At 45.6% G+C, this 57,671-nt stretch carries 54 protein-coding genes (2 of these 54 only partly in view); 31 read left to right on the top strand and 23 right to left on the bottom strand.

Annotated features, from left to right (window positions below; genetic code table 11):
* Positions 1–44, bottom strand: the start of a protein-coding gene (locus L5M51_RS05225; protein WP_263171882.1) for a tannase/feruloyl esterase family alpha/beta hydrolase. Its footprint begins 1,693 nt before the window's first position; the window shows 44 of its 1,737 coding nt (coding positions 1–44); its start codon is at positions 42–44; its stop codon lies beyond the left edge, outside the window.
* 141 nt (positions 45–185) lie between these two features.
* Entirely contained in the window at positions 186–1,421 is a 1,236-nt protein-coding gene (locus L5M51_RS05220) for an OprD family porin (protein ID WP_263171881.1), read from the bottom strand.
* 279 nt (positions 1,422–1,700) lie between these two features.
* Here L5M51_RS05220 and L5M51_RS05215 point away from each other — a divergent pair, with 279 nt between their 5' ends.
* On the top strand, positions 1,701–2,420 hold the full coding sequence (locus L5M51_RS05215) for a FadR/GntR family transcriptional regulator (protein ID WP_131524214.1): 720 nt from the start codon (positions 1,701–1,703) through the stop codon (positions 2,418–2,420).
* Here L5M51_RS05215 and L5M51_RS05210 read toward each other — a convergent pair.
* The 5 genes from L5M51_RS05210 to L5M51_RS05190 all read right to left on the bottom strand — a co-directional run bounded on the left by L5M51_RS05210 (position 2,417) and on the right by L5M51_RS05190 (position 8,229).
* Positions 2,417–2,821, bottom strand: coding sequence for a DUF1850 domain-containing protein (locus tag L5M51_RS05210; protein WP_263148584.1), 405 nt, complete (start codon positions 2,819–2,821; stop codon positions 2,417–2,419). The two genes, L5M51_RS05215 and L5M51_RS05210, sit on opposite strands and share 4 nt — an antisense overlap.
* Positions 2,822–2,866: 45 nt before the next feature.
* Positions 2,867–4,900 carry a TRAP transporter permease gene (locus L5M51_RS05205; protein ID WP_263171880.1) on the bottom strand — a complete coding sequence of 678 codons (2,034 nt, stop codon included), beginning with the start codon at positions 4,898–4,900 and terminating at the stop codon, positions 2,867–2,869.
* A gap of 108 nt (positions 4,901–5,008) precedes the next feature.
* A complete protein-coding gene (locus L5M51_RS05200; RefSeq protein WP_263171879.1) occupies positions 5,009–5,965 on the bottom strand; it encodes a TAXI family TRAP transporter solute-binding subunit in 957 nt (318 codons plus the stop codon).
* Positions 5,966–6,244: 279 nt separating this feature from the next.
* Positions 6,245–6,367, bottom strand: a complete 123-nt coding sequence (locus tag L5M51_RS05195; protein WP_105250371.1) for a hypothetical protein — start codon at positions 6,365–6,367, stop codon at positions 6,245–6,247.
* Positions 6,368–6,732: 365 nt separating this feature from the next.
* Positions 6,733–8,229, bottom strand: a complete 1,497-nt coding sequence (locus tag L5M51_RS05190) for a DUF853 domain-containing protein (protein WP_263148581.1) — start codon at positions 8,227–8,229, stop codon at positions 6,733–6,735.
* Positions 8,230–8,596: 367 nt separating this feature from the next.
* Between L5M51_RS05190 and L5M51_RS05185 the strand changes: the two genes are divergently transcribed.
* The 4 genes from L5M51_RS05185 to L5M51_RS05170 all read left to right on the top strand — a co-directional run bounded on the left by L5M51_RS05185 (position 8,597) and on the right by L5M51_RS05170 (position 10,664).
* Entirely contained in the window at positions 8,597–8,728 is a 132-nt protein-coding gene (locus L5M51_RS05185) for a hypothetical protein (protein ID WP_263171878.1), read from the top strand.
* An 11-nt stretch (positions 8,729–8,739) separates the two neighbouring features.
* Positions 8,740–9,165: a hypothetical protein gene (locus tag L5M51_RS05180; protein ID WP_107949438.1), complete on the top strand. Its 426-nt coding sequence runs from the start codon at positions 8,740–8,742 to the stop codon at positions 9,163–9,165.
* Between the two features lie 122 nt (positions 9,166–9,287).
* Positions 9,288–10,166 (top strand): neutral zinc metallopeptidase, encoded by an 879-nt coding sequence (locus L5M51_RS05175; protein WP_263171877.1) that lies wholly within the window; start codon positions 9,288–9,290, stop codon positions 10,164–10,166.
* 51 nt (positions 10,167–10,217) lie between these two features.
* Entirely contained in the window at positions 10,218–10,664 is a 447-nt protein-coding gene (locus tag L5M51_RS05170; protein ID WP_263171875.1) for an NUDIX hydrolase, read from the top strand.
* A gap of 25 nt (positions 10,665–10,689) precedes the next feature.
* Here the strand turns inward: L5M51_RS05170 and L5M51_RS05165 are convergent, their stop codons facing one another.
* Positions 10,690–11,889 (bottom strand): class I SAM-dependent methyltransferase, encoded by a 1,200-nt coding sequence (locus tag L5M51_RS05165; protein ID WP_263171874.1) that lies wholly within the window; start codon positions 11,887–11,889, stop codon positions 10,690–10,692.
* Between the two features lie 586 nt (positions 11,890–12,475).
* On the opposite strand from L5M51_RS05165, the gene L5M51_RS05160 reads away from it, so the two are divergent.
* From L5M51_RS05160 to ubiA, 3 genes are all read left to right on the top strand, one after another.
* Positions 12,476–13,642, top strand: a complete 1,167-nt coding sequence (locus L5M51_RS05160) for a hypothetical protein (protein WP_263143161.1) — start codon at positions 12,476–12,478, stop codon at positions 13,640–13,642.
* A 492-nt stretch (positions 13,643–14,134) separates the two neighbouring features.
* Positions 14,135–16,303 (top strand): DNA helicase II, encoded by a 2,169-nt coding sequence (gene uvrD, locus L5M51_RS05155; protein ID WP_219234786.1) that lies wholly within the window; start codon positions 14,135–14,137, stop codon positions 16,301–16,303.
* Positions 16,304–16,441: 138 nt separating this feature from the next.
* Positions 16,442–17,302 (top strand): 4-hydroxybenzoate octaprenyltransferase, encoded by an 861-nt coding sequence (gene ubiA, locus L5M51_RS05150; RefSeq protein WP_168827752.1) that lies wholly within the window; start codon positions 16,442–16,444, stop codon positions 17,300–17,302.
* Positions 17,303–17,308: 6 nt separating this feature from the next.
* On the opposite strand, the gene torT is transcribed toward ubiA, so the two are convergent.
* The gene (torT, locus tag L5M51_RS05145; RefSeq protein WP_263171871.1) at positions 17,309–18,382 is read right to left on the bottom strand and encodes a TMAO reductase system periplasmic protein TorT; all 1,074 of its coding nucleotides are present in this window, start codon (positions 18,380–18,382) and stop codon (positions 17,309–17,311) included.
* Between the two features lie 441 nt (positions 18,383–18,823).
* Here torT and L5M51_RS05140 point away from each other — a divergent pair, with 441 nt between their 5' ends.
* The 4 genes from L5M51_RS05140 to L5M51_RS05125 all read left to right on the top strand — a co-directional run bounded on the left by L5M51_RS05140 (position 18,824) and on the right by L5M51_RS05125 (position 22,640).
* Positions 18,824–19,111, top strand: a complete 288-nt coding sequence (locus L5M51_RS05140; protein ID WP_411569243.1) for a VOC family protein — start codon at positions 18,824–18,826, stop codon at positions 19,109–19,111.
* A 34-nt stretch (positions 19,112–19,145) separates the two neighbouring features.
* On the top strand, positions 19,146–20,195 hold the full coding sequence (locus L5M51_RS05135) for an NAD(P)H-dependent flavin oxidoreductase (RefSeq protein ID WP_263171868.1): 1,050 nt from the start codon (positions 19,146–19,148) through the stop codon (positions 20,193–20,195).
* Between the two features lie 222 nt (positions 20,196–20,417).
* Positions 20,418–21,335, top strand: coding sequence for a redoxin family protein (locus L5M51_RS05130; RefSeq protein ID WP_263171865.1), 918 nt, complete (start codon positions 20,418–20,420; stop codon positions 21,333–21,335).
* Between the two features lie 225 nt (positions 21,336–21,560).
* On the top strand, positions 21,561–22,640 hold the full coding sequence (locus L5M51_RS05125) for an AI-2E family transporter (protein WP_131524227.1): 1,080 nt from the start codon (positions 21,561–21,563) through the stop codon (positions 22,638–22,640).
* 11 nt (positions 22,641–22,651) lie between these two features.
* Here L5M51_RS05125 and L5M51_RS05120 read toward each other — a convergent pair whose 3' ends face one another.
* Both L5M51_RS05120 and L5M51_RS05115 read right to left on the bottom strand, forming a co-directional pair.
* Entirely contained in the window at positions 22,652–22,939 is a 288-nt protein-coding gene (locus L5M51_RS05120) for a helix-hairpin-helix domain-containing protein (protein ID WP_131524228.1), read from the bottom strand.
* Between the two features lie 129 nt (positions 22,940–23,068).
* Positions 23,069–25,129 carry a S9 family peptidase gene (locus tag L5M51_RS05115; protein ID WP_263171864.1) on the bottom strand — a complete coding sequence of 687 codons (2,061 nt, stop codon included), beginning with the start codon at positions 25,127–25,129 and terminating at the stop codon, positions 23,069–23,071.
* 158 nt (positions 25,130–25,287) lie between these two features.
* Between L5M51_RS05115 and L5M51_RS05110 the strand changes: the two genes are divergently transcribed.
* Both L5M51_RS05110 and L5M51_RS05105 read left to right on the top strand, forming a co-directional pair.
* Positions 25,288–25,806 (top strand): DUF2975 domain-containing protein, encoded by a 519-nt coding sequence (locus tag L5M51_RS05110; protein ID WP_063883683.1) that lies wholly within the window; start codon positions 25,288–25,290, stop codon positions 25,804–25,806.
* A gap of 2 nt (positions 25,807–25,808) precedes the next feature.
* Positions 25,809–26,027, top strand: a complete 219-nt coding sequence (locus L5M51_RS05105) for a helix-turn-helix domain-containing protein (protein ID WP_063883682.1) — start codon at positions 25,809–25,811, stop codon at positions 26,025–26,027.
* Positions 26,028–26,100: 73 nt separating this feature from the next.
* On the opposite strand, the gene L5M51_RS05100 is transcribed toward L5M51_RS05105, so the two are convergent.
* The 4 genes from L5M51_RS05100 to L5M51_RS05085 form a co-directional block, all read right to left on the bottom strand.
* Positions 26,101–26,679, bottom strand: coding sequence for a nucleoside triphosphate pyrophosphohydrolase family protein (locus L5M51_RS05100; RefSeq protein WP_105250355.1), 579 nt, complete (start codon positions 26,677–26,679; stop codon positions 26,101–26,103).
* A 174-nt stretch (positions 26,680–26,853) separates the two neighbouring features.
* Positions 26,854–27,438, bottom strand: a complete 585-nt coding sequence (locus L5M51_RS05095) for a TlpA family protein disulfide reductase (protein WP_263171862.1) — start codon at positions 27,436–27,438, stop codon at positions 26,854–26,856.
* Positions 27,439–27,455: 17 nt separating this feature from the next.
* Positions 27,456–27,875: a cytochrome c-type biogenesis protein CcmH gene (locus tag L5M51_RS05090; RefSeq protein WP_105250353.1), complete on the bottom strand. Its 420-nt coding sequence runs from the start codon at positions 27,873–27,875 to the stop codon at positions 27,456–27,458.
* Complete coding sequence (locus tag L5M51_RS05085; protein WP_263171860.1) at positions 27,875–30,004, bottom strand: heme lyase CcmF/NrfE family subunit; 2,130 nt, start codon at positions 30,002–30,004, stop codon at positions 27,875–27,877. The genes L5M51_RS05090 and L5M51_RS05085 overlap by 1 nt, the downstream gene beginning before the upstream one ends.
* A gap of 550 nt (positions 30,005–30,554) precedes the next feature.
* On the opposite strand from L5M51_RS05085, the gene sirA reads away from it, so the two are divergent.
* From sirA to L5M51_RS05035, 10 genes are all read left to right on the top strand, one after another.
* Complete coding sequence (sirA, locus tag L5M51_RS05080) at positions 30,555–32,618, top strand: dissimilatory sulfite reductase SirA (protein WP_263171859.1); 2,064 nt, start codon at positions 30,555–30,557, stop codon at positions 32,616–32,618.
* A gap of 62 nt (positions 32,619–32,680) precedes the next feature.
* Positions 32,681–33,121 (top strand): rhodanese-like domain-containing protein, encoded by a 441-nt coding sequence (locus L5M51_RS05075; RefSeq protein ID WP_028761786.1) that lies wholly within the window; start codon positions 32,681–32,683, stop codon positions 33,119–33,121.
* 85 nt (positions 33,122–33,206) lie between these two features.
* Complete coding sequence (locus tag L5M51_RS05070) at positions 33,207–33,989, top strand: FKBP-type peptidyl-prolyl cis-trans isomerase (protein ID WP_263171857.1); 783 nt, start codon at positions 33,207–33,209, stop codon at positions 33,987–33,989.
* A gap of 34 nt (positions 33,990–34,023) precedes the next feature.
* Positions 34,024–34,704 (top strand): tetratricopeptide repeat protein, encoded by a 681-nt coding sequence (locus L5M51_RS05065; protein WP_251071121.1) that lies wholly within the window; start codon positions 34,024–34,026, stop codon positions 34,702–34,704.
* Positions 34,705–34,791: 87 nt separating this feature from the next.
* Positions 34,792–35,283, top strand: a complete 492-nt coding sequence (locus tag L5M51_RS05060) for a nitrous oxide reductase accessory protein NosL (RefSeq protein ID WP_219251001.1) — start codon at positions 34,792–34,794, stop codon at positions 35,281–35,283.
* 10 nt (positions 35,284–35,293) lie between these two features.
* Positions 35,294–36,583 (top strand): nitrous oxide reductase family maturation protein NosD, encoded by a 1,290-nt coding sequence (gene nosD, locus L5M51_RS05055; protein WP_263171901.1) that lies wholly within the window; start codon positions 35,294–35,296, stop codon positions 36,581–36,583.
* Positions 36,580–37,620 carry an ABC transporter ATP-binding protein gene (locus L5M51_RS05050; protein ID WP_263171855.1) on the top strand — a complete coding sequence of 347 codons (1,041 nt, stop codon included), beginning with the start codon at positions 36,580–36,582 and terminating at the stop codon, positions 37,618–37,620. The genes nosD and L5M51_RS05050 overlap by 4 nt, the downstream gene beginning before the upstream one ends.
* Positions 37,617–38,489, top strand: a complete 873-nt coding sequence (locus L5M51_RS05045) for an ABC transporter permease (RefSeq protein WP_263171854.1) — start codon at positions 37,617–37,619, stop codon at positions 38,487–38,489. The genes L5M51_RS05050 and L5M51_RS05045 overlap by 4 nt, the downstream gene beginning before the upstream one ends.
* A gap of 221 nt (positions 38,490–38,710) precedes the next feature.
* Positions 38,711–39,994, top strand: a complete 1,284-nt coding sequence (locus L5M51_RS05040) for a transcriptional regulator (RefSeq protein WP_173496241.1) — start codon at positions 38,711–38,713, stop codon at positions 39,992–39,994.
* A 235-nt stretch (positions 39,995–40,229) separates the two neighbouring features.
* Positions 40,230–42,344 (top strand): M13 family metallopeptidase, encoded by a 2,115-nt coding sequence (locus tag L5M51_RS05035; RefSeq protein WP_263171853.1) that lies wholly within the window; start codon positions 40,230–40,232, stop codon positions 42,342–42,344.
* 51 nt (positions 42,345–42,395) lie between these two features.
* Here the strand turns inward: L5M51_RS05035 and L5M51_RS05030 are convergent, their stop codons facing one another.
* Complete coding sequence (locus L5M51_RS05030) at positions 42,396–44,789, bottom strand: fatty acid cis/trans isomerase (protein ID WP_263171851.1); 2,394 nt, start codon at positions 44,787–44,789, stop codon at positions 42,396–42,398.
* Between the two features lie 255 nt (positions 44,790–45,044).
* Here L5M51_RS05030 and L5M51_RS05025 point away from each other — a divergent pair, with 255 nt between their 5' ends.
* Positions 45,045–45,674 (top strand): flavin reductase family protein, encoded by a 630-nt coding sequence (locus tag L5M51_RS05025; RefSeq protein ID WP_263171849.1) that lies wholly within the window; start codon positions 45,045–45,047, stop codon positions 45,672–45,674.
* A gap of 573 nt (positions 45,675–46,247) precedes the next feature.
* On the opposite strand, the gene L5M51_RS05020 is transcribed toward L5M51_RS05025, so the two are convergent.
* Entirely contained in the window at positions 46,248–47,789 is a 1,542-nt protein-coding gene (locus tag L5M51_RS05020) for a DUF3644 domain-containing protein (RefSeq protein ID WP_263171847.1), read from the bottom strand.
* Positions 47,790–48,679: 890 nt separating this feature from the next.
* Here L5M51_RS05020 and L5M51_RS05015 point away from each other — a divergent pair.
* Entirely contained in the window at positions 48,680–49,213 is a 534-nt protein-coding gene (locus tag L5M51_RS05015; RefSeq protein WP_263171846.1) for a hypothetical protein, read from the top strand.
* Between the two features lie 160 nt (positions 49,214–49,373).
* Here L5M51_RS05015 and fre read toward each other — a convergent pair whose 3' ends face one another.
* Both fre and ubiD read right to left on the bottom strand, forming a co-directional pair.
* A complete protein-coding gene (fre, locus tag L5M51_RS05010) occupies positions 49,374–50,084 on the bottom strand; it encodes an NAD(P)H-flavin reductase (RefSeq protein WP_263171844.1) in 711 nt (236 codons plus the stop codon).
* Positions 50,085–50,198: 114 nt separating this feature from the next.
* The gene (gene ubiD / locus L5M51_RS05005) at positions 50,199–51,680 is read right to left on the bottom strand and encodes a 4-hydroxy-3-polyprenylbenzoate decarboxylase (protein WP_173247757.1); all 1,482 of its coding nucleotides are present in this window, start codon (positions 51,678–51,680) and stop codon (positions 50,199–50,201) included.
* A 159-nt stretch (positions 51,681–51,839) separates the two neighbouring features.
* On the opposite strand from ubiD, the gene L5M51_RS05000 reads away from it, so the two are divergent.
* Positions 51,840–52,649 (top strand): hypothetical protein, encoded by an 810-nt coding sequence (locus L5M51_RS05000; protein WP_263171843.1) that lies wholly within the window; start codon positions 51,840–51,842, stop codon positions 52,647–52,649.
* 381 nt (positions 52,650–53,030) lie between these two features.
* Positions 53,031–54,254: an MFS transporter gene (locus L5M51_RS04995; RefSeq protein WP_263171841.1), complete on the top strand. Its 1,224-nt coding sequence runs from the start codon at positions 53,031–53,033 to the stop codon at positions 54,252–54,254.
* A gap of 54 nt (positions 54,255–54,308) precedes the next feature.
* On the opposite strand, the gene L5M51_RS04990 is transcribed toward L5M51_RS04995, so the two are convergent.
* The 4 genes from L5M51_RS04990 to arfB all read right to left on the bottom strand — a co-directional run bounded on the left by L5M51_RS04990 (position 54,309) and on the right by arfB (position 56,727).
* Positions 54,309–54,986, bottom strand: coding sequence for an SDR family NAD(P)-dependent oxidoreductase (locus L5M51_RS04990; RefSeq protein WP_131524248.1), 678 nt, complete (start codon positions 54,984–54,986; stop codon positions 54,309–54,311).
* An 81-nt stretch (positions 54,987–55,067) separates the two neighbouring features.
* On the bottom strand, positions 55,068–55,532 hold the full coding sequence (gene accB, locus L5M51_RS04985; RefSeq protein WP_263171840.1) for an acetyl-CoA carboxylase biotin carboxyl carrier protein: 465 nt from the start codon (positions 55,530–55,532) through the stop codon (positions 55,068–55,070).
* 35 nt (positions 55,533–55,567) lie between these two features.
* On the bottom strand, positions 55,568–56,008 hold the full coding sequence (gene aroQ / locus L5M51_RS04980) for a type II 3-dehydroquinate dehydratase (RefSeq protein WP_028759381.1): 441 nt from the start codon (positions 56,006–56,008) through the stop codon (positions 55,568–55,570).
* Between the two features lie 287 nt (positions 56,009–56,295).
* On the bottom strand, positions 56,296–56,727 hold the full coding sequence (gene arfB, locus L5M51_RS04975) for an alternative ribosome rescue aminoacyl-tRNA hydrolase ArfB (RefSeq protein WP_259573638.1): 432 nt from the start codon (positions 56,725–56,727) through the stop codon (positions 56,296–56,298).
* A 136-nt stretch (positions 56,728–56,863) separates the two neighbouring features.
* Between arfB and L5M51_RS04970 the strand changes: the two genes are divergently transcribed.
* The 3 genes from L5M51_RS04970 to L5M51_RS04960 all read left to right on the top strand — a co-directional run.
* A complete protein-coding gene (locus L5M51_RS04970) occupies positions 56,864–57,229 on the top strand; it encodes an STAS/SEC14 domain-containing protein (RefSeq protein ID WP_263171836.1) in 366 nt (121 codons plus the stop codon).
* 36 nt (positions 57,230–57,265) lie between these two features.
* Positions 57,266–57,475, top strand: a complete 210-nt coding sequence (locus L5M51_RS04965; RefSeq protein WP_113939200.1) for a DUF3012 domain-containing protein — start codon at positions 57,266–57,268, stop codon at positions 57,473–57,475.
* 183 nt (positions 57,476–57,658) lie between these two features.
* Positions 57,659–57,671, top strand: the 5' end (the start) of a protein-coding gene (locus tag L5M51_RS04960) for a hypothetical protein (RefSeq protein WP_168827374.1). It continues 431 nt past the right edge of the window; the window shows 13 of its 444 coding nt (coding positions 1–13); it begins with the start codon at positions 57,659–57,661; its stop codon lies off the right edge, out of view.

The following is a 57,671-nucleotide window of genomic DNA, read 5'->3' as shown; positions in this document are numbered from 1 at the left end:
GACATAGCAACGGCTGGAATAAGTAAGTAATTCTTTGTTTCCATTATAATCTCAATCCTTAAGTCAAAGTGTTTACCGCAACTTTTACTTGGGTATCGGTGATTTTGCGGTACAAAAATTGGGTGTATCGAACAAGGCTGATACACCCGTATAAGGTTTGGTGCAGGGGAGTTAAAACTGATGAACTATTTACCTAAGGCAAATTTATAAGTGACATATAAACGCAGATCGTCAAGATCTTCAGCTTGATCAAAATCGACCATGGCATAACGCGCCTTAAGACCTAGGCCCGATAACATGCCTGAAAATTTATAGGCGATTGAAAAGTTTGTTTCATTAAAATCTGACGCAGTCCCCTCTGGCACATCGTACTGCCCATAGAAGGCATAGGCTTCTAATCCACTCGCACCTAATTTTTCAAAGTCATAGGCCAGCTTTAACGCGTTGACCTCTTCATTCGCCCGTGCAGATTGATATACCTGTTGAATGACCACTTTTTCATCGCCCCATGGGGTCAGTACTGTGTCATCCCCAGTTTTGGCGTACATATAAGTGAGATCTGCCCCCGCCAATTTGGCGCCTAGATGGAAGCCATATTGATAGGTATCGAGTGGGCCGCCGGTTTCTTCACCTATTGCCTGTTGAGTTAAATAGGAAGGTGTTAAGTACAAATTCGTTGGACCAACATCAGCGGCTAGTTTCACTTTGGCATAGGTTTGATTGAAAACATCTTCCATGCTGTAGTGCCAAAGATGGGCTTCAGTTTGGACTGTCTTAAAGGGCAATTGATATTTAGCACCTAGGGCATAAACTGGGTTATCGGCAACATCTGCCACAATACCCGCTCTTGCTAATTCGCTTTGTACCGCCTCTTTTACGGATACGAAGCTATTGTCAGACCACCCCATGGAATCTGTAATATAGAGTGCTGATAACGTTAGATTATCAACACTCTTATTTTCTGCTGAAAAGCCGCGAAAAGTTCGTGGGATCGCACGAATGTCATGGGGATTCATCATTGGTGTGCGCAGTTCTTGTGCACCTAATTTGAATTGAGTATCCCACCAATCGCCTTGGACAAAATATTCTTGTAAGCGGTTAACGTCGTTATGGTCACCGTTGGCATCACGGGCGACTAAACCATAAACATCATCAGAGTCGTTGATCCAAATAGGGTTTGCCGACGCGAAGCTAGTGCCAAAACTGATCCCATTTACCTTTGCAGTGTTGTAGTAAAACAGCCCGCCGAATGAGGTGTCATGTTTGGTGTTAGTCGTATCATAGTCACGGGTAAAGTCGAATAGGCGTAGTTCGCCCTTTAATGTCCCTTGGCTAAACATTTGATCAATGCTGGTATCTGCTGTAGCAGGAATCGCTAGCGTAGATAGCACAAGCAAAGATAAATAAGATTTTTTCATCATCATCTTCCCTATTATTAGTAAGCCCTGATCAGAATTGTCTGAGCTAGTTAAAGAAATTATGTTTAACATTCTTAGGTTAAATGTATGACGTATGACTAATGTCGACAACGAAGTTAGGATGAATATGAGAAACTAGTTACGAAATTCGCACAGATGTTACTTGGATCAACAAATGTGAATGTTTTTTAATCACTAATGTAGGAAAGATGAGAGTACTTTTTCTGCGTTAATGCGGTTTTATGCTAGTATGGCGACACTAAGCATATTTGGGATAATCAAGTGCATATCTTCAAGCCAATTAAGCAGATAAGAGCATCGAGTGAAGTCGGGCAGCAACTGAAAAATGCTATTTTAGATGGCGAATATAAGGCTGGCGATAAATTACCCTCTGAGCGCGAATTAATAGAATTATTTCAAGTTAGTCGCACTGTGGTGAGAGAGGCGATCAAAAGCCTCGAAGCGGGTGGATTAGTGGAGATTCGCCAAGGTGCAACAGGTGGCGCATTTGTTAAGCACTTAACCTTTGAACGTTTAAGTGATGCTTGCCAAGATTTATTTCTAATGGGGAAACTTTCCCTTCCTGAACTGTGTCAAGCACGCATGCTGATTGAACCGCAAGTGGCTAGAATGGCTGCTAAAAATTGCACTCCAGAGCAAGCTAAAGCTTTGCAAGAGGCGAATAGTCATGAAAGTGACTCATTGGCTTATCCCGAAACTGTCATATTGCGATCTCAAGTACATTATTTGCTCGCTGAAATGTCTGGAAATCGCTTTTTAGAAGCGATCGTAAAATCCTTGTTGGTTTTATTAAGTAATCAAACGACTAAGTTTCAGCCACCGACTGATGAAATTCATCCTTTAGGCTTGCATGATGTCATTGTCGAAGCGGTTATCGCAAAAGATGGGGCGAAAGCTGAGGCCGAAATGTTTGCACACCTTGAGGATTTTAATCAGCGCCTAATAGAAATTGAGCGTAAATATATGGATAAACGCGCTTAAGGCAAAGAGTTGCAACCCCAAAGTTCAACCGTGGCTGTTTGTTTGTTGGGTACGCCAATCCAATGACTCATGGCTTGGCATTGCACTTTTCCTGAGATTTGAGTGAAGCAAAGTTCAAAATCCCCTGCTTCGGGCGTGCGACCTAAGCGCAACACAGGCAAAATGGGCAGCTTGGGCTGATAATGCCAGCTGCCATTTTTAAGATAGGCATCATCTGGGATTTCCATTCCTGCACCCGTACCTTTCACTCTTGCTTCGACCAACACTAATCCTTGTGGCGTGACGTTATAGTCTTCCTCCCAGCGAATTTTTTCTATGCTGTGGTTCCATGCCAAGGTGAAGTTGTCTGTGGGCACTTGGGCCCACAGCGTGCCCGCTAGGCCTAAGCACAGGCCTAGCATCTGTTTACCTTCAATGGCTGATTAATAACCAATAATATCAAGAGATTATCCTTGCTCTGCAAGACGTTTGAGTTTGCGTGCTCGCCAGCTGTGTTGCACGATAAATAGCAGCGCGAGCCCAAAGCCAATTTCATCACTTAACGGCGTAGCAAGAATTAAGCTCGCACCCGCAAGGAAGCCGATAACGCGTTCCCACCAGTAGAGTTTTTGTAATAGATATCCGGTAAAGATGACGCCCCAAATACCAATACCCACAGTCGCTTTTAGCAAGACAAACCCAGTGGCTAACCAGCTATCACCTTGAAGCATCAAAGCGGGATCGTAAACCGCCATAAAGGGGATCACAAAACCTGCAATGGCGATACGGATTGCCCAAAGGCTGATCTTAAGGCCTGATTCCTTAGCGATTGGCGCCGCGGCAAAACAGGCTAAGGCAACGGGAGGCGTGAGATCGGCCATGATGCCGAAATAAAATACAAACATATGCGACACAGTCAGTGGCACACCGAGGTCGAGTAATGCGGGAGCGGCAATCGAGCTAGTAATAATGTAGTTAGGGATTGTGGGGATCCCCATGCCGAGCACTAGGCAAGTGACCATAGTTAACACGAGTGATAAGAACAAGTTATCTTGGCCAACGGCAAGAATATAGCTCGCGAAGGTCGAGGCAATTCCTGTCAGTGACACTATGCCGATAATCACACCGACTAAAGCACAGGCGATACCCACAGGCACGGCATGACGGGCGCCTTCTACCAGTGCATGCAAGCAGATGGTGAGAGTATCTCTGCCACCTTTAATAAACCAACAAATGGCGACTAATAAGGCGATAACCCCAAATACGACCCCGATCCCGAGTTGGAAGAAGCCAGCGCATAGGATGCCAAGGGCAATCCAAAAGGCAATCCGCATCGCCATTGAGGAAAGTCGCAGTACTATGGCTGAGCCTAAAATCACTATCGATGTGAGGGCGAGTCCTACCATGCCTGAGAACAGCGGCGTTCTACCTGAAAACAGCAAGTAGACTAAAATAAACAAGGGGATAAGGAGATACCAACGCTCTTTAATTGCCGCCCATGGATTAGGGCACTGATCTTTAGGCAGGCCACAGAGATTGGCGCGTTTGGCTTCTAAATGCACCATCCAAAATACGGAGCAGAAATAAAGTAGCGCAGGGATCAATGCCGCTTTGGCTATCTCTATAAAGGGGACGTTAATGGTTTCGGCCATAATAAAGGCCACTGCACCCATGATCGGCGGCATAATTTGGCTGCCCATACTCGATGTTGCCTCTACCCCGCCGGCGAAGGCTGGGCGATAACCGAATCGTTTCATGAGTGGAATGGTAAATTGGCCCGTTGTTACCACGTTGGCAACACCTGATCCTGTAATCGTCCCCATCAATGCCGATGACACTACTGCAACTTTTGCAGGACCGCCGAGCTTGTGGCCAAATAATCCCATGGCAAAGTCGGTAAATAAACGGATCATGCCGGCTTGTTCTAAAAAGGAGCCAAAGAGAATAAACAGGAATATATATGTCGCCGACACATAGGTTGGTGTGCCGTATAGCCCTTCGGTACCGAAGGCTAATTGATTGATGATCTGATCGAATCCATAGCCGCGGTGCATTAAGTCACCGGGTAAATATTGGCCAAATAAGCCATACATCAAAAAGATGCTACAGATGATAGGTAGCGCCCAGCCCATGACTCGGCGCGCTGCTTCAAACACTAATACGATCAAAGTGATACCTATCACTATATCCGCATCGGTCAGATCGCCTGAACGTTGAATTAAGTCGGCTTCGAAATACCACTGATAAGCCGCTGTGGCAATGCCAGCTAGACCGAGTAGCCAAGCGAGTGGCTGCCAAGGCTGAGATTTTCCTCTAGCGGGATAACTTAAAAAAACCACTAACAGTAAAAAGCCCACATGGGTGGCACGCAGTACTTGAGTCGAGACGGGATGAAAAGCGGCAGTGATGATTTGAAAAATAGAAAAAATTAGGGCTGTATAAAATAGAGCCTTGGGCCAATCGCCAGTATTTGCGCTGAGACCTTGTTGGGGATCACTCATATTATGCCTCACAGCATTAGACTACAGAGATGATATAAACGAGATGCCGTTATTTAACGGCATCTCAATTGCTTAGTTTGGAATAGGATGCACAGATATCAGTAAAACTTAGAGTGCACCAACTTCTTTGTAATAACGTTCTGCACCTGGGTGCAGTGGTATTGGCAGATTTTTCGTCGCTTTATCTACGCTGATGGTCTTCGCGGCGGAGTGCGCGTTACCGAGTCGGTCTAAGTGCTCGAACATGAGTTTTGTCATCTGATAGGCTAAATCATCCGATACACCGCTTTGAGTCACCAGTAAATTTTGAATGGCGACGGTAGAAACGTCGGTGGTTTGGCCTTCATAGGTCGATGCTGGGATCACGCCATGTTGATAGGCGGGATTGTTAATCTTAGCGATCACATCTTCTGGAATTTCAACAAAGTTGATTGCCATAGTCGCAGCTAAGTCACGGATAGCAGCCATGCCGAGACCGGAAGATTGTAACGTGGCGTCTAATTGACGATTTTTGATTAGCTCAACGGATTCGGCATAGGGTAAAAACTCGACTTTCCCCATGTCTTCGTAACTTAGTCCCGCAGCCTTGAAAATCGATCTGGCATTGAGTTCTGTCCCTGATTTAGGGGCACCCACTGAGATGCGTTTTCCCTTTAAATCGGCCAAGGTTTTAATGCCAGACTCTTTATTGGCGACGATTTGAATGTAGTTAGGATAAGCCGAGGCAAGTACTCGGATTTTATCCAGCGGCGTTTTAAAGCCTGCATCAATATCACCTTGATATGCTGCTGCGACTGAATCACCTAAAGCGAACGCTAATTCACCACGACCCGCTTGCAATAAATTGAGATTTTCTACTGAGGCTTTAGTTGCTTGAACTGAGGTTTTTGAACCTTCGATTCCTGTGCCGTAGAGTTGCGACAGTGCAACGCCAATAGGGTAATACACACCACTGGTGCCGCCTGTGAGAATGTTGATAAAGGCGGGGGCAGCAGCCATAGCAGCAGCACTGAGTGTGAGGGTCACTGCTGCGCCGACGGCGACAAAACATTTTTTGATTTTCATTATGAAATATCCTTATTTTTTATAGTGTTATGTAGGGTCTTTCGAGCGGTAAATACCGTAATCAGCTCAATATAACTACATAAAACCTGGAAAAGGTCAATTAGGCTATAGTCGATAGCGGCTACTTTTGTATCACAAAACTGAGATCTGAGACTGTTTTGAGCAAGGTTGTATTGTGAGGTAAAACTTGGTTGGTTCAATGAAGCGGGCAATAAAAAGGGCTAACCTAAGTTAACCCTATTTGTGTTATTAGAGGACAAACCTCCTAATAACAAGACACTATTTAGTGTTATCTAAGAAACCTTTAGTTGCGTTTTTCGCATGTTTTGCTGCTCTTTTCTCTTTAGGAGACATCAGCGGTTGTTTCTTCGATTCTTTACGGTTTTTTTGCTCTTTACTCATATAAAACTCCATGTACTCTTTGGTTATTCATCAGGCTAATCATGTAAGCCGTACTTAATTGAACCTATTCCATGACGTCCTGATTGAAGCGAAATTTTTATCTCGAATTACAACATTTTAAATTACAAATATCTAAAATCATTGATAATTATCTATGAATTTATTTGCCTCAATGAGCGATTACAGCAAAATAATCTTATCACCGAATTCCGTACCATGATCCATCTATCACTTAGAATAATTAATGCTAATGCTAGCGTTAACCTGTATAAGAAATATGCGAACAAGGACACAGTACCTCTATTTTCGTCATTGTTTGTGGTTTTAGTGGGCCCTAATTGGAGGCTTAACTAAGTACCATATGCCTAACGTCGGCTCGATTTACCTAACATGCCACCTAATATACCGCGCAAAATTTGTTTACCTAATTGGCTTCCAACTGTGCGTGCCGCTTGTTTTGACAAGGTTTCAGCTAACCCTTGGCGGCGCTTATTGCCAAAAATGAGTTCACTGAACCAACCTTGTTCTTCGGCTTTTTGGCCCGTTTGAGCATCACTTGCTGTGGATGTGGTGTCGCTGGTGGCGTTACCAACTCGTCTTTGGTTAAGGCGTTCGTAGGCCGATTCGCGGTTGATTAACTGATCGTATTTACCTCCAATCGGGCTTTGGACACGGACTTGTTGTAACTCCTCACTTGTGGCGGGTCCCATGCGGCAACGTGGCGGTGCGATGAGCGCGCGCTCGACCATAGTTGGCACGCCTTTGTCGGCTAACATAGACACTAAGGCTTCACCTACAGCGAGCTGGGATATGACGTCGCTAACAACCAGTTTGGGGTTAGGCACAAAGGTTTCGGCGGCGGTTTTGACCGCCTTTTGATCCCTTGGCGTGTAAGCTCGCAGGGCATGTTGAATACGATTGCCTAATTGTCCGAGAATTTCGTTTGGGACATCATCAGGAAATTGCGAGCAAAAATAAACGCCTACGCCTTTTGAGCGAATTAGGCGCATGATCTGTTCGACGCGTTTTAATAGACTCGGTGGGCAATCCTCAAAGAGTAAATGCGCCTCATCGATAAAAAACACTAGCTTAGGTTTTTCGGGATCGCCGACTTCGGGCAGATTCTCAAATAATTCTGAGAGTAGCCAGAGTAAAAAACTTGAATATAAACGGGGTGTTAAAATCAGTTTGTTCGCTGCTAATAAATTGATAATGCCGCGCCCTTGCAAATTAGTGCGCATTAAATCTTCAAGCTGTAACGCGGGTTCACCAAAAAAGTCTTTGCCACCATCGCGCTCTAATCCTAGTACCGAGCGTTGAATCGCTGCGAGGGATTGGGCGCTGATTAAACCATATTTGGCGGAGATTTCTTTGCGTTCCTCGGCAACTAAGGCCAGCATGGCCCGCAGATCATCTAAGTCGAGCAGTAATAATCCTTGGTCGTCCGCCAGTTGAAAGACTATGTCTAAAATACCGCTCTGGGTGTCATTCAATTCTAAAATTCGGCCGAGTAAGGTCGGGCCCATTTCGCTGATGGTGGTACGCAGCGGGTGGCCTTGAACGCCCGCTAAATCCCATAACACTACAGGGTTGGCTTCGTTGTGATAATCCTCAATGCCAATTTGAGTTGCCCTTTGTAATAGCTTTTCACTTGGAGTGCCGGCCATAGCTAGACCCGAGATATCGCCTTTAACGTCTGTGATAAAAACTGGCACGCCTTGGCGTGAAAAACCTTCGGCAATACTCATCAGCGACACGGTTTTGCCTGTCCCTGTGGCACCGGCAATTAACCCATGGCGATTGGCATACTTAAGATTTAAGTGAACCTGTTGTTCACCTTTTCCTATTAATAGCGTATTCAAAGGCATTCCTTATGTTAACGGTAGGGCTTATATTGGAATCGTTGCAGCATCCTTATTTTAGCCTCTGTGTATTTAATCCACTTTAGTGTCGTCGTTCATGCGTATAAAAATTCATCATTGAGTGTTGGCCTTAGCGTAATTTATGTCAACATGGGGCCTGAATAAGCTTGATATCACTTAGCAAAAATGTGTGATTAGCAATATGGGCGTTACCTATGAATAAGGTGTGTTATTTTTGTCATTCACTGAGGCGTGCTTGATGGTGAAATTCCCTTTGATTATGCTGCTCTTGTTCTTTACTGTGCTGACATCTGCCTGCACCGAATGAGTCTGTGGTGCAAGAACCTGTGTTGAATCTTATGAGCCTATGCGAGATAAACAGCGCTGTGTTGCTGAGGTGGATAAAAACCTTTATTTGTATGAAAAACTAAAAGCATTAGAAGAAAATCAACGGCTGAAAATGGCCATAGAACAAGCCATTCAAAAATCGTTAATGTAGAAAGGATATCTATGAAAGGTGCGGGCGGAACACAGGGCGGGACGGGACAATTTTTTATGGGTCTTGCCATGATGTGTGGCGGATTTTATTTATTGTTCAATGCAATACAGGTGAGCTCTAGTTTTGGACTGGGCTATGGCTTATATCGAGTGAATGCCTTTGGGCAAGGCATGTCGATTACCACAGGCATGGTGATGCTACCGTTTATTATCGGCATTGTGATGGTGTTTTTTGATGCTAAGAGTAAGTTAGCTTGGCTGCTGAGTTTAGGTTCGCTTACGGCCTTGGTTGTGGGCGTGATCAGCTCGATTCAATTCCACTTTAAATCCATGTCGGCCTTTGAACTTATCGTGATCCTCGTTTTGGCCTTTGGTGGTTTAGGGTTGTTTTTACGCTCACTGAAAGACGCGCCTACAAGCGATACACAGGCGAAATAATCACTAGACTCTTAAGCACTAAGCACTAGGCGCTAGAGTGCAAATACGAAATCAGAGTTGTGCATCTAAGCGACTTTAATAGCGGTTTAATGAAAGTTTTAACTACAGAGTGAAGGAATGCGATGCGCTGGCGTGACACTGACAGAAGCTCCAATATCGAAGACCGACGCGGCCAGCAAATGGCATCTGCGGGTGTGCCGAGTGCCTTGTTACTTAGGTTCTTGCCTTTTTTGCTGAGAACTAAACTTGGCCGCGTGGTGTTGCTCATCGGCGGCATTTATATTGCTTTTCAGTATTTTACCGGTGGTCTGTCACTCGACCCGAGCGCTCAATCTCATCTTAGCCAATCTCAATCTAGTTCAACAACAGCGGTACAGGATGAAAATGCCCAGTTTGTGGCGGCCATTTTAGGCACCACAGAAACCGTTTGGGGTCAGTTGCTCAAAGGGCAATATCGAGAGCCTAAGTTAGTGCTTTATCGCAATATGACCTCCACTGGCTGCGGTATGGGACAGGCGCAGTCTGGGCCTTTCTATTGCCCTGCCGATAGCAAGGTGTATATCGATCTTAGCTTTCTTGATGAGCTTAAAACCTTAGGCGCGCCCGGCGATTTTGCCTTTGCCTATGTGATTGCCCACGAGGTAGGCCACCATGTGCAAAACCTGTTGGGCACGAGCACTAAGGTGCGCCAAGCCCAGCAATCTGGCAGTAAAGTGCAGGCGAATCAATTGAGTGTCGCACTTGAATTGCAGGCTGATTGCTACGCAGGGATTTGGGGGCATTATGTCAATCAACAACTTAACTTACTTGAAGCGGGCGATTTAGCGGAAGGCATTGCCGCCGCCAGTGCAGTGGGTGACGATCGTCTGCAAAAGATGGCGGGTCGCGCCGTACAGCCCGATGCTTTTACCCATGGCAGTTCGGTGCAGCGGGTGAAATGGTTTAAGACAGGGTTTGATTCGGGTAATCTCGCCAGTTGTAATACTTTTGCGGCGAAGTGATTTAGTCTGATATCTCAAATACGTACCGAACAGAAATGCAAGGATAACTGAGTGGCCTTTAACGATACCTTTAGATTGAGCAGCCACGCGGTTATCACTAATGCGCAGGGACAAGTGCTGTTGCTTAAGGCCAATTATGGTAATTTTGCTTGGGGTTTGCCCGGTGGCGCACTTGAGCCCGGTGAAACGATTCACGAGGCCTTAGTGCGCGAATGCCAAGAGGAATTAGGCTTAAGTGTGCAGGTTAACTATTTGAGCGGCGTGTATTATCACAGCGCCTATCAATCCCAAGCCTTTATTTTTCGTTGTGAACTGCTATTGCCTGATGGGCCTGATGTGGCAAAAAATGTGGCAGAAGACGAGTCTCTGCCAATCCACTTAAGCCACGAACATTCAGAGTTTGCCTTCCACGATATCGACACCCTTAGCGCAGTTCAGCAGCAAAGAATTAAAGATTGCCTCAATTTCAATGGGGTTGTCATGAGCGCAAAGTTTTAATGCTTTACTGGCAAACCGCCGGCCGTTAATCGGCTTGGGTTTGCGCGAGCAAGGTTTCTAAGCAGTGTTCCTTGATCCCGTAATAGGCTTTAATGTCAGCTATTTGCGCGAGGATTGCGGCGCTGTCTTTCTGATTGTGTTGTGGCTTTTTAACGGCCAAAATCATCTTATTTTTATTGGTATGTTCTAGGCTGATAAATTCAAACACCTTAGTCGCATAACCGTTGGCTTCCAAAAATAGCGCACGTAATGAATCCGTCACCATTTCAGCCTGTTGGCCCATGTGCACCCCATATTGCAGCATAGGTTTAAACAATTCTGGGCTGTGCATCTGTGGGCGAATTTGTTTATGGCAGCAAGGCGAACACATGATGATGTCGGCATTGGCGCGAATACCATAATGAATCGCATAGTCAGTGGCGATATCGCAGGCGTGCAGCGCGATCATCACATCGGTTTGTTTAGGTGCGTGGGTTCTCACATCACCGCAGACAAACGACAATCCTTGATGATCCAGCGTTGCCGCGGTTTCATTACATAAATCGGCCAAGGCTTGGCGTAATTCCACCCCAGTCACCTGCGCATCATTGTGTAGGCTGTGGCGCAGGTAATCATGGATTGCAAAGGTGAGATAACCTTTACCAGACCCAAAATCGACCACATTGATCGGTTGGTCATTCTTGTGGGGTGAGGCTTCGAGTGCTTGGCTGAAAACCTCAATAAATTTATTGATTTGCTTCCATTTGCGCGACATCGCAGGGATAAGATTATGTTGGCTGTCCGTCACCCCTAGCTTGGTCAGGAAAGGCCGTTCGATATCCACAAAACGTTTTTTCTCACGGTCATGTTCTAACGGCGCCGCGACGGCTTGTTTAACATTATGTGTACTGATTTGGACTTTGCCTTTTTTGCTGATCTCAAGCTGAACTTCTGCCTGCGCCGTAGCTAAGTGGGCACTTTTAAAATCGCTACCGAGTAACAGTTTTATGCTAGCTAACCCTTCGTCATAACTCAGGTTTTTAGTGATGTGATTCGTCTGGTGTTGGTACACAAACGACAGCATAGGTTCATTTTGCAAACTGATCGGCCGAATCGTAATGCGCTGCAGGCTTTTATCTGCCCCTCGGTACTTACTCAACAATAGTTTGATCAGACTATTCTTCGCCAAGCTGTCAGCCAAAAGCTGGTAAAAATCATCAAAAGAATTAAGCGCTGAATGGGACATTATTGTTTCCGAAAAAGTAACCAAGAAAAACAGGGTGAGTATTCTAACCGCGATCCGCCGCTACCTAAAGTTATTCTCATCGAGAAGGGGCTTTGGGGCAGAGCTTCGCTGCTGATCTATCTGTTGAAATTCGTAATCTTGTGTCGGTTTTTGGCAAGCGGGATGTTGTCCCAACTCTTGTTTGAATTATTTAATCAAAGTCAAAGTCAACGTCAACGTCGTGGGGCTTCACCCCACACCCGACCAAGGAGGACTGCTCGTCCTATCCTCCTTGGATGCTCCATGACGCCCCCAACGGAGTTGAAAGCCCCTTGTGCTCATTGCCAAATTTGCTATCGCTTCCGAAGGATGCGTCCCTGCACCTGCGAAAGCTAGCTCGCCATCCATGGCGAGACTCACGCAATTTGTCTATTCGCCCTGCGGCAACTCCGAGGGGATGGCGTATTCCTTTGATTGTTGAGTTGTCTGTTGGCCACTTAAAGCATTGAAGAGTTGTGGATGTCTTGTTTCACCGTTAAAGTGTTAAACTCATTGGTTATTTAACTAAGCGTGCCGTCATGATGCACTTCATTCCCAAAAGCATAATATGATAACAAGAACCCTATTTTTTATAGCGCTAATTCTATCAACAGCAGTAAACGCTTCAGAGAACTCTCAGACAACATTAAAATCGGCAGACGAACTTGTCACAGTAGAACAACTTTCAATACAGCTTAAAGAGCTTACAGCAAAGCTTGAGGCTGTATCTAAAGATAATACTGAGCTTAAAAATTCTATTATTCCAAATATTGAGGAAGCCAAAAAGCAAGTTACTCAAATTAACCGGAAAAATACAGAGATAGCTCAATATCTTAAAGAACAAAAAGTTAACTATGAATCGCTTGAAAAGAGAGATGTCGATTTACATCTTTTTATGGACTCACCTGACAAACCCGCGTGGATTAATTTTGGGGCGGCGATAGTTAGTATCGTAGGCTCGATTGGACTCTCACTCTATTTTCTTCATCGGACTCTACGAAGAGAAACAGATAAGCAGGTTGAACAAATCGAAATAGATGCAAGTAAGCGTATGGAAGAACATCTCGAACTTCTTAAAACTCAAGAGAAACAACATAATGATTCATTAGAAAGCAAAATTCAACTTGCTAAAAATGAACAGAAAGAACGTCACAAAGTCGTAATTGACGAATTTCGTCAAAAGTGGATTAACACCTTTCGAGATGAAGCTAGTAGTTATGTCAGAGTCGCAATTCAACTACTCTATTTCTATAAAATCGAGAAAGATATGCTTGAGATAGTTAAACATTTGAAAAGTGCTGAAAGACGGTGCGCTGTGTTTCGAGCTAAATTCCGTGAAGAAAATAGCGGATTGCCGCGAATCCTCTCTGAAGAAAACAATAATGATTATAGAGAATTAATGATTTACGAGAGGCAAGCAAGAGAATATTTTGACAGTGTCAAATCCACGTATGCAGAGCTTAAGAAACTTGAATCTGAACTAATTGAAAAGACTGTTAAGATTAGTTTTATGCTTAACCCAGATAAAGATGCAAACAGTTTAAATGATAAAGCTTTTGATAATAAGATTTTAGGATTAGTTACCTTTATAAATAATGCATTTATCTCAGAGGAAAGGGTATATCAAGCTCTTACAAACGAATCTCGTATCAAAGAAAAACTCGCAGAGTTTCAGCGCATCGTACCCTTAATGCTCAAAGCTGAATGGGATCGAGTGCAGAGAAAACAGCAGTAGTAAAAAATGATGAGACTATAAAATTTTCTGTGCAGGAATTAACGAGCCATCTATCTTTAAATTTACAGAGTGTATGCTCGTAAGAAAGGGTTCAGATTACTATCGGGGTTGGTAAGATTAAGCACTGTCATGGAAGTGACCGTTGACGGCATGGATGCCGTCGTCGAGCCCTCAGGGATGAGTTAATGGCGTGTCACTGGAATGACAGTGCTTAATCGCTGAAACAGAATGATGAACACCCTCTCTATGAGTCATTAATACAGCCTTGTATTTGTTCAATTCCTACCCTAAAAACAAAGTTCTGTTACCGAAAAGCTGGATTCCCGCCCACAAGCATTGCGTGAATGACAGTGCTTAATCAATGTCGTTCGACATCAGTGCAAATCAAGGTGCGGCATCATGTCATTCGTCTTGTGGCCCTTGTCTAGTGGATCAAACGCGCAGGCGGGTTTTCTTCTGTTATAATGCCTCCTCGATTTTTTGGAGGCGAGAATGGACGTATCTTCTTTACTAGACGGCCTGAATGATAAGCAGCGCGAGGCTGTCGCGGCACCGCAATCTAGCATGTTAGTGTTGGCGGGCGCGGGCAGTGGTAAAACTCGGGTGTTGACCCACCGCATTGCGTGGCTGATGCAGGTTGAACAGCAGAGTCCTTACTCGATTCTTGCGGTGACATTTACCAATAAAGCTGCGGCTGAGATGCGCGAGCGAGTTGAAAAAGTCGCTGGCACAAATATGGGCCGCATGTGGATTGGCACGTTCCACGGCTTGGCGCATCGCTTGTTGCGCACTCACTTCCAAGATGCGGGTTTACCGCAAAGCTTCCAAATCCTCGATTCTGACGATCAAGTGCGTTTGATCAAACGTATTCTTAAAAGCCTGAATTTGGATGAAAAACAATATCCTCCACGCCAAGCTCAGGGTTATATCAATGGTAAAAAAGACCAAGGATTACGCCCTAAACATATCGATGCGGGCGGTTTTCCGCTTGAGCAGAACCTGTTAAAAATCTATCAGGTTTACCAAGAGTCTTGTGACCGCGCGGGTTTAGTCGATTTTGCCGAAATCCTGTTACGTGCCCATGAGTTATGGCTCAATAAACCGCACTTGTTGGCCCATTATCAAGACAGATTCAAGCATATTTTGGTGGACGAGTTTCAAGACACCAACGCGATCCAATATGCGTGGATCCGCGTGCTCGCCGGTCAAACTGCCAATGTGATGATAGTGGGTGATGACGACCAATCGATTTACGGTTGGCGCGGTGCTCAGGTTGAAAACCTACACCGATTCTTAAAAGATTTCCCGAGTGCGACCACGATTCGCCTCGAGCAAAACTATCGCTCGAAGGGCAATATCCTTAAAGCGTCCAACGCCTTAATCGCCAATAACCCAGAACGTATGGGCAAAGAGTTGTGGACGGATGAAGCCGATGGCGATCCGATTTCGCTCTATTGCGCCTTTAATGAAATGGACGAGGCGCGCTTTATTGTCGGTCGAATTAATGATTGGCACGAAAAGGGCGGCAACCTCAGTGATTGTGCGATTTTATATCGTTCTAACGCTCAGTCGCGGGTATTGGAAGAAGCCTTATTACACAAAGGGTTAGCCTATCGCATCTACGGCGGTTTACGCTTCTTCGAACGCCAAGAAATTAAAGATGCCATGGGTTACCTACGGCTGATTAATAACAAAGACGACGATGCGGCGTTTGAGCGTGTAGTGAATACGCCGCCCCGTGGCATTGGCGATCGCACTTTGGATATTTTGCGCTCCACGGCGCGCCAGCATGAATTAACCCTGTGGCAGGCGAGTGTGCGTTTGCTCGACGAGAAAGTGCTTGCGGGCCGCGCGGCAAATTCTGTGCGTGGTTTCATGGACTTAATCATGACACTGCGTGAAGACACCCAAGATATGGTGCTGTATCGCATGGCCGATACAGTGATCCAAGCGTCGGGCCTTAAGGCCATGTATGAAGCTGAAAAGGGCGAAAAAGCCCACGCTAGAATCGAAAACTTAGAAGAACTCGTCACGGCGGCGCGAACTTTCGAAATGCCAGAAGAGCTGGAGGACATGGGCGAACTTAACGGTTTCCTATCTCACGCGGCGCTCGAAGCGGGCGAAGGCCAAGCCGATGCCTTTACCGATGCGGTGCAGCTAATGACGCTGCATTCTGCCAAAGGGCTAGAGTTCACTATGGTGTTCATGGCGGGTGTCGAAGAAGGGATCTTCCCGAGTAAAATGGCGCTCGAAGAGGGCGATAGACTCGATGAAGAACGCCGTCTCTGCTATGTGGGCATGACCCGCGCCATGGAAAAACTCTACATAACCTATGCGGAATCGCGGCGCATTTATGGCCGCGAAGATTACGCTCGGCCGTCGCGTTTTATCAAAGAGATCCCGCCGCAATATGTGGATGAAATCCGCCTCAAGGCGCAGGTTTCAACGCCGATGGCGAATAATCGTTTTAGCGCCCCAAAATCGGCTGCGACAAACGATACCGGTTTTAACGTCGGCCAAAGAGTCAATCACCCTAAATTTGGTGAAGGTAAAGTGACCAACTTTGAGGGCAGCGGTGCCCAAGGGCGAGTACAAGTGAGCTTTACTGACTTTGGCAGCAAGTGGTTAGTGGTGGCTTACGCTCGGTTAGAGGCGCTTTAATGCCTGCCCTGAACGCGATGAATGTCAGCTTTTTATGACACGCTTTCAGGGCGTAAATTCGCATCGGGAGAAGCATGGGTATATGATGCTAATCCTGAAACCGAGTGGAAACTTGAGGGTATTGGGAGTACCTAGTTAATGAATTTAAAGCAGAAGTGGGATGTGTATTCCCGTCTTACTCGAATCGACCGTCCCATAGGTACGCTATTGCTGATGTGGCCATGCTTGATGGCGCTGATGTTAGCAGCGGGTGGTATGCCAGATCTTAAGGTATTGATCATCTTTATTATTGGCGTGGTGATCATGCGTGCCTGTGGCTGCATTATTAACGACTATGCCGATCGCGATCTCGATTCTTTTGTGGAACGAACTAAATCTCGGCCGCTGGCCAGTGGTGAAATCAGCACTAAAGAAGCCTTGATACTGTTCGTCGTTTTAGGTTTATCTGCTTTTGGTTTAGTCTTATTACTCAATGGATTAGTGGTTAAATTATCCGTTGTTGGTATTATCCTCACTATCATTTATCCCTTCACTAAACGCATCACCAATATGCCGCAGATGTTTCTAGGCGTGGTGTGGAGTTGGTCTATCCCTATGGCTTACGCCGCGCAGACGGGTGAAGTGCCCATCGAGGCTTGGTGGTTATTTGCGGCCAATTGGTTTTGGACTGTCGCCTACGATACCATGTATGCCATGGTCGATAGGGATGATGATTTAAAGGTGGGCATTAAATCCACTGCAATTTTGTTCGGTAAATATGACCGCCAAATCATAGGTTTATTTCAGCTTGCTGCGCTGGCTTGTTTTATCGCCGCCGGTTGGAGCGCCGATCGTGGTTTACTCTATGGCCTAGGTTTACTGACTTTTGTCGGCTTTAGTACTTACCAGCAAATGCTGATCTTTGACCGCGAACGAGCCCCTTGTTTTAAAGCCTTCCTCAATAACAATTGGGCAGGACTCGCATTATTTGTTGGGCTGGGCGCCGATTATTTAGTTTAGTGAGCATTATTTTTGCTGTGGTAGATCCTGATGGATCATCCACTGATTCTGTGGCGCTAATATTTGTTCTAAATCAATCTGGTGGATGTTGTCTTGGGAGATGACCTTGATAACTGGGCTCACTCTGTGGGGATAAGGCGCACCTTCGAGTGCGCGTACCGCGAGATCGATGGCAATCCGAGCCTGCAATACTGGTGAGTCGCTGACCGTCGCGAGTAACTGTTTTTTCTGCACTAATTCTATGGTCTGTGCATTCGAGTAGAACGCGATGACCTTTCCCGTTTTATTCCTACGCCCGTCTAAATAGCGCGCCGCGAAAGTGGCAGCAACTGCATTGGCGATCACATAATCTACACTTTGTTTAGTAAGCACTTTTCGCACTAAATCAGCTTGAATAAATAACTCCGTAGTGCCAAACCCTCCTTCAATCGTGTCGAACTCTTGTTTGGCTGCCGCCCGCCTAAATCCTTGTTCTGCTGCTATAACCCAAGAGGCGTCCTTAGGCCCTGGAAACCAAGCAACTTTAAGTTTCACTGGCGCTTTATCGACAGGGTCTCGTTGCTGCGATGCAACATACTCAATCGCCGCCGCAGACATATCTTCAAAGCTGACTAAGGAGCGACTCGTGAGTTTGTCGGTCGCGATACCATTCACTAAATCAATAACAGGAATGCCCGCAGCAGAGAGTTGTTCGATATCCGCAATCAGTCCGTCAGCCGTATTTGCAGCAATAATATAGGCTTGAGCTTTGAGGGCTTGGCAATCATAGAGTTGTTGTTTTTGTTGCTCAATATTGTCATATCCTCCAGCATCATAAATGCCGAGAGTTACACCTTGGCGCTCGGCTTCCTGCGATAACCCAAAGGCGACGCCCCACCAATATTGGTCTTTACCATGGGGAAGTAAGGCGCAGATCCGCCATGCTTTTTTGGCTTGAGTGAGTGGTGTGTATGCCGTTTTTTTGCCATCAGCAATCACATCGGCGGGATACCAAGTTGCCTGCACTGCAAAGGCGAAAATATAGAGGATTAAGGTGAGGCAAATCCTGAGGGAGTAAGCGAAGAATGCAGTAAAGTGCATAGGATCATCATGTTAAGTTAACAATAGATTAAGCAGAGATGAATGATCCATAGTTGCTAAGTCGATGCTAAATAAAGCTGATTTATTCTTAATAACCAGTGCCATGAAGTGTTCTGGCACTTTTATGATGGGCTGCAGAGTGGTTGAAATTGTAGGGTCGTCTTACATTAGCAGGCTTTACGCTTTGACTTGTTCACTGAATGCTTAAGTTTACATTTCACGCTTAAGGCTTAATTGCCACAGCTGGTTTTTGCCATAGTGCTTAGTCTATAGTCATTGGTTTATAGTGGTTTTTTATGATCAATTTCATGCTTAGGTAACAAGGAATCGTTATGTTTATTCCGTCAGGATTTGCACGGGTTAGCCCGTATATGATGATCGCTGATGCCGATAGTTTAGTGGTTTTTTTTACAGCAAGCCTTTGATGCTAAAGCGCTACATATTTCCCGTCGGGCTGATGGCAAAATAGCTAATGCACAGATGCAAATCGGCGACTGTTTATTTATGTTGAGTGAGGCGAGTGAAGCTTTTACGCCTATGCCCGCATCCTATTATTTATATGTGGAAAATGCTGATAAAACGGTGGCTCAGGCACTCGCCTCTGCGGGTGAATTAGTGATGGAAGTGGCGAATATGCCCTATGGCGATCGCCAAGGTGGAGTGCGGGATCCCGTGGGCAATCTGTGGTGGATCTTCCAGCGTTTAGCCGCAGGGCCATATCAGGATTGAGCATCAAGTGATAACAAGTCAAAGGAGGTGATGTATGCCGTGCCAGTTAACCCGATTATTTGGAATCGAATTACCGATTATTCAAGCGCCGATGGCGGGTGTTCAGGGCAGTGCCTTAGCGATAGCTGTGTCGCAAGCGGGTGCGTTGGGATCTTTGCCCTGCGCCATGTTATCCCTCGAAGCCTTAGATACCGCTTTGACACATATTCGCACCCAGACGACTAAGCCCATCAATGTAAACTTCTTTTGTCATCACGAACCTGAACCGCAAGCAGCGAAACAAGCCGCATGGCTTAATCAACTCGCGCCTTATTTTTCTGAGTTGGGTGTCAATCCTGATAGCCAAACCGTGGGGGCACAACGTGCGCCATATACCAGCACCCAGGCTGAAGTGTTAGCTAAATTTAAACCTGAGGTGGTGAGTTTTCATTTTGGCTTACCAAATGAAGATTTGTTGCTGGAGATAAAGTCTTGGGGTTCAAAAATCATTTCGACAGCGACAACTGTAGAAGAAGCACTATGGCTAGAAGCGCGTGGTGCGGATGCGATTATTGCGCAGGGTTTAGAGGCAGGAGGTCACAGGGGGCATTTTTTATCCGATGATTTAACCGAGCAGTTAGGCACTTTTAGTCTATTGCCGCAAATCATTGCCGCCGTTGATATTCCTGTTATTGCTGCGGGTGGCATAGTCGATGCCAAGACAGTGCGCGCCGCTATGGCGATGGGCGCTTCGGCGGTACAAGTGGGGACGGCATATTTACTCTGTCCCGAATGCACCACCAGTGATATTCACCGCGCCGCCCTGCAAAGTGAGGCAGCGCAGCATACGGCTCTGACTAACTTATTCACTGGTCGACCCGCCCGTGGAATTATGAATCGTTTTATGGCAGAGCTTGGCCCCATCAATAATGCCGCACCGGATTTTCCGCTCGCCTCAAGTGCCGTCGCAGTATTGCGAAGCGCCGCTGAACAACAAGGATTTGGTGATTTTAGCCCACTTTGGTGCGGCCAAAATGCAACAGGTTGTCAGGCGATTCCCGCCGTAGAACTGACGAGGCAATTGGCGTTAGGTTTGATGGTCTAAGATATTGTTGGATAGGTTATTAATACTCATTGTTATGCTCATCAAGGCTTACATTTAATATGGCTAAATTAGCGGCTTGTTAGTTTATACTCGTCGTTTAAAGGTTGGTTGTTGGTGAGAATGCCGCTTCTTTTAAATTATGTTTTTTTCTGTACAAATGGCTGCAAATCACTGGCGCTATAGTCGTGGGTGCGAGTGAGCTATAGATTTAAGGAAAACAATATGTTGTTACGTAAAATCATTGTTATGTGCCTTGCCGTTATGAGTTTTGCTACGTTTGCGGGCAATAAAACCTATCAAGATATCGCACTTAAAACCTATCCAGATCAGCAGCAAGTGACTTTAGCCAGTGTTGCGGGTGACAAGCCTATATACCTAAAGTTTTGGGCAACCTGGTGCCAACCTTGTATGGAGCAAATGCCGCATTTTGAAGCCCTGCAGAAGAAATATCAGGACAAGATTAATATCATAGCGGTGAATATCAATATTAATGAAGAGCTGCCTAAGATTGCTGACGTTATTGCGCGTTTCGGGCTCACTATGCCCGTGTGGTTGGATAATGAAGGGGAGTTAGGTGTGGCTTTAGGTTTGGTCGGCACACCCTATAGTGTATTAATCAATCGTGCTGGTGATGTGGTTTACACTAGCCATGAGTCTGATGCCAATTTAGATAAATTTATCGATATGTTGGCGAATGGCCAAGAGTTGACTGCGCAGACAACGGAGGCACCCAGTGCCGAACAAACAGCTAAGTTACTGAAACCTTGGGAACAAGGTGAGCATTTACTTTTTTTTACCGCAACATGGTGTGATTGGTATTTGGCTGATAGCCGCCCAGAAATGTCTAAAGAGTGTATTGCCGTTCAAAAAGGTTTAAATAATCTCGCGCAAAAAGTGCCTAATAAATCGTGGCACGGTGTGGTCAATCACTTGTGGACAGACGATAAAGCGCTCGAAGATTTTAAGCAGCTTTATCAAACTCAAGTCGATTTTAGTATCGATGAATTAGGTGTGTTATTTAATCATTTTAAAATCCGCAATATTCCTACTTTACTGTGGGTTAAGGATGGTAACGTTATTCAGCGTATTACCGATTTTAGCCAGCCAGAGAAAGTAGTTGAGCAGCTTTCGGCTCAATAAGCTCATTCCAAATGTTAGGCCTTTGATAGATATCCAAAGGCCTTTTGTCTTCAAAGATTGAATAGATACACAGCTCAATATTCGGTGTTAAAGTCATTGCCCATGGGAAGCACTGCGCAATAAACTGATTCGTAGAACGAGTTGGTTAAGCGTTAACCTTGTTTGGTGTAATGCAGAGTGTTTTCCATTTTATCGTTGAATTTTATTGTGGGGGGTTTTAGCACTATGACGCCGATTTTCAGTAATGCCGCTATTGGTCGTAGTTTGTTGGTTTTGCTCTTGTGTGCTGGCGTATTCTTTTTTATCGATTTTTTAGTGCCCGCCTTAGCTGCATTGATTGTGTGTTTTTCAAGTTGGCCTCTCTATCAAAAACTATTGGCAAAATGCGGTGGTCGCTCGGCGTTGGCGGCAACCATTGCCCTATGTTGTATTGTGCTCGGGCTGATTATCCCGCTGGTGTTTGTATTTTCCTATGCGTTACAAGAGATTAGAACTTGGGTTGATTGGTTGGTGTTTACTAACCAACACGGTTCGCCCGTGCCCTTGTGGATCAAAGATTTACCTTGGATGGGTGAATGGTTAACCCTGCAATGGCAGCAGTTTATTGGTGAACCCCATGAATTAGGCCAAATTATCAGTGCCATTAGTGGCCAGAATTTGAGTGGCATTTCCCGTTGGGTGCTGCAATTGGGTTGGAATACTTTAGGGTTGTTGTTGACCTTACTTTTTATGCTGATCACTTTGTTTTTCCTCTATAAAGATGGTCCGCAAGTGGCTAAGCAGTTGGATATCGTGGGTGAGCGAGTGCTGCCTGCTCGCTGGCATAGTTTTTCCCGTGTGGTGCCTGCAACAGTCAGTTCTACCGTGATAGGTATGACGCTTATCGCAATTGGTGAGGGCATAGTGCTGGGGATTGCCTATTGGATTGCGGGAGTACCTTCGGCCGTGGCTTTTGGGGTGTTAACCGCCTTTATGGCCTTGGTTCCCGGCGGCGCGCCAACCATGTTTACCTTGATTTCACTCTACCTTGTCGGCACTGGCGATATGACGGCGGGGGTCGGCTTGTTTCTTTGGGGCAGCATAGAGCTGTTTATTGTCGATAAAACCTTAAGGCCTAATCTTGTCGGTGGGCCGATTAAATTGCCTTTCTTACCGACTTTTTTCGGTTTGATCGGCGGCGTAAAAACCATGGGTTTTGTCGGTTTATTTGTTGGTCCAGTATTGATGGCCCTGCTGGTGGCCATTTGGCGTGAGTGGTTAAGGGAAGAGCCCGAAACGATAATGGATAAACAGGAGGATAAATAGTCGCTAAAGCTTCATTTCTCTAAGGTATTTTTGCGCTCATCGGTGTAAAACCACCAAGGTTTAGGATCTTCACCTGCCATAAAACGGGTGATGGAGATAAACACATCGAGCATGCAGGGGTCGTGTCTTTTGCCCGTTTTGTCGCACAGCGTTTGATACAGCTCGTAGGGGTTTCTATCTAACAGCTGCTCAGGCTTATCTATGCCAAGCAAACGTAAATCCGCCGCACAGGCTTTGCCAATATTGGGTAAATCAGTCAATTGCTTAACCTCGGCACGCACGACTTTTGCTGGATTCATTTTTATCTCTTGGGGTGTAGTCATACTTGATAGATTAGTCTATTCGCCCACAGTTAACCGCGTTAACCTGTTAAGATATTTCGCCTTCCTTGGCAAAATCGGTGTTGCACTTCTAACGCTTTATTAAGGTTACAGTTTTTCTATATCAACATTTAAGCTATTAAGATGTTCAAGCAAAGCTGGATTGACATTATTATCCACTTTTCCGCCTAAGTACTTACCAAAGAAACGTTCAGTCGCAATTATCGAGGCGAGCTTGTTGGCACGTTTGATAAATCCATGACCTTCATCTTTGGCGAGTAAGTATTCAACGGGTAACGATTTTTGGTACATCTTTTTCGCAATATTATCTGATTCAACTTGAGTCACTCGCGGATCATTCGCTCCTTGGATAAGCATCAGCGGTGCTTTTATGTTATCGACAAAATTAATTGGGGAGCGGTTCTCCATATCTTGTTTTTGTTCAGGAATTAACGGGTCTCCCACTGATTCAAACCATTGACCTAAATAGGGGCGCCAGTAATCGGGGAAAGACGCCATTAGCGTGACTAAGCTTGACGGCCCCACATAGGCGATCACAGCTTGGTAAAGATCTGGGGTAAAAGTCGCGCCGGATAAAGCCGCATAACCACCGTAAGATGCGCCAAAGATCCCCAAGCGATTTTTATCCGCAATCCCTTGTTCGACCAAGTAATTTGCACCATCAGTCAGGTCATCTTGCATACTGCCAGTGCCCCAATTGTTATTGCCTAAGTTGAGGAAGTGTTTGCCAAATCCTGTCGATGCGCGAAAGTTTGGCTGTAACACGGCATAACCACGGTTGGCATAGAACTGAGCAATCGCATGGAAGTAACCAGAGTCTAGCGCCCAGTAGTCCCGAGCCCAAGGGCCGCCATGGGGCAGAATGATGGTGGGTAAATTGCGCTGGTTTCCCTTTGGTAATGTCAAATAAGCCTGAATTTTTACACCATCCCTTGCGGTATAGACTAGGGATTGTCTGGGTGATAACAGTTCTGGTTGTATGCTTGGAGGAATATCCGCGAGTAAGTGGATATCACCATTAATGGCATTGTATTGGTAATCTAAGCTCGATGCCCTATCGCTCGCGACGTTGATCTGCCAGAGATTATTTTTCTCGTTACGTTCGGTAATGGTTATTTCAACATCTTGATTAAAATGCTTATTGATCACATCCCAGTGCTTAGCAAACTCAGTATCAAGTGGATAGGTTCTTAAGCGCCCGCCGTAATAGGAAATGGCTAAAGGTTCACCAGCATCGTTAAACAATACCTGATAAACATCCGCTTCATCCTTAGGATCTTTATGTAAGGTTTCATATTTTCCCGTCATAAGATCAACTTTGAGCAGTTGTTGTTTATCCCGCTCACCGATGTTGGCACTGATATAGGCGAGTTTTTTCGCATCGTTTACTTTTAAGATATCAATGCTTTCACCCTTAGCTGTGTGGATTATTTTACGCCAAGTGCCATCAATGAGTGTGTAGAGGCTATAGCTGTTATCTAGATTAGTGCTACTGCCAATAACGGGATGCCCTTGTTTGTTAAACTTCATTTGCACCAAGTTTAAGTGGTTTTCAAAAATAGGCGTTAGCTTGCCATCATGGGTGTTGAGCCAATAGATATCCATCCGACTCGATTCATCGTGGTTCGCCATCACAACCAGCTGCTCAGGGTTATCCTTGGGCTGTTCCATGACGCTGTATTTCACCTTGTCATTGTGCGTCAGTTGCTGCTCTTTTGGCTCTATTTTGCCTTGGGGAGTTTCAAAGCTGAGTTTAAAAATTTGGGTGTTTTCATTTCCCCCTTTATCTTTCATAAAAAAGAGCTCGTTACTGTTTGATGACCATTCAAATTCTTTAATGGGTTCAATGGACTGCGTTAAGAGTGTCGCACTTGCAAGATCGCTTTTATCCGCCATTACATAAATATTGCTCGCACCTTGGTATTCCTTTGTGAAGGCTAACCATTTACCGTCGGCGGACATTTTTAAATGGTGAATATTTTGCTCATTGAAAAAATCTTCGATGGGAATGAGCGGCACTTGGGCTTGCTGGCTGTTAAGCCTATCCGTATTGGCTTTTTGCTCAGTGGTTGAGGTTGAACAGCTTGCGAGTAGCATAGCGGCAATAGCAGCACTGCATAACTGGCTTGTGAAGGAGGATAATCGCATTGTTGTAACCTTGAGTTGTTAGAAGTGACATCATGTTAATACGAAAATTAATTATCGTGAAACAATAAAATTATATTTCTTTGCAATATATTTTACCGAACGAGTATACTAGCCAAGGTTAAAGAGCACTGGGATTGGATTAAATTTAGGATTGAGTGATGAATAAAAACATAGAAAAGTTAATAAAAATCAGTGCATTTTTCCGGTGGGTGATTTTGTTGGCCGCTACGATTGTGGTGGTGTATCTGGGTTATAGCTACTTAGTCCATGATGAGATACGTTTTGGATCGAATAATGGATTGTTCCAAGCGCTATGGGTATCGCCTGATGCGAGTCAAACCTTGTTGCTGTTAATGTTAAGTCCATTGTTTATCACGTTTTTACTGGGTGTTTATTGGCTGCAAAAATTATTAGCCTACTATCAAGACGGCTTGTTTTTTAGCGACGAAAGTATGCATTGTTATCTGTGGTTGGTTTGGCTTAAGGTTGCCGCCTTAGTGATAGAGATACTGCAAACCTTAGGCGTAGGTTACTATCACAAGTCGCTTTTTGAGGATACCCGTATCGACTTGGCGCTCGATTTTGGCAATATCACCACGATTTTATTGATGTTGCTGATTGTTTATTTGCTTAAAGCTGCCCGAGATTTTGAGGCAGAAAACAAAGAGTTTGTGTAATTTTGGACATTATCGTTAATTTAGACGTCATGATGGCGATACGGAAGGTGAGTTCTAAGGAGCTTGCCAAAGCGGTTGGCATTACCGAAGCGAATTTATCCCTGCTAAAACGTGGCAAGGTGAAAGGCGTGCGTTTTGAAACACTGGCGAGTATTTGTGAGTACCTGTCGTGCCAGCCTGGGGATATTTTAGAATATCGTAAGAGTGATACATCGGACTGAGTTCTGCCGTTTTAGCCTTGTTCAACGCATCCTAGGACGCACTTAGTTAAGTGCTATCCTAGGCTTGCCGTGGTTAGGCTTTAACCAGTGTTGTCAGATCCGCTGGGCGGTAGTAAACCGATTTTAGTACCTTACCTTGGCGAACCACTTTACCTGCCATTTCCACATCTTTAGCGCATTTCGCTATGATGAAATCACCTTGCTGACTACCGACAATTTCAACACCTTGCTTGGCATAGAAGGCAATGGTCTCGGCCAGTTCTTGCTCGTTACGGCACACTTTACTCATATTGCTCGAGTGGACTTCATCCCAGCAGCTAATAAAGTCGATTTCACGGTTTTGAGCCACGCAAAGCAATAAGTCAATCAGGTAACTGATTTCGAGTCTGTCCGTCATTGCTTGCGCGCCTAAGTGCACTAGACGGCCCATTAACACGTATACAGAATCTACTATGGCATCGGCCTGTTCGATACGGCTATCGGCTTCTGCAAGTTCAGTTAACTCCTCAATAATCAGTGAAGTATGTAAGGTGTCGGCCTTGTCATCTAAAGAATCAACATCATTAACGGGCAAGTCGAAGGTGCTACGAAACTCACTGATATCACGATATAAGTGGTCATAAATAGGTTGAGTTAAGCGGGTGAGTTTCATCTGATTTGCCTTGAAATAAAGAGTTTGGCGGCAATTTTAAAGAAATGCGTCGCAGAATACAAAGATGGGGCAGAGATAAAAATACCCGCAGCCAAATAGGCGGCAGCGGGTTTCGGCAAATTTTGGCGGATGACCGAATGGAGAAATATATTGTGAGCCTGTGTTACTTGGTGATTATTGGCCGTATTTTGCAATCAGTTGATCAAGATAAGGGCCAACGTCTTTATCAGCCCAATCGAGATATCCCCGCACAAAACCGACAAGATTACCTTTAGTATCAAAAATATAACTGGCGGGTACGACATTCGCGGGAATGATTTGTTCTATGTTTTGCTCTGGGTCAAGCCAAGTGGCGTAGCCGCTAAAGCCATGTTGGTTAAGAAAAGGGCGTACATCTTTAGATTCTTCATCGATAGAGATTGGAATGATGGCGATATTCTTCCCTTGATACTGCTGCTTAATTTTTTGGAGTTCTGGAATTTCCCTTAAACAGGGGGCGCACCAGGTTGCCCAAAGATTGACTAAAACTAATTTCCCTTGGTGCTGTTTTAGGGTTTGGGTTTGTCCTGATTCATCAATAAAGGGAACTTCTGGTACGCCGCGTGCGTGCTGCATTTCTATAAAACCAGTCATCACTAGGGGCTTAGGGAGGGGCTCTCCTGTACTGTAAAGTTTATTGTCTAGTGAGTGGGCTGAGCTGCTATTAGAAAACAGACCCAAACACGCCAGTAGAACAAAGGGAAAATAGTGTAATTTCATCTGGTTATCCTTTACTTTTAAATAGTCGTTTGTGTTTTTCTACGGGTTACCAATGCGAGACACAACCCAACACCAAGCACTAATAACAGCAGTGGCCCAAACCAAAGTGCGAAGGTGGAGGCTTTAAATTCAGGTTGATAACGGATTTTTTGACCATAGCGTTGCACCATAAAATCGATAATCTCATCTTGGCTTTGCCCCTGTTCTAGCATCGAGAATATTTGTGCTTTGAGCTCGTGGGCGATTGGCGCCTGTGATTCAAATAGGCTCTGATTCGTCGCCATAGGGCAACGCAGCACTTTACTGATATCTATTGCCTGTTGCTGGTAGGAAAGGCTTGATATGGGCTGAGCTTGCGCGACGGATAAGCATGGGATCCCTATCCCACATAAGGTGATAGGGAGCAGTAAGACTAAAAAGCGCAATATTGGATTCATTAGGCAAGTGTCTCCTGTGGTTTGTGATGGGATAGGTTACCTAAGGTTGTTAAATCAGCTTGGTAGCTAAAATGGCGAGTAGGCCAAGCGGCAATCGCTCCACCTAGCATCATTAATAGCGCACCAAGCCAGATCCAACTCGCAAGGGGTTTATAGCTGATGCGGATAAGGTATTCGCTGTCACTTAATTGCAGCCCCATAGACACATAAATATCCCGCCAGAATCCATGATCGATACCCGCGTGGGACATTTCCATCCCATTGCTTTTAAAGGTTTGGCGTTGCGGCCTAACGTAACCGAGGATCACTTCATCATTCGCACCATCGCGGATACTGATATTGGCTTGGATTGCCGTAAAGCTGTTGGTTTCGACATTCTCAGTGCTTTCATACACTAAGATATAACCCGCCAACGGTTTACCTTGGCCAGGGCCCATTCTGAGGAGGGCTTCCTGTTCAAAAAAGGAGACGGATGTTGCACCAATAATAGTGATAGCCACCCCAAAGTGGGCGAATAGCATGGCTATAAACCCTTGTTTTGATGATTTAACGGGAGGATTTAAGCCGTGCTCATTGCGGTTTTGGGTTAATTGACGGGCATATATTCGTCTACCCAATCCTGAGGCTGCCAATATCGTGAGCAATAAACACACTAGCAACCAAAGTGCTGCGGCAGTGCCAAGGAGTAAAAATAAGCTACTGCCCGAGGCGGCCTGTAAGCTTACCCAGCCAGCGACGGCTAATATCACTAGGCTAGGAATGAGCAAGGAAGCGATACGAGTCTTTGAGGCATTTTGCCATTGCGCTATTTGCCATTGCACTATTTGCCATTGCGCTATTTGCCATTGCACTAAGGGCGCAATGCCCATTAACAGGACAAGCAAGAAAGTGAGGGGGACAAATATAGCGTTGAAATAAGGGGCCCCCACTGAAAGTGTACCTAAATCGAGTAGCTCATAGATCAAAGGGTAAAATGTACCGAGTAATACGGAAAACCCTGCTACGACTAAGATAACGATCCCGAGCAGTAACAGCGTTTCCTTACTGAAAAGCGCGAAAGTCACATCCTGTTTTAAATGGTGGGCTTTGAGTGCAAAAATGAGTAACGCAGCCCCAACAAAAATCACTAATAAGCAGAGGATTGACATGCCACGGGTCGGATCGGCGGCAAAGGCATGTACCGATTGCACTATGCCGGAGCGCACCAAAAAGCTGCCGAGTAAACTGAGTGAAAATGCCAATAAGCACAGCAGTAAAGTCGTGAGTTTAAAGCCATGAGTATGTTGAGTGAGAATGAGGGAATGCACTAATGCTGTTGCCACAAGCCAAGGAATAAAGGAGGCGTTTTCTACCGGATCCCAAAACCACCAGCCACCCCAACCCAGTTCGTTATAGGCCCACCAAGATCCAAAGGCATTGCCGCCCGTTAGAAACACCCAGGCTAATAATACCCAAGGTCGTAAATAGTTAATTTGACGGGTATTAAAGCCACCACCGAGCAGTGATGCTAACGCTGCGGCAAAGCAAACAGTGAGGCCAACATAACCAAGAAAGAGCATGGGTGGATGCAGTATGAGTCCTATGTCTTGCAAAATAGGGTTAAGATCTCGCCCTTCAATCGGAATGTTAGGTAATAAGCGGGCAAAGGGATTAGAGGTAAAGAGTAAAAATAAGTTAAAACCAAGGATCACTAATGCCAAAATGGCCAACAGTCTCGCAAAATACAGGGCGTCTTGGTATTTATCGCTGGCCTTATCTTGAGTGCAATCCGCCATCTTTATGCGATAACTGATGATCGCGCCCCAAAGGGCAATCGCAAATATCCAAAACAGCATTGACCCTTCGTGGCTGCCCCAAACGGCGGCCACTTTATAACCCAATGCTAATTGGCTATTCGAGTGGTTTGCGACATAAGCAACAGAAAAATCATCAGTGACAAAGCCATAAATTAAGCAAAGAAGTGAAACAAATACCGAGGTAAATATAGCTCTAAAGAGTATCGGGCTTAATCCTACCAGATAGGCATTATTCTGCTTAATACCGATTAAAGGTAGTGCTGCAGAAAATAATGCCAATACGCTAATGATGATCAGTAATATATGTCCAATTTCTGGAAGCATAGTTGTCATTTATTATGCCTTAGAATAATGTGGTCGCGGTAATATAGTGTTTACAGTTGGCTATTTTACCTATGTGATTTTCACATGCTGATTTTTATTAAATTCGCTCAGAAACTTGAGTTATTTTCTTGTGATTTTAAATTTACATATAATCTTTTCGTAGTAAAAGTCAGTTTAATCACAAGCTTTAATCACTGTTGATTTTAAGATTAGTCGAGTTTTGCATTTAATAATGTGATCTTATCCGTTATTAAATCATTCCTTTTTACGCTTGATGTTATTTTGAAAAATAAAACGCATTTTTAGTTTTTTTTATAACTGAAATGTGCTTTTTAACTTCTAAAAAACAAATGACATTAATTTTATAAGTTATTGTATTTTATTTGTTTTAATTGATTTTATTCATCTTGATTTATCAGCGCAAATTTAGTGTGCTCTAGCTCTGATTTTTAATGGTTTTTTGCCTCCACCATGCTGTAACTGGTCAATTGTTTATGTCGCTCAGTGAGCAATTAGGTTCAGTGGAAAATATAAAACTAATGATAATTAGGAGTGAATGATGAAACGATGGAAATCCAAAATAGCACTCAGCGTGCTGTTTTGTTTAGGTACTATCGTCAGTGTGGCCGGAATAGCATCCGATGCTAAACCGGGCGAGGTAAAGCCTGGCTATGGTAATAAACAACAGAGTGCGGAAGCTCAGGGAATTATGGCTAATCCCGATCTAACACTAGAGTCCCGTGGTGTAAGAACACTGCAGGATTATATTGTTCAGGAAAAAGAGTTGTTTGATTTTCTTTTTGAAAATCATCCGGTATTTAAATATGCCGAGCAAGGTCGTTTAAAAGGAACCTATAAGGTCAGTGATCGTGGTGAAGAATACTTACACGGTGGTGATAGCCAAAAATATAGCCAACATCAAGAGGGCAATCGCCCTATGGCATTGCAATATCGCCTTGGTGCCAAGTCGATTTTGGATTTCCCAAATAAGTTTGTTGGTCCTGAAAAATGTGGTGAGTGCCACGGTCCACAATATGAAAAGTGGAAACGTTCACGCCATTCAAAAACCTTACGTTTTCCGGGGAGTCATCCCGAAGTCGATAACGATTTAAATAAAACCATGTATGGCACTAAGGATACTTCTATCCTGCCAGACGGCATTACCCCTGATGCAATTTATGCGACTGTGGGAACACCAAGAACCAAATACGGCTTTATCGACAGCTACTTAGTACGCGGTACTTTCCATGTGAAAGACGGTTTACTCAAAGATGGTACTGGCACTATGGTCGCCGGCGGTAACCAATTCTCCCGTGGTTGGGCTGAATGGTTAACCCCTGAAATGGCGAAGAAAATTCAGAAAGTTATTCCTGAATTTCCAACTAAAATGGAAGATTTTGGCGCGAGTGGTTCACACCAATGGGGTATGAGCTCCTATGGTGCTAAATACGAGAAGGAATTCTTATTCCAACCTGCGAGTTCCTATTGCGAAATGTGCCACACCTTTAAGTTTGATTTTAAAACTAAAGATGAGTTTTTTGCAGCCCTTGGTAATCCTAAAGAGCTCCAAAAACATACAGTGTCACTCGGTATTACCTGTGAAGAGTGTCATGGCGCAGGTGGTCATTTAGACGGCGGTATCGGTGGTGGTATGCCTTCTAACTGTGAGCGTTGTCACCAGCGTTTTAACTTCGTAGAAGAACTTGCGCAAACCCCACAGGGTAAAGAAAAACTGGAATATGCCTTTAACGTGAAGATGAAATCTTCGTGCCCATCTTGTGGTACAGAAGGTTCGCAAATGTTTGCCTCATCTCACTACGATAAGGGTATGCGTTGTTCTACCTGTCATGATCCACACGAAGTGACTGATGGTGATTGGAAATCCGGTATTACTAAACCAAAACTCATCAAAGAATGTACCGATTGCCATACGGCACAGGCTGAAATTGCGAGTAATACCAAGACCCACAGTAAACAAACTTGTCAAAGCTGTCATATGCCAAACATGGGTAGTTGTGAAAACTTCACCGCGATCCAGTTCCCTGATATTGCCGGTTTCGACAACGTCCGTAAGTCGCACATGTGGAAAATCGATGTCGATCCATTGCGTAAGACGCTTAACCCACCTGAAGGTAAGTCTCGCGACTCATCCACTAAGGGCTGGACTGTGGCGAAGGACGAAAATGGCCATAACTACCTCGATCTGATGTGGACCTGTGCTCGTACTTCCGCTTCTGATCACGATGTAGTGGATAACAAAGGTTGCCATAGCCAATTCCAATCTAAGTTGGGTGAGGGTCTGCACTTTAAAGATCAACAGCAAATCTACGGTAAAGTTCAGAAGTGGCAAAAACCAGTGAAAGAAACCTATGACAAAGTAGAAAAAGCCCTTATTAGCATCGATAAGTCGCCCAATATGGCGAAGTTATCGGTAGAAGATAAGACGCAAGTGCTGTTGTTGACCGATAAAGCTCAAGATGTCCTCAAGCTGATTAAAGCCGATGGTTCATGGGGTGTTCATGGTGCGCGTTACTCACAAAAACGCTTAGATGCCGCCTTGACCTATGTGACCCAAGCCCAAGCCATTATTGATGGTAATGCGCTGAGTGCGAAGAAAATATAATTTAACTTGAGTCCTAGTTATCCCCGACACCTTTGGGTGTCGGGGAATATGAGAGCCTAATTATGCATAACATGCTTCGTCAAAGTGTAAGCCGAATATTGATGGTGTTGGCCTTAGGCGTGACTGCGATGCCAGTCATCGCCGGTGGTGGCTCAGAAATGTCTGAAGTGCCCTATAACGAAATCCAATTAAATCCCATTTCGATGATGGAAGCGGAAACCTTAGTCGGCAAGCAAGGCGTTTATTTTTTCGACGTAAATACACTGGAGATATGGGCAGAAGGTTTTATCCCCGGAGCGGTTTTTTTCAATGTTCAGAATTGGAGAGAGTTGCTTCCAAAGAATAAAGATGCAGTCATGGTGTTTTACTGCGCTAACCGCCTTTGCACCAGCAGCAATATGGCGGCGAGAGAAACCATGAAGCTAGGTTACACAGGTGTGCGTCATATGGCCGATGGTATTTATGGCTGGCGTATGTCAGGTCGAGTAACAGAAAAACCTTAGTAACACACAGGACCGATGTTTTATCGGTTTGGTTTGCAGGGCCAAAAGGCGAAACCCACAGGGTTAACATTGTAGAGAACATAAAATGAAAACACGTATGCCAACTTCTTTTATCCCCAAAAGCATCACAGTGGCGACCTGCGCCGCATTATTTGTTTCGGTAGCCAGTTTTGCTGGCACAAGTTTGAAAACCGATGCAGATAAAACCTCTTACAGCATTGGCGCTTCTATTGGTAATTACATTTCTGGTCAAGTCTACAACCAAGTTGAATTGGGTTCAGAGGTGAATGTCGACTTAGTCGTGCAAGGTTTTGTGGATGCGCTTAAAGATAAACAGCAATTAACCGATGAAGAAGTGCTGACCTACCTGAACCAAAGAGCAGAACAACTCAATGCCGCAAGAACAGTCGTTGCTGAAAAACAAATGGCAGAAACTAAAAAGGCAAGTGCGGCATATCTTGCTGAAAATCAAAAAAAGTCTGGCGTTAAAGTCACCGCCTCAGGTCTTCAATACGAAGTCTTAACCCAAGGTAAAGGTCATAAACCCAATCCAGAAGATGTGGTCACAGTGGAATATGTTGGCACTCTTATCGATGGGACTGAGTTTGAAAATACGGTTGGGCGTAAAGAGCCCACTCGCTTTGCATTAATGTCGGTGATCCCCGCTTGGGAAGAGGGATTAAAGTTGATGCCTGTGGGGTCTAAATACCGTTTTGTGGTACCAGCAAGCCTTGCCTATGGCACTGAAGCTGTAGGTATTATCCCTCCAGAGTCAGCACTTATCTTTGAAATTGAACTGAAAAATATTGAGAAACCCAGCGAAATTAAAGAGATGAAAAATAAAAAGATGATGCCTGCACACGGTTAATCAGGCTCCTAAAACGAGTTGTTTGGAGAGTGAAATGGAGACTGGAATGGTGAGCTTAGGACTAGGCATTGGCATCAGTTTACTGTTGTTTGTTGCTTACATTTACTGGCAACACATGCGTCTAAACCTAGTCATGGGAATCGCACAGTTGCCAAACATGTCGAGCAAAGTGCCCTTTGCGATGGGAATCGTCCTAGTGCTGCTTACCCTTGCTATCTACAGTCAAACAGGCCGTTTTAGGGATTGGGATCAAGGTCGGATTGATGAAAATATTGATTATTTAGTGGCGGCTGAGATCACCAAAGCCAGTCGTTGGGCTCAGAGTGAGCCGCAAAACACCTTGGCACTTATGTCATTAGCTCAGGCTTACAATGCGGGAGGTTTGTACTCAGATGCGGTGCTGACCTTAGATAAATTACTCGAAATAGGGGGAGAAGATGCCGAAGTGTTAGGGGCAAAAGCTAACGCGCTTTATTACCGTGAGCTTCGGCAAATGACACCTGAAACCCAAGAGGTGATTGCCAAAGCATTAGCACTCTCTCCCTTTGAGCCTCAAACCCATATGTTACTCGCGGCAGATGCTTACTTGCATGCTCGTAACCAAGAGGCCATTGACCATTGGCAGCTTTTGCTCAAACACAATGGGGACAGTATCAACCGTGAAGCAATCGATAATGCGATTGCAAAAGCACAAAGCAAAATGAATGAAAGATGAAACCCGTTCTATCAACCCTCGCCGTAAAGATCTGTCCCTGCAAGGAATCTGGCGAGGCGTTGATATTTTAATAAAAGGATAAATAGGATGAAGAAATACTATGCATTGTTGCTGTTAGTACCCTTGCTATTTGGCTGTAATAAAAGCGAGGCCACAGACCATGTTCATAAAGCCGAGATGATCCACGAGCATGACCGTTGTCATTTATGCGGCATGGTGATCACTAAATATCCTGGACCTAAAGGGCAAGTGCACCTCAAGGCTGAGAAAACGGTACCTAAGTTTTGTTCGGCTCGCGATATGTTCAACTTTGCATTACAGCCTGAAAATAAAAGACAAATTGATTACATGATGGTGCATGACGCGGGCACGACCGATTGGGATCAGCCAGACGATGGCGCCTTTATTGATGCTCAAAGTGCCTTCTATGTTTACGGTACGACTAAGAAAGCTGTGATGGGACCTGCCGTTGCCCCTTTTAGTACCAAAGCTGCCGCCGAAGCCTTTGCTAAGGAATACGGTGGCCGAGTGCTGAGATTTGATGACATCACCTTAGAACTGCTCGCGGGTGATAAATAAGGTTGTGATGATGAAGCTGCGTCTCGTCCTTATCTGGCTGCTGTGTTTTGCCTCTTTCGGTACTTGGGCAGCGCTCATTCGGGTAACAGATACAGATTCACTCACCCTTGCCCTTAACAAAGCCCAAGCAGGTGACACCTTAGTGCTAGCCACTGGGGTGTATGAAGGCTCCTTTAAGGTGACGCAATCCATTTCGCTAAAGGGGGAAATAGGCGCGACATTAGATGCACTGCGCCAAGGCAGTGCGTTGGTCATTGAGGCGCCTCAGGTGAGTATTGAGGGGCTCAATATCCGCCACTGGGGACGGGATCTGTATTACCGTGATGCCGCCATTTTACTCAAAAAAGGGGCGGATAATGTGCTGATTAAGGGAAACCGCTTGGTGGGTGATGGTTTTGGTATTTATGGCGAACAGCTAAACTCGCCCACCATCACGAACAATAGTATTAGTGGTAACGGCGCCATTCATGTGCTTGATCGGGGTGATGGCATTTATCTTAAGCATGTTAATTCGCCACAAATTGACCGAAATCAGCTCATTTTTGTCCGTGATGGTGTGTATTTAGAGTCCGTTACCCACAGCCGCATTTATGAAAATCAATTCACTAAGCTGCAATATGGTATTCACTACATGTATACCCAAGCCGACGAAGCGTGGCAAAACCAAGCGATTGCCGTCGATGGCGGTTATGCCCTAATGAATTCAACCCATATTTACCTGCACCACAACCGTGTGACTCAGGCGCGGGACTTTGGCATTTTGCTCAACATTACTGAGGCATCCCATGTGCAAGCCAATGTTGCGAGTCAAATCCATAACCCTAAGGGCACTGTGGAGCTTGGCAATGAGGGGAAAGGTATTTTTATTTACGCTGCTCAACATAACCGTATTCAAGATAACGAGTTTAGCTACAGTGATACTGGGATCAGTATGGCCATGGGCGGAGAGGAAAATCGCCTTTGGCATAATCGTATTATGTCCAATCAAACCCAAGTCAAATATGTCGGTGAAAGCCAACTTGAATGGAGTTATCAGGGGCAGGGGAATTACTGGTCGGAATATCAAGGTTGGGATCTGAATGGCGATGGATTCGGGGATATTGTCCATAGGCCGAATGACAGTTTAGATAAACTGTTTTGGCTTTATCCTGAAGCCAAACTGTTGATGGAAAGCCCCGTTGTGTTGTTACTGCGTTGGGTGGAACGCCAATTTAAGCCCCAAGTGACGAGCGGTATAAGTGATAGTTTTCCCCTAATGCAAAGTGGCGCGCATGTACTGATTGATGGAGGTTCGCGATGAATCATCAAACTTTGACCTGCTCAGCGAATAAGCCTGTAGTGAATGCTGATGTGGTTGTTAAAGCGACAAATATCAGTAAATGCTATGGCAAGTTTAAGGCACTGGATGATGTGAGTTTTGAGGTGTTAGCGGGTCAAGTGATCGCACTCCTTGGGCATAATGGTGCGGGTAAATCTACGTTACTCAAGCTTATTTTGGGATTACTTACCCCCACAAGTGGCCTGCTCCAAGTTCAAGGTCATAGTGTCGGAAGTATGAATGCCAGACAGAGTTTGTCCTTAGGCTATTTGCCTGAAAATGTGAGTTTTTATGACAATATGACCGCCAATGAGCTGCTGCGATATTTCGCTAAGCTTAAGGGCGTTGCCTTGCCTAAAGTACATGAATTACTTGCTGAATTTGGTTTAGAGGCCGCTAAAGATAAGCGCTTGAGTACTTTTTCTAAGGGGATGCGGCAGCGCCTTGGGCTCGCTCAGGCAATATTGGCAGATCCTCAGATATTGTTACTTGATGAGCCGACTGTCGGTCTAGATCCCTTAGCATCGGCTTTTCTGTATCAAAAAATAGCCCAACTTAAGGCGAAAGGCTGCGCCATTATCATCAGTACCCATGAGTTAGGATTAGTTCAAGATCAAATGGATCGGGCTTTGATTTTAGGCCGAGGACGAATGTTAGCTTCGGGAACTTTAACCGCCCTTAGATCTGCAACTCGGTTGCCAAACCAGTTCTTTTTGCATTCCTTGTCTCACACTCAAAGGCTAGAGGTGCTCGCAGATCCTATTTTAGCCAGCTGTGTTGAGATGAGTTCGCCGCCGGGATTAAAACTGACTGTACCACAGGAGCAAAAGTCAGCCGTGTTAAATCACTTATTACAAAAAGTGCCCGCGGGGGATTTTTCTATTGAACCTCCTAGTTTGCAGAGTGTGTTTCATCATTACATGGAAAGTCTTTGCCCCCTTCAGTCGCCAACAATGCCCACAAAGACTATTAACATAACAGATATAAATCAGGCGATTAATTTGGAATCAGTCCTATGAACCGTTCCGAGGTTTCGCACCATCGTTTAAGTGCCCTGAGCATAGTGAGCACCATAGCCGCCAAAGAGTTTAAGGATAATTTACGTAATCGTTGGTTATGGATGATGGCGGGAATCTTGTTGCTGCTATCTCTGTGTGTGAGTTTTATGGGCAGCGCTGTGTCCGGCAACTTAGTGGTATTTGAGCCTGCCCAGATCCTCTCTGGGTTAGTCACTTTATCGGTATTTATGCTCCCTTTAGGTGCGATTTTATTGAGTTATGACAGCTTTGTTGGTGAAAAAGAATCCGGCACTCTGTTGTTACTGCTGACCTATCCATTAGCACGTTGGCATCTGGTGTGCGGCAAGTTTTTAGGCCATGCCTGCGTGATGACCATTGCCTGCATTTTGGGCTTTGGTTTAACAGGATTAATACTGATATCTCTGGGCGATACTCAGGCCCAGTTATCCATAGCTATCGGGTTTATCCATTTGATTATGAGTAGTATTTTACTGTCATTAGTGTTCGTGCTCTTGGGTTATTGGGTTAGCTTGTGTGTGCGAGAAAAAGCCAAGGCACTGGGGATATTACTCATTTTATGGTTTGTGCTTGTGCTGGTTTATGATCTTATTTTACTCAGTGCTGTGGTTGGAATGAGTGAGATGTTTAATCGTACAGTATTCAATCTACTGATTTTGTTGAACCCTACTGATCTGTTCCGTGCTTTAAATTTACTCGCGACTCCCTCGGATACACTCGCGGCCAAAAGTAGTCTCACTCTGCTTGCTCAAACTGGTCTGGGCTTACCCTTAATGTATGGTTTGCTGGGTGTCTGGATTGGTGCATTACTTTTGTGTTGTTCTTGGATCTTTAAATACCAAGAAATCTAGTTTAGCGACCTCTGTATTAGTCTAACTTTGTACTTATTAAACAATGACTAAACTGAGTATAGAGTCACACTCTTATATGTTGTTAAAAGGTAAAATTAACCATCTTGACTTGGTGATTGCATATCATCGTTTTCTTGGAAAGAAACAATGTCACATGATGATTGCATGTTGTTAGTGTAATCAAACTTTATCAGTATTGGCTGATCTTTCAGGCGTTTAACATGCATAAAATCACATCTTATTTAATGTTAGATGAACAGGCTAAGGAATTAGTCGATCATGTGAATGGGACAACCATCAGCCTGACTTTTTCCGAAACGGCCTTATTAGTGCTGCTGTTATCATCCACGAATGCCATTTTTACTAAGGAAGAATTGCTGCAGGTCGGCTGGCCTGAAAGGGTGGTTGCTCCTACCTCTTTAACGCAATGCATCAGTACCTTACGTAAAAAGCTTGAACCCTATACCGAAGTGCAGCTTAAAACCGTGGCACGCCGCGGTTATCAATTGCATATCTCTGAACAATCCCATGTAAAGATGCTGGCGATCAATGATGCGAATGCAATTCGTGATGCCTTAGTGGGGGTGTCGGTTTGGACTAAAGTTGCTGGTATTGCCCTCTTGTGCGCTATCTTGGCAATCGTTTGGTATGTGAGCGACCATCATGCGGTGGTTAAACAGGTGGCTAAATGGCATGCCGATAAATATATCAGCCTCAATATTGGTGGCACGCTGGGGACGGCGCGAACCTTCTATATTGGTGATGAGGATCGTTTACATCCTTCATGGTGGCAAAAACATTTAGCGCCAGAGGGAAATCACATCAATAACCTTAATTACTTCAGTGCGTTTACCTCAACAGATGGCAAAAATTATTCGATGGCGATTTGCCCTGAGCTGGACGCCGATGCCTGCAGTGGTCACGGCATCATCAATATCACGGCGATAGATGCAAAACCCGCAGGATTAAATATGGCGGAGTTTATTCCGCTGAGCCAAATAATGGAGCAGCGCATTCGCTATAACCGTATTGTCCTCCCTGCGGATGATAAAGGAATGGGTGAGTTACTTGAGCATAATTACCATGCGGATATTTATTTTCCCGTCGCGGGCGAACTCTTAGTTCGTAACGATCTCAGTATGTCTCTGGTCTATGAAGGGCAAAATAAGGGTAAGTTTTATTCGACCTCCTGTATTACAGATCAAGATTGTTTAACGACGCCGATTAAATACACTATCCGCGGTGAGTTTGAGCAGTACCAGACCACAATTGATGACCTTAAAGTCGATGTTTTTCACGTTAAAGTGTTACAAAAAGAACTGACAAAACCGGATGAAGTCAGCCATTCTGCTATGCAGTTCTACCGTGAAATTCGTAAGCATGATATCCGTGATGAAGATTTATTTTATTATCGTGTTTATCAAAATGAGCACACGGCAGTATGGATCATTCCTCAGATGGGACAAGTACTTGCGTGGACTCAGTACACTCAGATCAAATTATAAAGTAGTCGTTAGCCAAACTTGATTAAGCCGACATAGCGTCGGCTTTTTTGTGCCTGCAGTTGAGCGCGGTCGTGATGATGCTAAGCTGCGTGTTTAAGCGTCTGGCTCAAATTGTTTGCATTAACTTTCTATCATAAAAATTGGCTTTGTTTTACTTCTTCATTCAGTGCCAGTTACACTGCCAAACTTAGCAATCACACTATAAATACAATAATAAAAAAGAGAGGAGTCATTCATGTCGGACCGTCTTATTCCCGTGCTGTTACTGTCAACTTCAGTACTGGCTGGGCTCACTGCTTGCAGTGATAACACCACAGAAAACACCGTAAAAACCAGCGAAAACGCACCAAAAAGTCAAGACATTGCGGCTCAAATGCCGATTGGCATTAATGTCGCGGCTATGACGCCAACGGTAAAACCAGGGGATGATTTTTATACCTACGCCAATGGCGAATGGATGAAAACGACGATGATCCCCGCCGATCGCTCCAGCACTGGCGCTTTCCTCGTTGCCTTTGAAGCAACCGAAAAGCATAAAACCAGTTTGATTGCCGATCTGGTGAAAGAACAACATGCGGCGGGAAGCGACGAAGCGCGTATCGCCGATTTCTACAAGGCTTACACAGATACCGCTGCTATTGATGCCGCAGGAATGAAGCCTGCCGAGGCGGATATTGCCCGTTATGAGGCCATTGCGAGCAAGCAGGATTTATCTGCGGCGTTAGGCGGAAATCTGCGCGCCGATGTCGACCCTCTCAACGCGACTGACTTTTATACCGAAAACCTATTTGGGATCTTCGTCACCCAAGGTTTAGCCACGCCGGGCGAAGTCTTACCTTACTTTTTACAGGGCGGTTTAGGCTTACCTGAGCGCGAATATTACCTGTCTGCCGATCCTAAAATGGTCGACATTCGCACCGCTTACCGCGCTTACATTGAAACTTTGCTCAAAGATGCGGGTGTGAGCGATGCCGCTGTCCGTGCCGATCGTATTTTTGCCCTTGAAAACAAGATTGCCGTAGCCCACGCCAGCCGTGAAGCAAGCGAAGATTTTACTCAGTCTTCGGGTGTATGGAGCCGTGCTGACTTTGATGCCAAAGCACCGGGCATCGATTGGACTGCCTTTCTAGCGGCGGCGCAACTGGGCAATCAGCCTAAATTTGCGGCCTACCATGCAACGGCGATTACGGGACTTTCTGCGCTTGTGGCCTCTGAGCCTTTAGAAGCATGGAAAGATTGGCTCGTGTTCCACCATATCAACAGCCATGCTGATGTGTTGCCATCGGCTATCGACAACGCTTCGTTTGCCTTTAATGGCACTAAGCTTTCTGGCACGCCAGAGCAGCGCACCCGCGATAAACGTGCCTTAGCGGCACTCGACCAATATTTAGGTGATGCCGTAGGCCATGTCTATGCCGAGCAATATTTCCCCGCTTCGGCCAAAGCAGAAGTCAGCACTATGGTGGATAACATAGTGACCGCCTTCGGTCAGCGAGTGGAAAAACTCGATTGGATGGACCCTTCAACCAAGAAAGAAGCCCTTGCAAAAGTGGCCACTATGGCGGTGGGCGTGGGTTATCCCGACAAATGGCGCAATTACGACAGCTATGCTGTGACTGCGACCAATGCCTACGCCAATGCCATCAATGGCGAAAAAGTGGAGTACAGCCACCAGTTAGCCAAGATTGGCAAACCAATGGATAAAGGCGAGTGGTGGATGACGCCGCAAGTGGTGAATGCGGTGAACTTGCCGGTGCAGAATGCGTTGAACTTCCCCGCGGGTATTTTGCAACCGCCATTCTTCGATGCTAAGGCCGATGCCGCTTACAACTATGGCGCTATTGGCGCTGTGATTGGCCATGAAATCAGCCATAGTTTTGATAACAATGGTGCGGCATTCGACTCGACTGGTGCTATGCGTAACTGGTGGACGCCCGCTGACTTTGCTCAATTTGATAAGCAAGGCGATGCGTTAGCGCAGCAGTTTGATGCTTATGCGCCTTTCCCTGATTTACACGTCAATGGCAAGTTGACTTTAGGTGAAAACATTGCCGACGTAGCAGGTTTAGCCGCCGCTTATGATGCTTACCATGCCTCGCTTAAAGGCAAAGATGCGCCAGTGATTGGAGGCTTTACGGGTGATCAACGCTTCTTTATCGGCTTTGCGCAAACCTGGGCCACTAAGATGCGTGACGAAGCCCTGCGTGCTCGGGTAGCAACCGATGGACATGCCCCAGGCATGTACCGCGCACTGACTGTGCGTAACTTAGATGCTTGGTATACTGCATTCGATGTTAAGCCTGGCGATAAGCTGTATTTAGCCCCTGAAGATCGCGTTAAGATCTGGTAAGTTTACTGCGTTGATTTGAAAGGAAGGGGAACACTAATGTTCCCCTTTTTATTAACGATTTTGCAGTCGGTTGTAATCCAGCCAACCACTTTCTATCGGGTGATTGTCGAAAAAGATCTGATTGAGTTCGTCACTAAAGGCCCAAAACTTCGGATCAGTACGGCGTACACCCACCATATCTAACAGTGCCTCATAGTCTTTTTCAGTTTGCATTTTCTCTACTGTCGCCACGACGTTAGGCAAGTCTTGTTCTTTCACTCGCCAAAATGCCTCAGGATAACTACCCAATAAGCCATGCACTAAAGTGACGTCATCTTTAGCGGGTTCGCGGTTACTCGCCTCATTAAATAGACTCGAAATATTCCGATGGGCGCTATTGCGAACTAAGGTAAATATCTCTGCTTTACCCGCTTTTTCAGGTTCGACCATGATCATAGTTAGTTCAGGTAACAGGGTCGCTTGTGTGCCTTTTAATCGATCTAATGTGTGTAAAAGTGCTTTGCTATGTATTTGCAAGCTACTGTTTTCTATGTGATATCGATTGGGTTGAACTTTAGCAACCTTCTGTCCGAGTTTTTGATACAGTTCGCCCTTTAGATCGTCACTAAAGTAGAGTACGCCCGTAGGCTGATGAAAGGTGTTGATATCCCCTGCGATAAAGGCCGTGAGTTGAGTTCCAGCCCCTTGATACCAATCACTCAACTGCTTGCGCCTTTCCTCCTGTGGCAACAGGGTCAGGAAATTCGATTCCCCCTCCATACGTAAAAAATCCATGTATAAGCGAGTTAATAGCTGGTGGCCGTAGTTACCATAAACATCGAAACCCGCGACCAATAAATAGTGGATACGCTCCAGCAAGGCATAATCGATAATCCAAGCCGTTTTTGGGGGCTCGCCGACTAAGCCTTTGACCACTGTGGCATTGTCGAAGTGGCGTAGCACTGTCAGGCTGGCATTATCATTGGTGTCGTCGCCATCCCAGAGTCCGTCGATAGTGAGGTGCTGGCCGTTTTTGAATTTCTCGTTCAAGAATTGATTACGCGCCCGCATATATTTGCCTTGTTTGGCGGCATATTTCACCCAAGTTACTGCTAATGCAGTGCTTTCTTCCTCTGCAGGCATACGTAGGTTTTCAAGTTGGGAATGGTAAAAGGCGCTAAAGTCAGTGTCGTCCATATAATCTGGAGTCACAAAGTACACCCAGAATCTATCGTTAATGACATTGAGCGCCACCTGACCACGGCACACTGGGCCTTTGATAAAGCCCATAATGGTATCTTGGGCGCGGGTCAGCATAAATCGATAGCGCGCACTGGCAGGAATTTGAATAAAGGCTTCAAAGGGATTGGCCGCAACGCTCGGCTTGTAGCTCGGCAGTTGAGTGACTGAGTAATCCGCATCGATAAACCATTGTTGCCAGTTATCCAGCAAGCCAGTATTCAAAGCGTAGGGGATATGGGTTTTATCGACTATGGTTGCCCGATAAGGCCGAAAGCGGTAATAGACTCGCTCCACCTTAGGATCATCGAAGGGACGACGGGAGGCGATAATATCCAGCGCTTGCCCCGGCGGCGTCCGAGAACGCACTAACTCGAAGAATAAAGGCTGGGTGTTCGGCTGATTCAAAGACTCAAAATATAAATGGAAGGCAAACAAATGCTCGTAGATGTAGCGTGCACTTAATTGGCTTTTTAAACTGTCGCCGTTTAAAAACTTCTCCCAGAGGGTTATTTCTGCAATAAATTCAGGTGTAAGCGCTTGTGCAAACGGCAGTGGCGCACCTTGCTCGAGCCAGTGCATCAACACTTGATGTTCATTCGCATTCAGTGCTGGCAAGCCATAAGGCATACCTGCAAGGGGCTGGCTTTGCTCGTATTTGTCCATTTCCTCTAGGCTGGCGCATTGCTGTACCCTATCTAGGCTGAAATCAAAACGCTTATCTAAAATCTTGTCTTCGGGCAGGGGATGCATTTGCTTAAGCGTGAGCATTCTGGCTAATACCGAGGCTTGGGTATTGGCTTCTGGGGTTTGATCGCGCTCGTTTAGCATGGGGTAAAACCCGCGTTGACGCCAAGCTTCAGGGGTAAAGGCATCGACAAATAAGCGATTAGGTGTGGCAGCGACTAAGCGTGTGCCTTGGTAGACCTTTTCCTTACTCGCCCCGCGTTCTATACCTTCGCTCGAGGTCATTTTTAACTGACAGGGGGCATCGTAACAGGCATGACATACCACGCAGCGGCTATTAAGAATAGGCTCGACTTCTTTGTGCACAAACTCGGCCTGTTGAATAAATTGGTCGTTCAGCTGTGCATTTTCGACGCGTTTTTGCGGTGAGCTAGTGCCAAACAGGCTATTGAAATCGATTTGCGCTACGCTGGCACAACCCGTCGCCAACAGCACTGCGACCAACAACAACCTCTTCCATCCCCCTTTTATCGCGCCCATTCACCGCTCCTTCATTTGCCGCATGCTATTTAGCAGAGTTAGGCTTTTTAGCCTACTGATAAGTATCACTTTAGCAGAAGAGTGTGTTGGATTTGAAATTTGCAGCCAGATGTTGTTCAAGGAGTTTACTTAAGTTGCCCTACAGACTTTTGGTCGCTGCTCGAAACTTGGGTAAGATAGCGGCTATAAAAGCGTACCTGTGACGGCTGTATTAATTGCACCAGTATTGTTGTGGCAATAACAAAAGGATGAAGTATGACTGCTGATAACCGCTATTTTTACGAACCGAGCAAAGGCCATGGCCTTGCACACGATCCTTTAAATGCGATTGTGGGGCCTCGACCGATCGGCTGGATTTCATCACGCAATGCCGAGGGGCAACGCAATCTCGCACCTTACAGCTTTTTCAATTGTTTCAACTACAAACCGCCCATCATCGGCTTTGCCAGCACAGGCTGGAAAGACAGTGTCGCCAATATCGTCGAAACAGGGGAGTTTGTGTGGAACCTCACCACTCGCGGCTTAGCCGAGCAGATGAATCAAACCTCCGCCATGCTGCCACGCGGTCAAGATGAGTTTAGTTTTGCCGGACTCACGGCTAAAGCTGGCATCATTGTTAAGGCCGATTTAGTGGCTGAAAGCCCAGTAAACTTCGAATGCAAATTGTCCCAATGCATCCAGTTAACAGCCGCTAATGGCGACAAGATCGATACTTGGTTAGTGTTAGGTGAAGTGGTGGCCGTGCATATTGCTAAGCATTTACTCAATGCCGAGGGGATTTATCAAACTGCCCTCGCCGAACCCGTATTACGTGCCGGCGGCCCATCGGCTTATTATGGGATCTCAGAAGATCTGCGTTTCGATCTACATAGACCACAAGTGTAGGGGGCTGCTCATTCGCCGCAGGGCTGTGGGTTTTTAAACTTCGTTTAAGATTGACTCATGAGGTTAACTTTTAACTTTTTAAATCAAAATCTAAGCCTAAGCCTAAGTCTAAGTCAAAGTCGTGGGGTTTCACCCCACACCCGACCAAGGAGGACTGCTCGTCCTATCCTCCTTGGATGCTCCATGACGCCCCTAACGGAGTTGAAAGCCCCTTGTGCTCATTGACAAATTTGCTATCGCTTCCGAAGGATGCATCCCTGCACCTGCGAAAGCTAGCTCGCCATCCATGGCGAGACTCACGCAATTTGTCTATTCGCCCTGCGGCAACTCCGAGGGGATGGTGTATCCCTTAAGTTTTAATGTTGTTAGTTAGCCCTGAAAAGCCAAATAATTGTGAGTGTCTTAATTCTCAGCAGGGCTGAGACGCCGGATATATGTTGCAAGACCACCAACCATTAATAACCGATACTCTGCTGTAAAAGGTGATATATCAATTTAGCGTTAATGTAGTTTGAAAATGAAAGTACATTGGCCTTCTAAACCCGAAGTAACTATATATCTCCTCATTTTTTATTAATTTTCATGACTTTTTATTTTTGTGATCAAAGTTTTATTATTCATTACAGTCTTAAGGTTTTCGACCCACGTTTTTGTATAAAGATAATGATCAAAACCTTCTACGTAGCCGGCATATTCACCTTTAAAAGAGACCTCAATGCTCTGCGGTCTAGCCGTGAAGTATTTCCAACACTTTGTGTGCATTGCCATATTGAACTCAGGGAAATGGTCATGTAAAAGAGCGACAACCTTGCCTGGTTTTAACTTATATGGAGACTCAACTCCCTTAATAAAAGCTATACCACGTTCATAATTCGTGAGTTGCTCAGCACTCAGTTTTTCTACATTAACAAATTCAATAGTCAAATCAGAGCTTTTTGCATGATTGCCTACTTTTGGGACCAAAAATGCTCTTAATCGGAAGTGTTGACTTTGAAATACCTCTTCATCGAGGTCTTTTCTAAAAGTTTCCATATATTCCCGAACAACACGGTAGTTCTCTCTTTGCAGCTGCTTCATTGCATCAATTTGAGCCTGCTCAGAAATTCTGGTTAACTGCATTGCAATGGCGAGATTTACGCATAGGGTGTGTGTGTCTCCAAATTCCTTAATCAGAAGGTTCTCAAAATTGGAAAGAGCTGATTGGCATTCACCCGCAACTGCAAGGTCCAAAGCAGGAAGACTTCGGTGTTCTATTCTGTTTCTTAGCCCAACCAAAAATTCAATATTAGCTACCTCAGCCGCTCCAGTATTTTGCCAGTAATACCGACAACATTTTGATAATTCCCAAGCTTTCGTATCCCCATCAATCATGACTGGATTACCAGAGCCATCCAGGTACCTATAATCCACCCCTTTTTTCTCGAAAATTGCGTGAAACAAGGAAGTGTAAGCAATCACAATATTCACTATAAACCCATAGGTTTTATAGTGAGTAAAAGGATTGTTATAGGTTGATACTGCTAGCAAGGCAAATTCCTTTGCTTTCTCAAGCAAAATACCTCGTGAAGAGAGATCTGTCGTTTGTTGCAGTTTTTGGCTGTGAACGGTCCTGAACTCTTCCAAACTCATGTAGGCAAAGCCCGAGCTGGAATAATCCATACCAATCTTCTCCACATACTGATGCCAACGCTTTGTTGGGTATGTTTTGCATGTCTCAACTGTCCAGTCTGTAGCTTCAGCAAGCTCTTTTATCGTGAAAGTTTCACCTGATCGCTCCTTACTAACAAGAAAGCTGAAAGCTCGGTCTACTTTTTGATATTTACTGGCATGTGCTTTTTGCTGTACAAGTTGTTGCTCAGGCAGGTTAGAGATAAGCTCCAGAATTCCTTCCAACGTAGCACTCGCCATTTGGTATTTTTGATAAAACGCTTTCTTAGTTCCGCACTCATCCAAAGCCGCTTGAAGTGCAATTTTGGCTTTATTTTTACCTGCTAATTGCACCCAGTGTTCGATAGCGACATTTCTAGCCTTTCCAGAAAACTGACCTCCAGGCTTATAGCTACTGTTAATTTTTGAAATAGCTTCGGAGAATGACCAATCCTTATTTATTTGCATTATCTGATTCCTTTCTTAGTAGCTAGAGATCATTAACTAATCTGAACTTATGGCCCTCCTCGTGATCGGATTTTTTGACCACGAGAGCCCCATTACACCGGAGATCCTATGCATAAGTTAGTGTAAGCATTTTTCGATGTCGATGATTTTTTGCTGTTTTCCTCCTGCATTTATAGAGACACCCATTGTTGAATTTTGCAATGCTGATGGCTATTGGTATTAACAGCCAAAGCCGAAGTGACAGAATACACCTCCCCTCGGAGTTGCCGCAGGGCGAATAGACAAATTGCGTGAGTCTCGGCATGGATGCCGAGCTAGCTTTCGCAGGTGCAGGGACGCATCCTTCGGAAGCGATCGCAAATTTGGCAATGAGCACAAGGGGCTTTCAACTCCGTTGGGGGCGTCTTGGAGAATCCAAGGAGGATAGGACGAGCAGTCCTCCTTGGTCGGGTGTGGGGTGAAGCTCCACGACTTTGACTTTGATTTAAAATAACAAACGAAGTTTGGATATGTAGATTTTCTTGGCCGTAAGGCCGTATTCAAAGTGAAATACGGCGAAAACTGGGATTTATTATTTGCAGCCCAACTGGCAAACGTTAGCCAGCCAAGCTAACAAATTATCGTGTTATTTGATCAATACGATCGCATCACCGTAGTGTGCCGTCCATTACACCAATCACTCTCGATATATGGTGAAATCATCTCAATCATTATGATTTATGGGTTGCATGTTTGTTAATTTATTGACTAATGACATTCTCATTGATAATTTACCCTACTTAAAAAATCATTGGTAATAATAGGTTACCTAAGTAGTACTTTGTGATGAGCTTAACTCGCTTAATACAATGTGCGGTATGGATAGACAATAACTTAATGGATTAAACACAATGAAAAAAATGATCTTATGTACCCTTGTTTTAAGTCTTGCTGCTTGTAAGAGTACAGATGTAAGAAACATCGCCGATTCTGTGTCTGATATCGCAGGCATCGCTAGCACTGGTACTTCAGGCGGCACTTCCGGTAGTAGTTCCATCCCCACTTACGAACATCAGACTCAGCAATACTCGAATAATTCCGAATCATTCAATATTACTAAGAATACTAAGATGTCTCCGGAACGCGGTGCGATCCGCTCTATTACTCAGGAGAAAAATCCTAAGGGTATGACTATGGTCAGGGTTTTGGCATACCATCAAGACAGTGGCGCGGCGATGGAAAGTACTAATTACCTGTATGCGGTAGACAGTAATGGTTGGTTAAGTGATAAGCCAATGACGATGCACCGCCCAGAAACCATGATTATCAATAGCGGCGCCTATTACTTGAAGGCCGAGGATAATAGCAGCAGCAAATTTTATACCTCAGGCATGATAACCTTAGCTAGAGGCGTCACCAATGTGGTGTCGATTGAGCTTCAATAGGTAATTTTATCCTAAAAGGATAATGATTGACGTCATCATGACGATGTCGCAAGTGTCATTGTCCTATTGAAAGTAAAAACAAAACCCCAGTAAAAACTGGGGTTTATTATTTAAGCCTATGCTGACAAAGGTTAGCCTGCCAAGCTAACAAATTATCGCGTTATTTGATAAACGCGAACGCATCACCGTAGAGATGTGCTTCTTCTACACCAATCTCACGGAAGATTTCCCGTGCTGCACCCACCATGTCGAAACGGCCGGCGATGTAGATGTCGTAGCCATTTAAGCTGACAAAATCTTGTTTGATTTGCGCTAACAGATTAGCGGTTTTGCCTTGCCAATTAGCGGGAGCTTCTTCGATGACTGGCACGAAGTGTAACCAAGGGTGAGCGTCGTGCCACTCGCGGGCGATGGTTTCAAAATACATGGCATCTTGGGTGCGACAACCCCAATACAGCATAGTTTCAACCTGTTGGCCGAGGGCGATTTGGTGCTCGATGATACTTTTAATATAAGAGAAACCTGTGCCGCCAGCGATTAACAGGCGAGGGCGTTGGCTTTCGTGACGCAGGTGGGCTTCGCCGCCTGGGGCTTCGATGTCGATAGTGCTGCCATCAAGGGCGCAGGCTTTCAGGCGCTCGACCACTTGCATTGGGTAGCTTTCACTTACAGCGGCGCCAATGTGTAATTCGATCAGCTCGGCGTTTGGCGCTGATGCGATAGAGAAGGGGCGTTTATCTTTTTCACCCATGACAACACATAAGTATTGCCCCGCTTGGAAATCGAAGGCGGTTTCAGGCCTTAACAATACTTGATATACGGCATCGTTAAATGGGTTAACTTTCTCTATCTTACAACGTATGGTTTTCATCAAACTTCCTTTGCACCTTTCTTCAACAGTATGTGTCTAGGTGTCGCTTTAGAGGCCTGTTATTGGCCTATTCTCTTGGCTAAAGCCGATACTTGAGTAATGGCTTAAGCTGAATTATAGGGTTGGGCTGTCGTCTATGCCTAACTCATCCCAGATTGAGTCGATCTTTTGTTTTACTTTTGGATCCATCACGATTGGCGTACCCCATTCGCGGTTAGTTTCACCTTCCCACTTATTGGTGGCATCGAGCCCCATTTTTGAGCCTAAGCCCGCAACGGGTGAAGCAAAATCGAGGTAGTCGATAGGGGTGTTTTCGATCATCACAGTATCGCGTTTAGGGTCCATACGGGTGGTGATCGCCCAGATCACATCCTGCCAGTCACGGCAGTTCACATCTTCATCCACTATGACAATAAACTTAGTGTACATAAATTGGCGCAGGAAAGACCAAGCGCCCATCATCACTCGTTTGGCATGTCCCGGATATTGTTTGCGAATGGAGATCACTGCCATGCGGTACGAACAGCCCTCAGGTGGCAGATAAAAATCAACGATCTCAGGATATTGCTTACGCAAAATCGGCACAAACACTTCGTTTAATGCAACCCCCAGCATGGCGGGCTCATCCGGTGGACGGCCAGTGTAAGTGCTGTGGTAGATGGCATCTTTACGCTGAGTGATGTGGGTAACGGTAAATACTGGAAACTTATCGGTTTCGTTGTAGTAACCCGTGTGATCGCCGTAGGGGCCTTCTTCCGCCAGTTCCTCTGGGTCGATATAGCCTTCGAGGATGATTTCACTGGTGGCCGGCACTTCTAAGTCGCAGCTTAATGCCTTACAGACTTCGGTACGTTCACCGCGCAGTAAACCGGCAAAAGCGTATTCGCTCATGGAGTCGGGGACTGGGGTGACAGCACCTAAAATGGTCACAGGATCGGCGCCGAGTGCGACGACAACAGGATAACGCTCACCGGGGAATTGTTGTTTAAAATCAGCAAAATCTAACGCGCCGCCACGGTGGGACAACCAGCGCATGATCAGCTTGTTTTTACCCAGTAATTGTTGGCGATAAATGCCTAAATTCTGACGACTCTTGCGCGGGCCTTTGGTGATGGTTAAGCCCCAGGTCACCAGTGGCGCGACATCGCCCGGCCAGCAATGCTGAATAGGCAATTGGGTTAAGTCGACCTCATCGCCGGTTTTGATGATTTGTTGGCAAGGCGGATTACGCACTGTCTTTGGCGGCATATTCAAGGCTTGCTTGAACATAGGGATCTTAGCGATCGCGTCTTTAAAACCCCTAGGTGGTTCGGGTTCTTTTAAAAAGGCTAACAGTTCGCCCACTTCGCGCAGGGCTAATGGGTCGTCTTTGCCGAGTGCCATGGCCACACGTTTTGGCGTACCGAACAGGTTTACCAACACGGGCATGTGATGATTTTTGGGATTTTCAAATAATAGCGCAGGGCCTTGAGCGCGTAATACGCGATCGGCGATCTCTGTCATTTCTAAATGAGGATCAACTGGGTAGCTAATGCGTTTGAGTTCGCCATTGGCTTCTAAGTGATCAATAAAGCTGCGTAAATCCTTAAAACTCATGTGGAAATAGCCTCTGCGGTGAAAATCCGTGTGGCGCGCACTATAGCATTTTTCTGTTTTAGGGTTAACCAATTCAGTGATCTTCAAGCTTAGGAAGCGTAAAATGGCTACCTGTAAGTCGCGATAGATCTCGCTTACGCCCTTTATTTCGAGGTTTATATGAATATTCCTGTATGGTTTGCTCAAGAAAAGTGTGTTCAAAGTCAATCACATAGCGCGCATAAGCGGTCGCTAAAGTGCTTGGTTTTATCGCTTGCCGTGGGGATCTCACTTTTGGGGGCGCTCAGTGTGCCGACTGTGGCGGTGGCCGGAAATAGAGGCTATTCGGATCAAGACGAACGCCACGGTCATCGTGATAGCTACAGTCGTGGCGATAGTCATTACAACAATCGTCATGACAATTATTACGACAACCGCCATGTGCGTAAAGATAATCGCCATTATCGTCCCTATTATCGACCTTATTACCCTTGGGGTTTAGGACTGGGTTTAGGGCTCGCTACGGGGTGGGGATCGGGTTGGAATGTCGGTTATGGTGTGAACACCCATTGGAACAATGATTGGGGTTGGAATACATCGCGTGACGCCTACGCTCGAAATTACTGGAACTCGCCCTATTCGGGTATAGGTTTGTCGATTCCTATGCGCTACGACGATGAACCTGTGGCCATTTCTGCACCTGTACGGGTAACAACCAGTATGCAGTATTCTGCGAGTGAAGGCCGTATGGTGTCGAGTATGCCTGTAAATATGGCCGGACAATCGACTGGGCAATTGGTGTCGCAAACTAGTAACATCACTGGCAAAACAGTTGCAACTCCGCGTCCACGCGCACCGCACAGTGTGTCTAGCTTGCCGAACAATGCTAGGGTTGTGCAGCAGGATGGTCGTACACTTTACGAGTGGCAAGGCACGCTTTACGCCTACGACTGGAACAGTCAAACCTATCAAGAACAGTTAGTCAGATAGATTTACATTACGTAAATGACTGAGAAATTGGAGCCCCTTAGTGGGCTCCAATTTATTTATCATCTTTTATTAGTGAGTTATACCAATCACATTAAATATCTAATCAGTTCAGAGCCTCACAGGCATCTCAATCCAAGGCGCATTGACGCAGAAATGGTATTCCCTTTTAAGTCAATGCAACACGGGAGTGGGATGCCTGTGTGGCTCCCGAAGGGCGGGTTTCAACGCGCTTTATACTGCGTTTAAGGCTTTCGACAGAGCACCACTATGCCTTCAAGCCTTCGCCTTGTCTAAAGCGCGTTGAACTCCCGCTGAATGAACAGATATTTGATTCGATTGGTATTAGCTAGTTGTCGTTTTATAGCATAGCGGAGAAAAAGTTTGAAAACCGTTCAAAATCCATCTGTCCAAAACCAGCATAAGGGCGCCAGTACATTATGGGTGTTACTTGCCTTAGCACTCGGAACATTCGCTTTAGGCACCACAGAATTTGCTTCCATGACCTTAGTGCCTTATATCGCGAGCGATTTAGGGGTAGAGGTTGCCCATGTGAGTTATGCCATTAGTGCGTATGCGCTGGGGGTTGTGGTCGGTTCGCCGATTATCATGGTGCTAGCCGTTAGGGTCAGACGGCGAACACTCTTGATTGCCTTAGCCGGGTTAATGGCGGTGGCCAATGGCTTAAGTGCGTTAGCGCCATCATTGAATTGGTTAATCTTTTTTCGTTTTCTCAGCGGCTTGCCCCACGGCGCTTATTTCGGCGTGGCTATGTTGCTCGCCGCCTCTTTAGTGCCACCAGAAATGAAGGCCCGCGCCGTATCGCGGGTGATTATTGGTCTTACGCTGGCGACGATTATCGGTGTGCCGTTTGCGACTTGGATGGGGCAAACCGTGGGCTGGCGCTCGGGCATTGGTATAGTGGCGATTCTGGCGACCATTACCGCGATAATGGTGTATTTTTTAGCACCTAATCAAGCCGTGCCCGCTGATGCGAGTCCCAAAAAAGAGCTACAAACCCTTAAAAATCGTGAAGTCTGGCTGACGCTCGGCATCGCTGCCATTGGCTTTGGCGGTATCTTCTGCGTGTATACCTATCTGGCCGAAACCTTAATCCAAGTGACACAAGTCGAGCCGTTTAAGATCCCGATCATGATGGCGGTGTTTGGTATTGGCGCAACATTGGGGACGCTAGTGTGTGGCTGGGCGGCGGATAAGTCGGCCTTAGCGGCAGCGTTTTGGTCGTTAGTGTTAAGCACTGTGGTGTTGGCTATTTACCCGAGTTTGACCGGACATTACTGGGCGCTGATGCCCGTGGTATTTTTTGTCGGTTGTGGGTTAGGGCTCGCCACTATTGTGCAAGCCAGATTGATGGATGTGGCACCTGATGGGCAAGCCATGACAGGCGCTTTAGTGCAATGCGCCTTTAATCTTGCCAATGCAATTGGGCCTTGGGTGGGCAGTTTAGTGATACTGTCTGGACAAGGCATTGCCGCGACAGGTTATGCGGCATCTTTGTTGTCATTGGGAGGACTGTTGATGTGGTGGCTGACCCACAGAGAAAGCCGTCGCGTCGTTACTCTAAACACAGCGAACTGCGCCGACTAGCGAGTGCTAAGGAAGAGACGTAGTGGTCATATTCTGCGTCTCGAATCCGCACATTTAGCCCCTTTGTATGGTGATATCGGCGATATAACCATGCTCTGTGGCAACTAAGGCTTGTTTGAGCATGCCAGCCGCCTCATCGGCGGACATAAAGCTTGAGGTATCTAAAGCCTTACCGCTACTGGGCCAAAAGCCTGTGTCCATGCCGCCGGGATACACGGCAATCAACTTCATTGGGCTTTGTTTAAGCTCTAATCGCACCGACTCGATAAATCCCCGTACCGCCCATTTTGCCGCGCAGTAAGTGGATTCTCCCGCCTTGGCGGCCAGTGCTGCGGTGGACATGACCACAACCACAGTGACCGCTTGATCTTTATAGCGTTTCACTAGTTCGCGCACTAACAAAATCGTCGAGGTGACATTGTTATTTAGCAGGCTTTGGATATCGCTCGCCCTTTGGGTTTCAATTGCACCAAAGTAGCCGCTGCCCGCGCAATGGATCACGGTTTTAGGGGCTTGCGTTAGGCCATCGAACAGGGCTTCGAGACTCGATTCACTGGCGAGATCGGCGGTGATCGCGGCGATAGGCTTGTTGGAGAAGGGCGTTAATGCATTGGCGACGGTTTGCAGACGCTCGGCATGGCGACCTGTGAGTGTCAGTGCTTCATTCTCTTTTGCGTAGAGCGATGCGAGCGCCGCGCCTAAACCACTGCTGGCGCCGGTAATTAATATCATAGTGACCTCGGTTAATGCTGTCTTGGCTTGAAAACCGCATCTTAAATTTAAGTGTGCTTCAATTCATGGGAAGGCGAGCGGTTAGATTAAGGTAAATAGCGGCTGATCGAATGCCACTTCATCGCCGTCTTTGGCCCAAATCGCGCTGACCACGCCATCGCGCTCGGCTTGGATGGGATTCATCATTCTCATCGCTTCGATAATGCAGATCACTTCACCTTTGCTCACACGTTGACCGACTTTAACCAGCGGCACATCATCGAGTTCTGCCGCCGCGTAAAAAGTGCCGACCATAGGTGAGACTTGTACAAAACCTTCTGTACTTGGTGTAATGCCTGTTTGCGAATGGCTTGTCTGCTTTGCCTGTGAATTCAAAGGCGCCACAGGTGCTTTGGGGATCGCTTGCTGTGATTGCACATTGGCTGGCATAGGGCTGTAGCGGGTGATGCGAATTGATTCTTCACCTTCGGTGATCGCCAGTTCTGCTATGTCAGATTCTTGTACTAACTCAATGAGTTTTTCAATTTTACGAAGATCCATTGCCATTTATCTGCCCTTGCAAAGCACGCTATTGAATGGGATTACTGTGGCTGGTTGAGCCGTTTAATGGCCGCCGCCAGCGCAAACTCATAACCCTGTGAACCGAAACCGCAAATCACGCCTATCGCCTTATCGGAAAAATAGGAATGGTGGCGAAAGGCTTCACGGGCGTGCACATTGGATAAATGCACTTCAAAGAACGGAATTGCCACGCCAAGCAGGGCATCACGCAGGGCGACGCTGGTATGGGTAAAGGCGGCGGGATTGATAATAATCATCTGGGCATCGGTCGCATGAATCGCATTGATTAGCTCAAATTCGGCGTTGGACTGAATATGTTCGAGCTCAACTCCCGCCAACTTTGCCTGCTGATTTAACTCCGCCACTATGTCGGCTAAGGTTTGATGACCATAAACGCTGGGCTCGCGGCGGCCTAAGAGGTTGAGATTGGGGCCATTGACGAGCAAAATTTTGTGACTCATTGCGCTTTCCTTTACGACATGCCTTGGGATTAATGCTGGGATTAAAGTTGGAAAAATTTATTTCAGTTTTCTACATAGGCCACTAACTTAACCTGTTCAAATCGATTTTGCATTATCCGTTAGTCGATTGTGTGCGAGCTGATCATGTGCGAGCCGATTATACCTTTGACATCTTGTGCCATTGTTGGCGGGGTTCAATTGCGGTTATTTCTCTGGTACCGATTTAGCAATTGCCTAAGTTGGCTGTCAGTTGAGTTAATTGTCATCTAAGTTAACTGCCACCTAAGTTAATAGTCACTCTTCTGTTGACGCATGGCCTTAGTGGCACCTTTTTGTTTCTTGGACTCTAATCGCCGCGTTTGGCTGCCTTTGGTGGCGCGGGTAGGAATGCGTTTTTTCTGCACTTCACCGACGCTGGCGACTAAGGCGATAAATTGCTCCAACGCCGTTTGGCGGTTGGCATCTTGGCTGCGGCTCGCTTGGCATTTAATGATGATTTTGCCGCTTTTAGTGATGCGGTGATCGGCCTTGTTGAGCAAGCGTTCTTGGTAATACTCGGGTAATGATGAGCTTTTAATATCGAAAATTAGCTGCGCAGCGGTGGACACTTTATTTAAGTGCTGACCGCCTGCGCCACTCGAACGGATAAATTGCCACTCGATTTCATTTTCCTGAAGTTCCACACGGTTTGAGATTTTTATCATGGCAAACTTAGGCATTTTTCAGCATGGATTGAGAAGCTATCAATAATCACTTATGGCTTTTCAATAGATTTGTTATCATCGGGCGCATTCTTTGCCATTGCATTGGCCAAGGCCATTGCTTGCAAAAGTGTTCTCGATTCGGAGTGCCTCTATGTTATGCCAAATCCCCGATATTGCTAAGGGTGTTATCAGTCTTTTTGCCAGTGGCCGACTATCCTCCACCGATTATCGGACCCGTTTACAGCCGGCGATTAAGGGTTATCGTAAGGATTGGGGCCAAGTTTGCCTGTATATTGAGGCAGATGTGTTACTCGAGGGCTGGGAATTTGAGTCGCTGACCGGTAGTGGTGAAGTTCAGTTACCGAATTTTGAAGCCTTAGTGTTTGTGGGCGGCCCTGATTGGGTGGGAAATGCGGTGCGCTTACTCGGGCCTTTTATGCAGGGCGAAGTGGCATGGTTTCCCCTCGAACAGAAAGCCAAAGCGATTGCTTGGATCACTAAGCGTTCGAATATTTAATGGTCTAATTTAGGCCATATTTACAAGGAATTAAGTATGTCATTATTGAAATCGCGCTCTTTTTCTTCACTGACAGTTTCTAAGGTCAGTGCGATTGCGTTAGTGTTGGCATTTACCGCTGGACTGAGTGCCTGCGCGCCAGAAGTGGGCAGTGATGCTTGGTGTAAACAGATGAAAAATAAGCCGTCTGGCGATTGGACTGCTAACGAAGCAGCTGATTACGCTAAGCACTGTGTATTTAAATAAGCACTGAGTGTTTAAGTCAGCGTTAGCCTTTAGAGATCACAGCTTGAAAGACTTTGCTTGCGAGCTGTGAACTTATGTTTATCATACGGGTCAGATGTTCCGTTATCCGTTATCCGTTATCCGTTATCCGTTATTTGCTATAGGTGATATTTGAATTCTACCGCTAAGCCATTTTTTACTCGAATGGTGACCCTAC

This window comes from Shewanella sp. SM73, assembly GCF_025653795.1.
Taxonomy (GTDB): domain Bacteria; phylum Pseudomonadota; class Gammaproteobacteria; order Enterobacterales; family Shewanellaceae; genus Shewanella; species Shewanella oncorhynchi.
This window is presented reverse-complemented; position numbering and strand designations above follow the sequence as displayed.

Excerpts from the sequence above, each read along its gene's own strand:
- L5M51_RS05220 (WP_263171881.1), bottom strand. The coding sequence starts at position 1,421 with ATGATGAAAAAATCTTATTTATCTTTGCTTGTGCTATCTACGCTAGCG.
- L5M51_RS05210 (WP_263148584.1), bottom strand. The coding sequence starts at position 2,821 with ATGCTAGGCCTGTGCTTAGGCCTAGCGGGCACGCTGTGGGCCCAAGTG.
- L5M51_RS05205 (WP_263171880.1), bottom strand. The coding sequence starts at position 4,900 with ATGAGTGATCCCCAACAAGGTCTCAGCGCAAATACTGGCGATTGGCCC.
- L5M51_RS05200 (WP_263171879.1), bottom strand. The coding sequence starts at position 5,965 with ATGAAAATCAAAAAATGTTTTGTCGCCGTCGGCGCAGCAGTGACCCTC.
- L5M51_RS05195 (WP_105250371.1), bottom strand. The coding sequence starts at position 6,367 with ATGAGTAAAGAGCAAAAAAACCGTAAAGAATCGAAGAAACAACCGCTG.
- L5M51_RS05185 (WP_263171878.1), top strand. The coding sequence starts at position 8,597 with ATGCGAGATAAACAGCGCTGTGTTGCTGAGGTGGATAAAAACCTTTAT.
- L5M51_RS05180 (WP_107949438.1), top strand. The coding sequence starts at position 8,740 with ATGAAAGGTGCGGGCGGAACACAGGGCGGGACGGGACAATTTTTTATG.
- L5M51_RS05175 (WP_263171877.1), top strand. The coding sequence starts at position 9,288 with ATGCGCTGGCGTGACACTGACAGAAGCTCCAATATCGAAGACCGACGC.
- L5M51_RS05165 (WP_263171874.1), bottom strand. The coding sequence starts at position 11,889 with ATGTCCCATTCAGCGCTTAATTCTTTTGATGATTTTTACCAGCTTTTG.
- L5M51_RS05160 (WP_263143161.1), top strand. The coding sequence starts at position 12,476 with ATGATAACAAGAACCCTATTTTTTATAGCGCTAATTCTATCAACAGCA.
- uvrD (WP_219234786.1), top strand. The coding sequence starts at position 14,135 with ATGGACGTATCTTCTTTACTAGACGGCCTGAATGATAAGCAGCGCGAG.
- ubiA (WP_168827752.1), top strand. The coding sequence starts at position 16,442 with ATGAATTTAAAGCAGAAGTGGGATGTGTATTCCCGTCTTACTCGAATC.
- torT (WP_263171871.1), bottom strand. The coding sequence starts at position 18,382 with ATGCACTTTACTGCATTCTTCGCTTACTCCCTCAGGATTTGCCTCACC.
- L5M51_RS05135 (WP_263171868.1), top strand. The coding sequence starts at position 19,146 with ATGCCGTGCCAGTTAACCCGATTATTTGGAATCGAATTACCGATTATT.
- L5M51_RS05130 (WP_263171865.1), top strand. The coding sequence starts at position 20,418 with ATGTTGTTACGTAAAATCATTGTTATGTGCCTTGCCGTTATGAGTTTT.
- L5M51_RS05125 (WP_131524227.1), top strand. The coding sequence starts at position 21,561 with ATGACGCCGATTTTCAGTAATGCCGCTATTGGTCGTAGTTTGTTGGTT.
- L5M51_RS05120 (WP_131524228.1), bottom strand. The coding sequence starts at position 22,939 with ATGAATCCAGCAAAAGTCGTGCGTGCCGAGGTTAAGCAATTGACTGAT.
- L5M51_RS05115 (WP_263171864.1), bottom strand. The coding sequence starts at position 25,129 with ATGCGATTATCCTCCTTCACAAGCCAGTTATGCAGTGCTGCTATTGCC.
- L5M51_RS05110 (WP_063883683.1), top strand. The coding sequence starts at position 25,288 with ATGAATAAAAACATAGAAAAGTTAATAAAAATCAGTGCATTTTTCCGG.
- L5M51_RS05100 (WP_105250355.1), bottom strand. The coding sequence starts at position 26,679 with ATGAAACTCACCCGCTTAACTCAACCTATTTATGACCACTTATATCGT.
- L5M51_RS05095 (WP_263171862.1), bottom strand. The coding sequence starts at position 27,438 with ATGAAATTACACTATTTTCCCTTTGTTCTACTGGCGTGTTTGGGTCTG.
- L5M51_RS05090 (WP_105250353.1), bottom strand. The coding sequence starts at position 27,875 with ATGAATCCAATATTGCGCTTTTTAGTCTTACTGCTCCCTATCACCTTA.
- L5M51_RS05085 (WP_263171860.1), bottom strand. The coding sequence starts at position 30,004 with ATGACAACTATGCTTCCAGAAATTGGACATATATTACTGATCATCATT.
- sirA (WP_263171859.1), top strand. The coding sequence starts at position 30,555 with ATGAAACGATGGAAATCCAAAATAGCACTCAGCGTGCTGTTTTGTTTA.
- L5M51_RS05075 (WP_028761786.1), top strand. The coding sequence starts at position 32,681 with ATGCATAACATGCTTCGTCAAAGTGTAAGCCGAATATTGATGGTGTTG.
- L5M51_RS05070 (WP_263171857.1), top strand. The coding sequence starts at position 33,207 with ATGAAAACACGTATGCCAACTTCTTTTATCCCCAAAAGCATCACAGTG.
- L5M51_RS05065 (WP_251071121.1), top strand. The coding sequence starts at position 34,024 with ATGGAGACTGGAATGGTGAGCTTAGGACTAGGCATTGGCATCAGTTTA.
- L5M51_RS05060 (WP_219251001.1), top strand. The coding sequence starts at position 34,792 with ATGAAGAAATACTATGCATTGTTGCTGTTAGTACCCTTGCTATTTGGC.
- nosD (WP_263171901.1), top strand. The coding sequence starts at position 35,294 with ATGAAGCTGCGTCTCGTCCTTATCTGGCTGCTGTGTTTTGCCTCTTTC.
- L5M51_RS05050 (WP_263171855.1), top strand. The coding sequence starts at position 36,580 with ATGAATCATCAAACTTTGACCTGCTCAGCGAATAAGCCTGTAGTGAAT.
- L5M51_RS05045 (WP_263171854.1), top strand. The coding sequence starts at position 37,617 with ATGAACCGTTCCGAGGTTTCGCACCATCGTTTAAGTGCCCTGAGCATA.
- L5M51_RS05040 (WP_173496241.1), top strand. The coding sequence starts at position 38,711 with ATGCATAAAATCACATCTTATTTAATGTTAGATGAACAGGCTAAGGAA.
- L5M51_RS05035 (WP_263171853.1), top strand. The coding sequence starts at position 40,230 with ATGTCGGACCGTCTTATTCCCGTGCTGTTACTGTCAACTTCAGTACTG.
- L5M51_RS05030 (WP_263171851.1), bottom strand. The coding sequence starts at position 44,789 with ATGGGCGCGATAAAAGGGGGATGGAAGAGGTTGTTGTTGGTCGCAGTG.
- L5M51_RS05025 (WP_263171849.1), top strand. The coding sequence starts at position 45,045 with ATGACTGCTGATAACCGCTATTTTTACGAACCGAGCAAAGGCCATGGC.
- L5M51_RS05020 (WP_263171847.1), bottom strand. The coding sequence starts at position 47,789 with ATGCAAATAAATAAGGATTGGTCATTCTCCGAAGCTATTTCAAAAATT.
- L5M51_RS05015 (WP_263171846.1), top strand. The coding sequence starts at position 48,680 with ATGAAAAAAATGATCTTATGTACCCTTGTTTTAAGTCTTGCTGCTTGT.
- fre (WP_263171844.1), bottom strand. The coding sequence starts at position 50,084 with ATGAAAACCATACGTTGTAAGATAGAGAAAGTTAACCCATTTAACGAT.
- ubiD (WP_173247757.1), bottom strand. The coding sequence starts at position 51,680 with ATGAGTTTTAAGGATTTACGCAGCTTTATTGATCACTTAGAAGCCAAT.
- L5M51_RS05000 (WP_263171843.1), top strand. The coding sequence starts at position 51,840 with ATGAATATTCCTGTATGGTTTGCTCAAGAAAAGTGTGTTCAAAGTCAA.
- L5M51_RS04990 (WP_131524248.1), bottom strand. The coding sequence starts at position 54,986 with ATGATATTAATTACCGGCGCCAGCAGTGGTTTAGGCGCGGCGCTCGCA.
- accB (WP_263171840.1), bottom strand. The coding sequence starts at position 55,532 with ATGGCAATGGATCTTCGTAAAATTGAAAAACTCATTGAGTTAGTACAA.
- aroQ (WP_028759381.1), bottom strand. The coding sequence starts at position 56,008 with ATGAGTCACAAAATTTTGCTCGTCAATGGCCCCAATCTCAACCTCTTA.
- arfB (WP_259573638.1), bottom strand. The coding sequence starts at position 56,727 with ATGCCTAAGTTTGCCATGATAAAAATCTCAAACCGTGTGGAACTTCAG.
- L5M51_RS04970 (WP_263171836.1), top strand. The coding sequence starts at position 56,864 with ATGTTATGCCAAATCCCCGATATTGCTAAGGGTGTTATCAGTCTTTTT.
- L5M51_RS04965 (WP_113939200.1), top strand. The coding sequence starts at position 57,266 with ATGTCATTATTGAAATCGCGCTCTTTTTCTTCACTGACAGTTTCTAAG.